This is a genomic window from Verrucomicrobiota bacterium (genome assembly GCA_016200005.1).
Taxonomy (GTDB): domain Bacteria; phylum Verrucomicrobiota; class Verrucomicrobiia; order Limisphaerales; family PALSA-1396; genus PALSA-1396.
The window spans coordinates 1-57,671 of sequence record JACQFP010000038.1 but is presented as its reverse complement, the minus strand read 5'-3'; the positions used below and the strand labels follow the sequence as shown (position 1 = coordinate 57,671).

Annotated in this window: 52 protein-coding genes, 2 tRNA genes and 1 pseudogene (1 of these 55 running past the window's edge); 25 read left to right on the top strand and 30 right to left on the bottom strand. The window is 57.5% G+C overall.

Annotated features, from left to right (window positions below; translation table 11 throughout):
• On the bottom strand, positions 1–518 hold the 5' portion of the coding sequence (gene scpB, locus HY298_14325; GenBank protein MBI3851432.1) for an SMC-Scp complex subunit ScpB. The gene continues 226 nt to the left of window position 1, outside the view; only the first 518 of its 744 coding nucleotides appear in the window; the start codon lies at positions 516–518; its stop codon lies beyond the left edge, outside the window.
• Between the two features lie 2 nt (positions 519–520).
• Positions 521–1,306, bottom strand: a complete 786-nt coding sequence (locus HY298_14320) for a segregation/condensation protein A (GenBank protein ID MBI3851431.1) — start codon at positions 1,304–1,306, stop codon at positions 521–523.
• 278 nt (positions 1,307–1,584) lie between these two features.
• Between HY298_14320 and HY298_14315 the strand changes: the two genes are divergently transcribed.
• The 4 genes from HY298_14315 to HY298_14300 all read left to right on the top strand — a co-directional run bounded on the left by HY298_14315 (position 1,585) and on the right by HY298_14300 (position 5,418).
• Positions 1,585–1,661: transfer RNA gene (locus HY298_14315), tRNA-Asp, on the top strand.
• Positions 1,662–1,698: 37 nt separating this feature from the next.
• On the top strand, positions 1,699–3,054 hold the full coding sequence (locus HY298_14310; protein MBI3851430.1) for a hypothetical protein: 1,356 nt from the start codon (positions 1,699–1,701) through the stop codon (positions 3,052–3,054).
• 26 nt (positions 3,055–3,080) lie between these two features.
• On the top strand, positions 3,081–4,463 hold the full coding sequence (locus tag HY298_14305) for a galactokinase (protein MBI3851429.1): 1,383 nt from the start codon (positions 3,081–3,083) through the stop codon (positions 4,461–4,463).
• A gap of 4 nt (positions 4,464–4,467) precedes the next feature.
• On the top strand, positions 4,468–5,418 hold the full coding sequence (locus HY298_14300; GenBank protein ID MBI3851428.1) for a DMT family transporter: 951 nt from the start codon (positions 4,468–4,470) through the stop codon (positions 5,416–5,418).
• Positions 5,419–5,507: 89 nt separating this feature from the next.
• Here the strand turns inward: HY298_14300 and HY298_14295 are convergent, their stop codons facing one another.
• Positions 5,508–5,879 carry a metallopeptidase family protein gene (locus HY298_14295; GenBank protein MBI3851427.1) on the bottom strand — a complete coding sequence of 124 codons (372 nt, stop codon included), beginning with the start codon at positions 5,877–5,879 and terminating at the stop codon, positions 5,508–5,510.
• A gap of 21 nt (positions 5,880–5,900) precedes the next feature.
• Positions 5,901–6,335 (bottom strand): transcriptional regulator MntR, encoded by a 435-nt coding sequence (gene mntR / locus HY298_14290; protein ID MBI3851426.1) that lies wholly within the window; start codon positions 6,333–6,335, stop codon positions 5,901–5,903.
• Positions 6,336–6,431: 96 nt separating this feature from the next.
• Here mntR and HY298_14285 point away from each other — a divergent pair, with 96 nt between their 5' ends.
• The gene (locus HY298_14285; protein ID MBI3851425.1) at positions 6,432–7,325 is read left to right on the top strand and encodes an SCO family protein; all 894 of its coding nucleotides are present in this window, start codon (positions 6,432–6,434) and stop codon (positions 7,323–7,325) included.
• A 7-nt stretch (positions 7,326–7,332) separates the two neighbouring features.
• On the opposite strand, the gene HY298_14280 is transcribed toward HY298_14285, so the two are convergent.
• Positions 7,333–8,904, bottom strand: a complete 1,572-nt coding sequence (locus HY298_14280) for a glycosyltransferase family 39 protein (protein ID MBI3851424.1) — start codon at positions 8,902–8,904, stop codon at positions 7,333–7,335.
• A gap of 91 nt (positions 8,905–8,995) precedes the next feature.
• The gene (gene priA / locus HY298_14275) at positions 8,996–11,401 is read right to left on the bottom strand and encodes a primosomal protein N' (GenBank protein MBI3851423.1); all 2,406 of its coding nucleotides are present in this window, start codon (positions 11,399–11,401) and stop codon (positions 8,996–8,998) included.
• 111 nt (positions 11,402–11,512) lie between these two features.
• Between priA and HY298_14270 the strand changes: the two genes are divergently transcribed.
• Positions 11,513–12,073 (top strand): lytic transglycosylase domain-containing protein, encoded by a 561-nt coding sequence (locus HY298_14270; GenBank protein MBI3851422.1) that lies wholly within the window; start codon positions 11,513–11,515, stop codon positions 12,071–12,073.
• A 6-nt stretch (positions 12,074–12,079) separates the two neighbouring features.
• On the opposite strand, the gene HY298_14265 is transcribed toward HY298_14270, so the two are convergent.
• From HY298_14265 to HY298_14240, 6 genes are all read right to left on the bottom strand, one after another.
• The gene (locus tag HY298_14265; GenBank protein MBI3851421.1) at positions 12,080–12,790 is read right to left on the bottom strand and encodes a lysophospholipid acyltransferase family protein; all 711 of its coding nucleotides are present in this window, start codon (positions 12,788–12,790) and stop codon (positions 12,080–12,082) included.
• On the bottom strand, positions 12,787–13,392 hold the full coding sequence (gene ruvA / locus HY298_14260) for a Holliday junction branch migration protein RuvA (protein ID MBI3851420.1): 606 nt from the start codon (positions 13,390–13,392) through the stop codon (positions 12,787–12,789). The genes HY298_14265 and ruvA overlap by 4 nt, the downstream gene beginning before the upstream one ends.
• Positions 13,392–14,081, bottom strand: coding sequence for a crossover junction endodeoxyribonuclease RuvC (gene ruvC / locus HY298_14255; GenBank protein ID MBI3851419.1), 690 nt, complete (start codon positions 14,079–14,081; stop codon positions 13,392–13,394). Before ruvC ends, ruvA begins: the two co-directional genes overlap by 1 nt.
• Complete coding sequence (locus tag HY298_14250; GenBank protein MBI3851418.1) at positions 14,081–15,052, bottom strand: hypothetical protein; 972 nt, start codon at positions 15,050–15,052, stop codon at positions 14,081–14,083. The genes ruvC and HY298_14250 overlap by 1 nt, the downstream gene beginning before the upstream one ends.
• A gap of 23 nt (positions 15,053–15,075) precedes the next feature.
• Entirely contained in the window at positions 15,076–17,271 is a 2,196-nt protein-coding gene (locus tag HY298_14245) for a hypothetical protein (protein ID MBI3851417.1), read from the bottom strand.
• A gap of 127 nt (positions 17,272–17,398) precedes the next feature.
• A tRNA-Arg gene (locus tag HY298_14240) sits at positions 17,399–17,474 on the bottom strand.
• 120 nt (positions 17,475–17,594) lie between these two features.
• Here HY298_14240 and HY298_14235 point away from each other — a divergent pair.
• The 6 genes from HY298_14235 to HY298_14210 all read left to right on the top strand — a co-directional run bounded on the left by HY298_14235 (position 17,595) and on the right by HY298_14210 (position 23,341).
• On the top strand, positions 17,595–18,215 hold the full coding sequence (locus HY298_14235) for a phosphoribosylanthranilate isomerase (protein ID MBI3851416.1): 621 nt from the start codon (positions 17,595–17,597) through the stop codon (positions 18,213–18,215).
• Positions 18,216–18,244: 29 nt separating this feature from the next.
• Positions 18,245–19,267 (top strand): class I SAM-dependent methyltransferase, encoded by a 1,023-nt coding sequence (locus HY298_14230; protein ID MBI3851415.1) that lies wholly within the window; start codon positions 18,245–18,247, stop codon positions 19,265–19,267.
• Between the two features lie 60 nt (positions 19,268–19,327).
• Positions 19,328–20,542, top strand: a complete 1,215-nt coding sequence (trpB, locus tag HY298_14225; GenBank protein MBI3851414.1) for a tryptophan synthase subunit beta — start codon at positions 19,328–19,330, stop codon at positions 20,540–20,542.
• Positions 20,543–20,559: 17 nt separating this feature from the next.
• Complete coding sequence (locus HY298_14220) at positions 20,560–21,120, top strand: Uma2 family endonuclease (protein ID MBI3851413.1); 561 nt, start codon at positions 20,560–20,562, stop codon at positions 21,118–21,120.
• 94 nt (positions 21,121–21,214) lie between these two features.
• Positions 21,215–21,757, top strand: coding sequence for a tetratricopeptide repeat protein (locus HY298_14215; protein ID MBI3851412.1), 543 nt, complete (start codon positions 21,215–21,217; stop codon positions 21,755–21,757).
• Positions 21,758–21,946: 189 nt separating this feature from the next.
• Positions 21,947–23,341, top strand: a complete 1,395-nt coding sequence (locus tag HY298_14210; protein ID MBI3851411.1) for a sulfatase — start codon at positions 21,947–21,949, stop codon at positions 23,339–23,341.
• Between the two features lie 45 nt (positions 23,342–23,386).
• Here HY298_14210 and HY298_14205 read toward each other — a convergent pair whose 3' ends face one another.
• The 4 genes from HY298_14205 to HY298_14190 form a co-directional block, all read right to left on the bottom strand.
• Positions 23,387–24,508, bottom strand: a complete 1,122-nt coding sequence (locus tag HY298_14205) for an ABC transporter permease (protein ID MBI3851410.1) — start codon at positions 24,506–24,508, stop codon at positions 23,387–23,389.
• Complete coding sequence (locus HY298_14200; protein MBI3851409.1) at positions 24,505–25,185, bottom strand: hypothetical protein; 681 nt, start codon at positions 25,183–25,185, stop codon at positions 24,505–24,507. The genes HY298_14205 and HY298_14200 overlap by 4 nt, the downstream gene beginning before the upstream one ends.
• The gene (locus tag HY298_14195; GenBank protein MBI3851408.1) at positions 25,148–25,375 is read right to left on the bottom strand and encodes a hypothetical protein; all 228 of its coding nucleotides are present in this window, start codon (positions 25,373–25,375) and stop codon (positions 25,148–25,150) included. The genes HY298_14200 and HY298_14195 overlap by 38 nt, the downstream gene beginning before the upstream one ends.
• 216 nt (positions 25,376–25,591) lie before the next feature.
• Positions 25,592–26,539 carry an ABC transporter ATP-binding protein gene (locus HY298_14190; GenBank protein MBI3851407.1) on the bottom strand — a complete coding sequence of 316 codons (948 nt, stop codon included), beginning with the start codon at positions 26,537–26,539 and terminating at the stop codon, positions 25,592–25,594.
• Here HY298_14190 and HY298_14185 point away from each other — a divergent pair.
• Both HY298_14185 and HY298_14180 read left to right on the top strand, forming a co-directional pair.
• On the top strand, positions 26,523–26,783 hold the full coding sequence (locus HY298_14185; protein ID MBI3851406.1) for a hypothetical protein: 261 nt from the start codon (positions 26,523–26,525) through the stop codon (positions 26,781–26,783). The two genes, HY298_14190 and HY298_14185, sit on opposite strands and share 17 nt — an antisense overlap.
• Before the next feature lie 164 nt (positions 26,784–26,947).
• On the top strand, positions 26,948–27,286 hold the full coding sequence (locus HY298_14180) for a divalent-cation tolerance protein CutA (protein ID MBI3851405.1): 339 nt from the start codon (positions 26,948–26,950) through the stop codon (positions 27,284–27,286).
• On the opposite strand, the gene HY298_14175 is transcribed toward HY298_14180, so the two are convergent.
• The 5 genes from HY298_14175 to crcB all read right to left on the bottom strand — a co-directional run bounded on the left by HY298_14175 (position 27,287) and on the right by crcB (position 32,172).
• A complete protein-coding gene (locus tag HY298_14175) occupies positions 27,287–28,504 on the bottom strand; it encodes an aspartate kinase (GenBank protein MBI3851404.1) in 1,218 nt (405 codons plus the stop codon). It lies immediately after the preceding gene.
• A gap of 70 nt (positions 28,505–28,574) precedes the next feature.
• Positions 28,575–29,933, bottom strand: a complete 1,359-nt coding sequence (thrC, locus tag HY298_14170) for a threonine synthase (GenBank protein ID MBI3851403.1) — start codon at positions 29,931–29,933, stop codon at positions 28,575–28,577.
• 8 nt (positions 29,934–29,941) lie between these two features.
• Positions 29,942–31,267, bottom strand: a complete 1,326-nt coding sequence (locus HY298_14165) for a homoserine dehydrogenase (GenBank protein ID MBI3851402.1) — start codon at positions 31,265–31,267, stop codon at positions 29,942–29,944.
• A 157-nt stretch (positions 31,268–31,424) separates the two neighbouring features.
• Complete coding sequence (locus HY298_14160) at positions 31,425–31,775, bottom strand: DUF190 domain-containing protein (GenBank protein ID MBI3851401.1); 351 nt, start codon at positions 31,773–31,775, stop codon at positions 31,425–31,427.
• 1 nt (position 31,776) lies between these two features.
• The gene (crcB, locus tag HY298_14155) at positions 31,777–32,172 is read right to left on the bottom strand and encodes a fluoride efflux transporter CrcB (protein ID MBI3851400.1); all 396 of its coding nucleotides are present in this window, start codon (positions 32,170–32,172) and stop codon (positions 31,777–31,779) included.
• A 262-nt stretch (positions 32,173–32,434) separates the two neighbouring features.
• Here crcB and HY298_14150 point away from each other — a divergent pair, with 262 nt between their 5' ends.
• Positions 32,435–33,493, top strand: a complete 1,059-nt coding sequence (locus HY298_14150; GenBank protein MBI3851399.1) for a hypothetical protein — start codon at positions 32,435–32,437, stop codon at positions 33,491–33,493.
• 49 nt (positions 33,494–33,542) lie between these two features.
• On the opposite strand, the gene HY298_14145 is transcribed toward HY298_14150, so the two are convergent.
• Positions 33,543–34,358 carry a carbohydrate-binding family 9-like protein gene (locus HY298_14145; protein MBI3851398.1) on the bottom strand — a complete coding sequence of 272 codons (816 nt, stop codon included), beginning with the start codon at positions 34,356–34,358 and terminating at the stop codon, positions 33,543–33,545.
• Between the two features lie 142 nt (positions 34,359–34,500).
• On the opposite strand from HY298_14145, the gene eno reads away from it, so the two are divergent.
• Positions 34,501–35,793, top strand: a complete 1,293-nt coding sequence (eno, locus tag HY298_14140; protein ID MBI3851397.1) for a phosphopyruvate hydratase — start codon at positions 34,501–34,503, stop codon at positions 35,791–35,793.
• 336 nt (positions 35,794–36,129) lie between these two features.
• On the opposite strand, the gene HY298_14135 is transcribed toward eno, so the two are convergent.
• A complete protein-coding gene (locus HY298_14135) occupies positions 36,130–40,179 on the bottom strand; it encodes a hypothetical protein (protein ID MBI3851396.1) in 4,050 nt (1,349 codons plus the stop codon).
• Positions 40,180–40,664: 485 nt separating this feature from the next.
• On the opposite strand from HY298_14135, the pseudogene HY298_14130 reads away from it, so the two are divergent.
• Positions 40,665–40,882: pseudogene (locus HY298_14130) on the top strand (hypothetical protein).
• A gap of 102 nt (positions 40,883–40,984) precedes the next feature.
• Here HY298_14130 and HY298_14125 read toward each other — a convergent pair.
• On the bottom strand, positions 40,985–42,343 hold the full coding sequence (locus HY298_14125) for a PQQ-binding-like beta-propeller repeat protein (GenBank protein MBI3851395.1): 1,359 nt from the start codon (positions 42,341–42,343) through the stop codon (positions 40,985–40,987).
• 285 nt (positions 42,344–42,628) lie between these two features.
• Here HY298_14125 and HY298_14120 point away from each other — a divergent pair, with 285 nt between their 5' ends.
• The 8 genes from HY298_14120 (at position 42,629) to HY298_14085 (ending at position 50,212) form a co-directional block, all read left to right on the top strand.
• Positions 42,629–43,180, top strand: coding sequence for a hypothetical protein (locus HY298_14120; protein MBI3851394.1), 552 nt, complete (start codon positions 42,629–42,631; stop codon positions 43,178–43,180).
• Positions 43,181–43,377: 197 nt separating this feature from the next.
• A complete protein-coding gene (locus HY298_14115) occupies positions 43,378–43,629 on the top strand; it encodes an AbrB/MazE/SpoVT family DNA-binding domain-containing protein (protein MBI3851393.1) in 252 nt (83 codons plus the stop codon).
• Complete coding sequence (locus HY298_14110) at positions 43,626–44,027, top strand: PIN domain-containing protein (GenBank protein MBI3851392.1); 402 nt, start codon at positions 43,626–43,628, stop codon at positions 44,025–44,027. Before HY298_14115 ends, HY298_14110 begins: the two co-directional genes overlap by 4 nt.
• Positions 44,028–44,041: 14 nt before the next feature.
• A complete protein-coding gene (locus HY298_14105) occupies positions 44,042–45,970 on the top strand; it encodes a hypothetical protein (protein ID MBI3851391.1) in 1,929 nt (642 codons plus the stop codon).
• A complete protein-coding gene (locus HY298_14100; protein ID MBI3851390.1) occupies positions 45,963–46,913 on the top strand; it encodes a hypothetical protein in 951 nt (316 codons plus the stop codon). Before HY298_14105 ends, HY298_14100 begins: the two co-directional genes overlap by 8 nt.
• Before the next feature lie 251 nt (positions 46,914–47,164).
• Positions 47,165–47,668 (top strand): hypothetical protein, encoded by a 504-nt coding sequence (locus tag HY298_14095; GenBank protein ID MBI3851389.1) that lies wholly within the window; start codon positions 47,165–47,167, stop codon positions 47,666–47,668.
• A 73-nt stretch (positions 47,669–47,741) separates the two neighbouring features.
• Positions 47,742–49,280: a DNA cytosine methyltransferase gene (locus HY298_14090; GenBank protein MBI3851388.1), complete on the top strand. Its 1,539-nt coding sequence runs from the start codon at positions 47,742–47,744 to the stop codon at positions 49,278–49,280.
• Positions 49,281–49,681: 401 nt separating this feature from the next.
• Positions 49,682–50,212, top strand: a complete 531-nt coding sequence (locus tag HY298_14085) for a very short patch repair endonuclease (GenBank protein MBI3851387.1) — start codon at positions 49,682–49,684, stop codon at positions 50,210–50,212.
• On the opposite strand, the gene HY298_14080 is transcribed toward HY298_14085, so the two are convergent.
• The 6 genes from HY298_14080 to HY298_14055 all read right to left on the bottom strand — a co-directional run.
• Entirely contained in the window at positions 50,206–50,427 is a 222-nt protein-coding gene (locus HY298_14080) for a hypothetical protein (protein ID MBI3851386.1), read from the bottom strand. The genes HY298_14085 and HY298_14080 overlap by 7 nt on opposite strands.
• Positions 50,428–50,534: 107 nt before the next feature.
• Positions 50,535–52,163, bottom strand: a complete 1,629-nt coding sequence (locus HY298_14075) for a CocE/NonD family hydrolase (protein ID MBI3851385.1) — start codon at positions 52,161–52,163, stop codon at positions 50,535–50,537.
• 321 nt (positions 52,164–52,484) lie between these two features.
• Entirely contained in the window at positions 52,485–53,978 is a 1,494-nt protein-coding gene (locus tag HY298_14070) for a lipase maturation factor family protein (protein ID MBI3851384.1), read from the bottom strand.
• Positions 53,979–54,103: 125 nt separating this feature from the next.
• Positions 54,104–54,826 (bottom strand): class I SAM-dependent methyltransferase, encoded by a 723-nt coding sequence (locus tag HY298_14065; GenBank protein ID MBI3851383.1) that lies wholly within the window; start codon positions 54,824–54,826, stop codon positions 54,104–54,106.
• Between the two features lie 108 nt (positions 54,827–54,934).
• Positions 54,935–56,710 carry an IS1634 family transposase gene (locus tag HY298_14060; protein MBI3851382.1) on the bottom strand — a complete coding sequence of 592 codons (1,776 nt, stop codon included), beginning with the start codon at positions 56,708–56,710 and terminating at the stop codon, positions 54,935–54,937.
• Between the two features lie 539 nt (positions 56,711–57,249).
• On the bottom strand, positions 57,250–57,671 hold a 422-nt coding region (locus tag HY298_14055), incomplete at its 5' end, for a sigma-70 family RNA polymerase sigma factor (protein ID MBI3851381.1).

The following is a 57,671-nucleotide window of genomic DNA, read 5'->3' as shown; positions in this document are numbered from 1 at the left end:
AGGCCGAAGTACTCAAGAAACAATGACGTGGTGCCGTAGGTCGGTGGGCGACCGACAACATCCGCGCGGCCAACCTGCTCGACGAGGCCGCGCTCCGCCAACGTTTGCATGACGCCATCCACCGACACGCCGCGGACCTGCTCGATCTCCGCGCGCGTCAAGGGCTGGCGATAGGCAATGATAGCAAGCGTTTCCAACGCCGGTTGTGAGAGGCGCGGAGGGCGATTCTTAAGGCCGACCAACGCCTTGAGCCAAGGGGCGTACTCCGGTTGCGTCACGAATTGCCAGGCGCCGGCCACGCAAACCAGGCGATAGCTGCGATTGGCGGCTTCGTGATCGCGCGAGAGTTCTTCCAAGGCCGCAACGAGTTCGCTTTCCTTCACTTTCTTGTAGGCGGCGGTGGTGGCGTCGCCCTCGGATTGTTCAGCGGCGGCGGCCAGCAGGTCGCGCAGTTCTTTTGCGCTCATCGGCTTTTGCGCCGAGAACAGCAGGGATTCGAGAATGAATTTCAGTTCCATGTTCAGTTGGATTGCGAAGTGGAATCCGCGAAAGCGGACGGCGACGCCGATGCGGCAGCGTGACTGGCGGCCAGGCGGATTTCAATCTCGCCGAAGGCTTTCGATTGGACGGCGACGATCTGTTTCAAACGAATCAGTTCGAGCAGCGCCAAAAATGTGACGACGACTTCGGACCGGCTGACGGCGTCGGCGAACAATTCGGAGAATTTCAGGGATGACCGTTCCTGCAAGGCGCGCATGATCTGTTCAATCTTTTCACTGACGGTCCATTTGTCTTCAAAGATGTCGCGTTGATTCTCCCGTTGACCCAGGCGCTTGAGAACCGTGTTGACGGCGGTGAGGAGGTCAAACAGCGAGACATCCGGCCGGGGGACGGGAGTCTTGATGTCGAGTTCCAATTTGCCGGGCAGGCGCGGGAAAATGTTTTCCTGGCGGGCTTCAAGGGTCTGGAGTTGCGCGGCGGCGTCTTTGAATTTCTTGTATTCGACAAGCTGTCGGATCAATTCCCAACGCGGGTCTTCGCCTTCGTCTTCGCCCTCGACCTGCGCCTGTTGATCGAGCGGTAGCAATTCGCGGCTTTTGATGTACATGAGCGTGGAGGCCATGACGAGGAATTCGCCCGCGATTTCCAGGTCAAGCATCCGCATCACGTCGATGTATTCGATGAATTGAGTGGCGAGCTGGGTAAGGTTGACTTCGTAAATGTCCACCTCATCCTTTTTGATGAGGTAAAGGAGCAAATCGAGCGGACCTTCAAACACCTCGAATTTAACTTTATATTCCGCCATGGCAAAAAGACGGCTGGGAAGCCGCAAGTCGCTGAATCCTAGCGCGAACAGGCGGCAATGCAACGACAGAACACGGCCAAACGCCAAGAAAGGGCGCACACTAAACGAGTTGACAAAAGCCGCCGACTTCTTAATGTTTAATCAATTCGGGTAGCAGTACGTTTCTTCAGCGGGGTTCCCCACCCCCACCTCCTTGGCGTCTGCTGCCCGGATTATTTTTCCCCTGATTTCGACGTTGACGATCGGAGAGGGTTTTTCTAGTTTCGCGCCCCATGAGCGGGGGTGTAGCTCAATTGGTTAGAGCGCTGCCCTGTCACGGCAGAGGTTACGGGTTCGAGCCCCGCCACTCCCGCCATTCTTTCACACGGCAGATAAGGACAAACTGCTTCGCGATGAACAAATCGAAATTGAACTTCAGCCCTCCGCCCTTCCGCTCCGGCGACGAAAACCAACGGCCCCTGGTCAACCGCAACTTTCCCGCGCTCGTCCTGTTGTGGCTGCTGCTCGTTTTCGCAAACGCGTCCGCGCAGACCATCGGCAATCACCCGGCGGTTTACGATGAGCGCGGCCTGCTGCAACCTTGGACCTCATGGCGCGACGCCATCGACCGCGAGCTCAACTGGTACTTGAAGTGTCCCGTCGAGCAAGGTTATCCGCGCTTTGTGTACACGACTTTCATGGACGGCAACTACAAAGCGATCGAGCGGAAACCCTCGTTCATCCCGGCGACCCAGAATGGCATGGGCATAATTTCCTACCTGAAATATTACGCTTACAAAGACAAGAAAGACCCACGAGTACTGCAGATGGCTCGCAACATGGGCGACTATCTCGTCAAGGAAGCCATCACGCCCGACACCGGCAAATATCCGCGCTTCAGTCGCTCCACGGGTTGGCGGGATAAGTTTCCGCAACCGCCTGACTGCGGTTCCCAGGACGACAAACCTTACGAAATCCAGCCGGACAAAGGCGGCATTGCTGGCTACGCGCTGCTCTTGCTCTACGAGGAGACGAAGGACGAGAAGTATCTTCAACAAGCGTTGCAAAACGGGCGCGTGCTCGTCGCCAACATGCGCGAAGGCACGGCGACGAATTCGCCCTGGCCGTTCCGTGTGGATTACCGGACCGGTGAATCCCGGGGCGAGGTTGCCGGGAACATGTCTTTTATCCTGCGACTCTTCGACAAGCTCATTGAGCATGGTCACAAGGAATTTCAACCGCCGCGCGACAAGTTATGGGCGTGGATCAGAGACTTCCAGATTCCCAACCTGGCGAAGGACGGACTGCTCTGGGTGCAGTTCTTTGAAGATCACCATGAACTGGACAACCGCACCGCCTGGTCGCCCCTGAATCTGGCCCGCTACTTGATCGAGAAAAAAGACGCGCTCGATCTGGATTGGGAGCGAGACGTCCGGGCGTTGATCGAGTTCGTCAACCGGCGTTTCATAACCATTCGCAACGGTGTTGCGGTTTGCGGCGAGCAAACCCATGACGTGGATCCTTGGGGCGGCATCTTGTCCACCTACGGCGCCGTGCTGGCCATGTACTCCAAAGCGACTGGATCGAATGAATACAAAGCCGTCGCCCGGCAGGCGCTGAACTACTGCCTATATGCCGTGAACGACGACGGCTGTCCCGGCGAGCGGGCGGACAAGCGTGGTCGCGGCGGCTGGCAGGAAGACGCGCACACCGACAAGCTCCACAACTTCGTCGATGCCATGACCGCCTTCCCGGAATGGGGGAAGTGAGACATTCTCCGCCGACACCGCCCTGCATGAATCACTTTCCGAATACGGTGAAGGGACTCAGGCAGGAAGGCCGTTTTTTTTCACCGGGGCTTCCCATCGTTTGCAGTCGCGCACCCGGACGTCTCGATCTCATGGGCGGCAATGACGATTACACGGGCGGGCTGGTGTTTGAAGCGACGATCCGCGAAGCCACCTGGGCGGCGGTCCAATTGCGCGATGACCGGCGCATTGTTTTCTGGAACCCGCAAGTGAAGTCTCGCAACTGGCGTGAGCAAGCCGAGTTTTCTCTCGACGATCTCACTGGTGATGCCGAGGTTCGCGCTCTGGTCAATCGCGATTCCGCAATGCGCTGGACGGCTTATGTCCTCGGCATTTTTCATCTGCTGAAGAAGCGCTTTCCGGAAAAACTCAGTTGCGGGGCGAACGTCTATATTGAATCCGATGTGCCGCTGAACAAAGGCGTCAGTTCCTCGGCTTCCATCGAGGTCGCGGTGATGAAAGCCGCCGTCGGCGCGTACGGCATCGATCTCGTCGGCGTCGAATTAGCCGAGGCGTGTCAGTGGGTGGAGAATGTCATTGCAGAGTCGGCCTGTGGCATCATGGATCAGATCACGGTCGTCATGGGTGACGAAGGCTGCATTCTGCCACTGCTCTGCCAACCGTGTCTGCCGCGACCGCTGGTGCGCCTGCCGGCAGAGTTGCAGTGCTGGGGCTTTGATTCCGGCGTCAGCCACATGGTTTCCGGCATTGAATACGAGGCGGCTCGCGCCGGCGCGTTCATGGGCTACAAGATGATCTGCGACGCGGAGGGCCTCGAAGTTCGCCAGGACAATTCCGCCCAGATCCCACGCTGGACGGACCCGCGCTGGAACGGTTACCTCGCCAACCTTTCGCCATCGCTGTTTCGGTCGCGCTACGAATCACGCTTGCCGGAGAAGCTCAGCGGCGCTGATTACTTGCGAGCTGGCCAAATCCATGTCGATCCGTTCACGACGATGCGCCCTGAAGTCATCTATCGCATTCGCGCTTGCACACGCTATGCGGTGGAGGAGAATTCCCGGGTGCATTTGTTCGCCGAACTCGCCCGCGGAGGAGTTGGTTTTCCGCAGATGGGCGAAATCATGTATCAATCGCACTACGCCTACACGGAATGCGGCCTGGGTTGCGACGCCACGGATTTGTTGGTGGAACTCGTCCGCGCCGAGGGTGTCGCCAGTGGATTGTTCGGCGCGAAAGTTACCGGTGGCGGCGCGGGTGGTACGGTCGCCGTGCTCAGCCGCAAGGACGCGCGCCCGGCGTTCGACCGCGTCGTGAACCGCTACGCCGAGGTGCGCGGCATCACGCCGTACGTTTTTGAAGCCAGTTCGATGGGTGCGGACCGTTACGGCGTCACCGTTTTGGAATCCTGAAAGTATGGACACGACTGACACTTCCACAAAAGCGCATCCCCGGTCTCGTTTCCTCTGGTTCTTTTTCCTGCTTGCGCTGGTGAACCTGATGTGGGCGGCGCAGGGCACAGCGGTCAAATTTCTCGAAGGCAAGCTTGGGCCGATCGCCATCACTTTCCTGCCGTTTTACGTCACCACAGTTTTGTTGGTCCCACTGCTGATCTGCGAGCGTCGGCGTAATACCGGCGCGGCCACCGTGACGTGGGCCGACTGGGGCAAGTTCACCGCCGCCGGGGTCGGCGGGCAGGTGCTGGCGCAACTCGGCATGACGTGGGGCATCACCAAATCACTGGCGTCGAACGCTGCCATCCTCAACTTGCTCATCCCGGTGATCACCGCCGTGCTTGCTTCGTTCATGCTGCGCGAACGAATCACGGTGCTTCGCATCGGCTGCCTGCTCGTTGGACTGGCCGGCGTCTTCCTGCTGTCGGTGGAGGACCTCAGGCAAAGTTCTTTCCTGCGCACGAGCTACCTGTCGGGCAATCTGCTGATCCTGGTCGGCTGCCTCGGCTCGTCATTTTACAACGTCTATTGCAAGGGATTGCTCCAACGTTTCCAGGAAATTGAAATCTTGATTTTCAGTTACCTCACCGCCTCGGTGGCCAGCCTGCCGCTGCTGGTCTGGGTGGAGCCGTTCCAGTTTTCGCAACTGGCCGCACTCGATTGGCACGGATGGACGGCCTTCGCTTTCCTTGCCATTTTTATGTACGGGCTTTCGATGGTGCTGTTCTTTTACGTGCTGCAACACCTGCCGGTGACGGTCGCCTCGGCGTCGCTTTACCTCGTGCCGGTGTTCGGGATTTTGCTGGCCACCGGATTCCTTCACGAGCACTTGACCGCAGTGGCGCTGGCCGGCACCGCTATTGTGCTCATCTCGACCATAGTGATCATGAAGTGGGACACGTCGGCGGTTTGAGCGCGAACGTGTCGATTCGGCCCGCCACGGAACGGCGCGATTGCGGAGGTGGCCTTTTGAATCCTTTCGGGATTGGCGGAGGGTTGCCGTTACTCTAACCCGCGCTCGCTCAGTTCATCCTCATCCAAACCAAGGTAATGTCCAAGTTCGTGCAGGAACGTGGTGTGAACTTCGTCGCAGAATGTTTTCTCGTTGCGTTCGGCCAGTTCCCAGATGTTTTCGAGGAACAGAATGATCTGCGGCGGTAATGGGACTGATTCCTCATCGGCGAACTCCGGCCCAACGAACAGGCCCAAGGTGTCCGATTCGATGCCGTCGGCTTGCAACGCCCGGTTCGGTTGGCGTTCGAAGGTCACCGGCAGCTTTCGCGCTTTTTCCCGAAGCGGTAGCGGCAGCGCGGCCAACGTGGCATTCACCTCAGCGAGTGCGAGGGATTGCAATTTTTCCCAATCGAAGCGCATGAGAAAGAAGCTGCGCCAAAACTACTGCCTGGAATTCTTCCGGGATTTCCGAAAGACCTTCAAAGTATTGGGTTGATCTTCAAAGAACTGCGCCAAATCCGCCAGGATTTCCACCGTGGCCGGACTCAAATGATGCTCGATGCCTTCGATGTCACGACGTTGCGTTGCCGCGTCGAGACCGAAAATGGAAAAGAAACGGGAGAGCGTGGCGTGCCGGTTTTGAATCTTGCGGGCGACTTCGCGGCCTTTGTTCGTCAGCACGAGGCCTCGATATTTTTCGTAGTTGAGATAGCCGGCCTCGCCGAGTTTTTGCACCATGCTGGTGACGGACGCCTGCTTGACCTTCAACGACGAGGCGATGTCCACGACGCGGGCGTAACCCTTTTCCTCGATCAATTCATGGATGCGCTCCAGGTAATCTTCTGCGCTTTGACTTGGTGACATCGGCGTCGGCATGGTGAGCGAATTAACCACAAAGCGGCGAACGAAGGCAAGCGCGCGCTCCGCCTGAATGCGCGAGCAGCCTTGCCAGTCGGGGATTTGTCGGAGAAAATGAATTCAGACTTTATGTTGGATTTGAAGCATCTAAAAATGATTTCGACAGCGGTTGTCGCGGTCGCGTTCGTCGCCTGCACAGAACAGAAACAGACCTTTCACGTCAAAGGCGTGATTCAAGAGCTTCAGCCGGATGGCAAAACGGCTGTGATCAAGCACGAGGAAATCCCCGGCTACATGAAGGCCATGACGATGCCGTTCGAAGTCAAAGATGCCAAAGAGTTGATTGGTTTGAAGGCTGGGGACGTGATTTCCTTTCGCATGGTGGTCACGAAGAAAGAAGGTTGGATTGAACAGCTGACCAAATTGAGCGCGTCGTCGCCGACGGAGTTGCCGTCGCGACAAACCATCCGGCGCGTGCGCGACGTCGAACCCTTGAACGTCGGTGATTTGCTGCCGGAATATCATTTCACCAATGAATTGGGACAGGCAGTCAGCACGAGCCAGTTCAAAGGGCAGGCGTTGGCGCTCACATTCATTTTTACGAGCTGCCCGTTCCCGGAGTTTTGTCCGCGGATGTCGAACAACTTTGAGGAGACGCAAAAAAAGTTGGTGTCGATGCCCAACGCCCCGACCAACTGGCATCTGCTGACGATTTCGTTTGATCCGGAGGTTGATACGCCGGCGGTGCTCAAAGCCTACGCGCAAAGATTCCAGTCCGACCCGCGCCACTGGAGTTTCCTGACCGGCGACTTGATCGAAATCACGGCTATCACGGAACAATTCGGCCAGCAATTCTGGCGGGAGAAACCCACCGAACCCATCAGCCACAATCTCCGCACAGTAGTGATCGACACGCAAGGCCGAGTGCAAAAGATCATTTCGGAAAATAAATGGACGAGCGATGAGTTGGTGGCGGAAATCGTGAAGGCGGCGATGGTCAAACCGTGAGGGTTGTTTAATTCCAGTGCTTCAGGCTCGGCCACACTTGGGGCAATGGCTGCTTCAATCCCCGGCAAATGAGAATGGTATAGTGCTCCTCCGCCATTGCATACGGGTGGTGCATGGTCGCCGCTTCTTCCACGCTGGCGAAATTCTGCCTCGCCTTTTCGCGGTTGCCTTGAAGAACAATTACCACTTCACCCGTATAGTCGCGCGGTCCCCAGAAAAAGTAATTTTGGTGGGGACAGATGGCTTTGGGCAGGCCGTAGCGCGGTCCGAACAAATCGATGGCGCCGGCATCACCGTAGCTGCTGGCGAAGATGGCGGCCTTGGCGCGCTCCTCGGGCGGCAGACTGTGATAGACCCTCGCCACAGTTTCAACCAGCTCGGGCCATCCGAACATGTCGCCGAAGTGTTGCGGCAGCGGGCCAATGTGCCCAACCTCCGCTTTAGGTAGCTTGAGGCCCAAAGCACTTTGATAGCGCAGGAACGTTTCTACGGGCAAGATGGGCAGAACCAGCGGCGCGCTCACCACGCCGGCGGCCACAAGAACCACAGGGTAGGCGACCTTCAACCAACTGAGGGCGCGCCGGGCTTGCAGCAGTTTCTCACAAACAGCGGCGCCGGCGGCGAACAACATCGGATAGACCGGCAGCAGGTAATAATTCTTGCCCTTCAGTGTGATCATGAGCGCGAGCACGACCACGTAAGTTATGCCCAGCAGGCGAAAGCGTTTCCCTTCGGCGTCGAAGAAGAAAAACCAAAGCCCGGCCAGCCACACCGGCGCCGTGAGTGGCAGCAGGATGAAGATTTGCTGGGCGATGAATTGGAGCGGCGAAAGCACCACGTTCTTGCCGGTCTTTTGCACATTGTTCAGCAATTCGAGTGTCGCCCACTGATGTCGATACTCCCAAATCAGGTTCGGCAGAAAGATGGCGAGAGCCAGCGCACCAGCGAGCCAAATCCATTTGTTGGCGAAGCAGCGGCGCTCTCGTGTGAGCAGAAGACCCGTCACAACGCCGAAGCCGAAAAAGAGCATGGAATGTTTGTTCTGGAGGCCAAGCCCTGCCAGCAGGCCAAAACCGATCCAATAGCGTGGGTCTTTGCGTTTGATGGCCAGGATGACCAAGTACGCGCAGCCCATCCAAAAGACCGCCTCGAAGGCGTTCATCGTCAGCAGCGTGTCGAAAATGAGATAGCCTGGAGCAATCAACACACAAAGACACGCAAGCGTGACGGCGAAACGTTTCCCGCCGAGTTCAATTGTCATCAACCCCGTTAGCAGAATCGTCACCGCGCCCGCGACCGCCGGAAAAAACCGAATGGCAAAGAGCGAGTCGCCGAGGACCGTGCGACTCAACTTGGCCACCAGCGCGATCAACGGAGCGCAATCGGCATATCCCCAATCCAGGTGTTCGCCGCAGGCAAGGTAGTAGAGTTCATCCCGGAAATAGCCGTATTGACCGTTCGTCAGGAAATGAATCAGCAGATCGGTCAGCGCGAAGTAAATGGCGATGGAAACGGCACTCGTCCAACAACCCGGGTTCGATCGGGCTTGAGATTCAGAAGTGGTCGCGCCGGTGGTCATGCCTGCCTTGTATCCTACATTTACATGGAAGGGAGCAACATTTTTCCCGATGGGTCTGAGCCGTTACGGTTCAGAACGGAAGCTCGTCACCTCAAGCCAGATTCACTGGATCAATGTCCACTGTCAGCGAGATGTCCTCCGGCAACGCCAGCGACTCCATCAACTTCGCCAGGTGTTGACTGAGCTTCGTCATCTGGCGGGTGCGCAGCATGATTTGATAACGATAATAGGTTTCGGCACGCGCCAGTGGCGCGGGCGTGGGACCAAGCAGAATTAAATCGCGAATCGGATTGGTTCGGGGAGCATACGCGCCCTCGCGTGTCGCTGACAACGCCTCGTCGTCAGCCCGAGCGGTTGACGAGGCGTCAACCGCCGCAGCCGAAGCGGCCGCGCTCCCCAGAAGTTTTTCCAACTCGCGTCTCAAATGGTCGGCGGAGAATTTCACCTTCTCTTCATTGCGTCCCTTCAACGTCAGCAACGCAATGCGGCTCACAGGTGGATATTTCAATTGTTCGCGGAATTCAATCTCCTGCTCGTAGAAACCAGCGAAGTCATGTCGCCGCGCGTACTGAATGGCCGGATGAAATGGCGTGAACGCCTGCACAAAAACCTCGCCCTCGACATCGCCGCGACCCGCGCGACCGGCAACCTGAGTGAGTAATTGGAACGTTCGTTCGCCCGCCCGGAAGTCAGGCTGATGCAGACTCAAGTCGGCGTAAATGATGCCGACGAGCGTGACGTTGGGAAAATGCAGTCCCTTGGCGATCATTTGCGTGCCGACCAGAATATCGATCTTGCCGGTGCGGAAATCACCGAGCGTGCGGCGGTAGTCCTCCTTCCGCTTCATGATGTCGGAATCCATCCGCTGAACGCGGGCGTGGGGAAATAATTTCGTCAGCGTGTGTTCGACTTTCTCCGTGCCCAACCCGGCATAACGGATGGCCGGGTTGCGACATTTCTGGTTGGGACAAACAGCCGGCACCGGCGCGTCGTGGCCGCAAATGTGGCAGCAAAGCTTCTGGATGCGGCGATGGTAGGTGAGCGACACGCTGCAATTGGGGCATTCCGCCACGTAACCGCACAGCGGGCATTGCAACGAGGTGGCAAAGCCGCGTCGGTTCAGGAATAAAATTGTCTGCTCCTTGCGCTCCAGTCGTTGCGTGATGGCTTCCTTGAGTTGTGGCGAAAAGATGGGCGTGCCCTTTTCCTTACGGGCGGTCTGGCGCATGTCGATGACCCGCACGAGCGGCATTTTTTTATTGTCCGCGCGCTCCAACAACTCAAGCAACGTGTATTTGCCCTTTTTGACGTTGTAAAAACTTTCGAGCGATGGTGTCGCCGAGCCAAGCACCACGGTCGCGCCTTCCATCTGGCCGCGCACGATGGCGACATCGCGGGCGTGATAACGCGGGGCTTCCTCTTGTTTGTAACTGTGCTCGTGTTCCTCATCCACGATGATCAAGCCAAGCGGATCGACGGGCGCAAAAATCGCCGACCGCGCGCCGATGACGATGCGCGCGCGACCCTGACGAATCTTGTGCCACTCATCATGACGTTCCCCTGCGGATAAATGGCTGTGCAACACGGCAACCAACGTTTGCAATCGACCGGAACTGAAGCGCGCCTTGAAACGTTCGACGGTCTGGGGCGTGAGCGAAATTTCCGGCACGAGGACAATGGCGCCTTTGCCTTGCTCGAGCGCGTGCGCGATGGCTTGCAGATAAACTTCCGTCTTCCCGCTGCCGGTGACGCCGTGCAACAGAAAGGTGGAGGAGAAAAGGGGACGAGGAGCAGAGGTGACCTGCAACAGTTGAGCATCGCAACTCGGCTTCTCCTTTTCTCCCTTTCCCCCTTTCCCCTTTTCCTGGTCCATGACCTTTGTGATCATCACAAGCGCCTTCGCTTGCTCCTGATTCAACACGAGCGATTGCGTCGGCAAAATGTGTTCGCGGGCATAGGGATCGCGTTCGGAAATCTCTGTTGTGATGGCGAGGAGTCCTTTGTCCTCCAGCCGACGCACGGTGCCGGCGGTTGTTTCCGCAAGTTCAAGCAGTTCCTGCAGGGGCATTTCGCGGCGTTCCTCGATGATGTTCCAGACTTCCTGCTGTCGCTTGGCCAACTTGGGCAGGTCGCCGGTGAAGGGCAGAACGCGCACGAACAACTGTTGTCGCCAGCCTTCCTTTTCTTTGCGGACAGCTTCTGGCAAAACACTTTTCAGCGCGATTTCCGGCGGGCAGCAATAGTAATCGGCGATCCATCTTGCCAATCGCAGAACCTGGGGCGTAACCAGCGTTTGCCGACCGACCACTTTCAAAATGGAACGCAAGTTCGTGTGCGTTGATTCCTCGACGAGCGTGGTGACGCATCCCATCACCTTGCGCGGCCCGAACGGCACCTGGACGCGACTGCCCACGTCGATCTGCGCCGCCAGTTCGGGCGGGATGAGATAATCGAACTCCTTGCGCAGCGCAATTTCGAGTGTGACGCGGGCGATCATTTCGGCAATTCAAAGTTAGAAATTCAAAATTAAAAAGGAAAACCTCCATGCCACCTGCCGAAAGTGTTAATTTTACATTTTTAATTTTTAATTTCCCGTTAAAACTGCGCCGTGAAATTCCGCTGGCTCGGTTTGGCGTTTGCCTTCATCCTCGTTGTCGGAGGCATCGGCTATTGGCGCTGGTACGACTGGCGCGACCACAGTCAGGACGCGGTGATTCTGGCCGCGGCGCGCCGTTACGGGGTTGAACCGGCGCTGGTCAAAGCGGTTGTGTGGCGCGAAAGCCGATTCAATCCGAAGGCCCACGGCAAGGCGGGAGAATTCGGACTGATGCAGGTGCGCGAGACGGCGGCGAAGGAGTGGGCACAGGCGGAAAGACTCAATGCGTTTTCGACCGCACATCTGCTCGATCCCGGCACCAACACGCTCGCCGGCGCCTGGTATCTGCGGAAACTGTTGAAACGTTACGAACGGACGGACAACCCGCTGCACTACGCGCTGGCCGATTACAACGCGGGTCGGAGCAATGTTCTGCGCTGGAACAAAGCGTCAGCCGCTACCAACAGCGCGATATTCGTCGAAGCGATTGATTTTGGCGGGACGCGCAAATACGTTCGTGCAGTGGTTCGCCGTGCCGAACAGTATCGACCGCTCTTCAAACCGAAGGAGTGAGGCCACTCAATCTCTCGTAATGTCCGCCAACGCCTGCTGAAGTTGTTGACGCAACGCCGCGCGTTCTTCACTCGTGGCGTTGCGTGGAACGCAAACTGGTTTTTCCAGGATCATCTCACAACGCGAAAAGGGCAGTGGAATCTGAAAACGATCCCAGCTTTTCATCTGGATTTTCCGGTGCGCGCAAAAAGAAAACGGCACGATGGGCAGGCCGGTAAGTTGGGCCAGGGACATCACGCCCTCCTGGACGATGTAACGCGGCCCGCGCGGACCGTCGGGAGTAATCGCGAGGTCGTAGCCGCGCTCCGCCCACGAGGTCAATTCAAGCAATGCCTGTGGCCCGCGACGGCTGGAGGAGCCGCGCACCGGTTGCACGCCAAAACATTCCAGGACGCCCGCCAGCATTCCTCCGTCCCGGCTGGCGCTGACCAGCGCCGCAAGACCACGGGCTTCCGTGCGCGGCTGGATGTATTCCTGGTAAGCCGCCATGGAAAGCGAAAGTCGATTGTGCCAGATGCAGTAAATTGCCTGCCCGACGGGTGGCGTGGAACAAAGACCGGAGCGATCCTGCCAATGATAGCGCAATGTTGCTGCGAGGCCACGAAGCAGAACCCAGATCATCCGCGCGGCCACCCGCTGGTGCCATTTCGTCGAATTCGGAATGACAACTCCGGATTTTCGTATTGGCGTCACGGCGGCTTTTTCGACCACAGTCATGCTCCCTTTTTCAAACATGCGCGGACCAGATCTTCGACGGTTGCATCCACTCCCAGCGAACTTTGCGCGGCGCGGACGGCGTCATGCGCGTCAATTTGCTTGAAGCCAAGCGCAATCAAAGCCAGCACCGCGTCGTTGATCTTTTGATCGGCGGGCGACAGGGCGCGTTGCGCGCTGCTGGCTTCCCACGCGCCCGCGGCGCCGACCTTGTCCCGCAATTCAACCACGATGCGCTCGGCGGTTTTTTTGCCGACGCCGGAAATTTGCGAAAGCGATTTGACGTCGCCTTTCGCCACCGCGCCGCGAAACGCAACCGCGTTCATGCCGCTCAGAATGTTGAGCGCGATTTTCGGGCCGATGCCGCTGACGGTATTGATGAGCATGCGGAACAATTCGCGCTCGCCTACAGTCATGAAGCCGTAGAGGACGTGGGCATCTTCGCGCACGACCAGATGCGTGAGCAGTTTCACCTCACCGCCCGGCGCGGGCAGCTTGTCGAAGGACGACAGCGGGATGAGCGCTTCGTAGCCGACGCCGTGGACTTCGACGATCACCTGGGTCGGCAGCGCTTCGACGAGTTTGCCGTGGAGAAATGTGATCATTAAATCTTCTTCGGCGCCGAGAAAGTGTAGCGCCCGTTTTGCTGCGCATGCGCCAGCGCGAGGGCGAGGGCATCGGCGGCGTCGGGCGCGGGCGGCGTGGAGAGGTGCAACAAGCGCTGCACCATTTTAGCAACGGCGAGTTTTTGCGCAGCGCCGTAACCGACGATGGCCTGTTTCACTTTGCGCGGCGCGATTTCGTAAATCTCCAGGCCCGCTTCCGCCGCCACTACCATCACGGCGCCGCGCGCCTCGCCCATGATCAGGGCGGTTTGCAGGTTTTGCGCGTAGAAGAGTCCCTCCACCACGCACACGCCGGGGCGATGTTGACGAAGCACTTCGCGCAATGTTTCGGCGATCTTCACCAGGCAACGGGAATGTTCCCAATTTACGGGGCAGGCGATGGTCCCGTGCGCCAGCGTTTGGGGATGCGGTTTGGAGAGACGAATCACGCCGTAGCCGGTGCCGCGTAACGAAGGGTCGATGCCGAGAATGACGGAGTTGGCGGCGGCGGTCGGGCGAAAACTGGATTCCAAAACCGGCGCCACGCCGCGCCGCCAACCGCCGACGCGGCTTCTCATCTGCTCAAATTGCTGCGGGGTGATGCCCATGCGGCGATATTGCCAAAGCGAAACGCGTTGCAAAGCAGAAACGCGGGAGCGGTGAGGCAAATCACGATGAAACACTCCCATCACGGCACCTGCCGCGCCCGATAGAAGCGCCGTGAGAAATTCGTCGCCGCCGAATCCACAAAATCAAATGTGCCATCAGTGGCGTTGTTGGTTTTGAGCGCGCTCCAGTTGACCAGATTGGTCGTGCCTTCAATGACATAGCTGCAACCGGCATCGCCAGTCAGGCGCAGGATGAATTGTCCATCGCCTGTGCGGCCCAAGGATTGCAGGCGGACGGGCGTGGGAAGGAGGGATTCCGCGGTGATCTGATAGTTGTCGAAGAGCATGAAATTGTTGCCGGGCGCACCGGGCGTAAAAATGAACCATACGGCGTCCACATCACCGAGGTTGAGCGACGCGCCGACCTTCGTGATTGATTTGTTCGTGACGAGTAGATTGGCGTCGAGTGTGGCGCTCCACTTGTTTGAGGTAAAATTCATGGCGATGACCAGTGAATGGGGCCGGTTGTTCGTGAAAAATTTGCCGGTGCTGATGAAGCCATTCGTATCATCCAGCGCGTAATAAATCCGCGTGTTGAAGTTGTCGAAGTCGAGGGTGAACAACCGGTGTCCTTGCGCGTTGTAAACGCTCCAATAGAAATCGTCGTACTGCCCATTGGTGGAGTCGTCGATCTCCATCATGACTGAAAATTTGACGATGGGCCGGTTGGTAAGGTCCGGCACTAGGTTGATCGGACGCCAGACGTTCAGCATGTCATATCCGGGATTGGGCGGGGCGAAACCGATGTAGGCTTGTTGCCCGAGGCCCGGAAAGAAATTTGTCACCAGTCCATTGCCGCCCGAACCGGCGCCAACCCAGCCATTTTGGCCGACCAGATCGAAGTTGCGGTTGTAAGCCTCGGCAGCTTCAAAACCGGTAGAATAAATATTCGTCGGGTTTGAAGCGTGCAGTTGAACCGACGAACAAATAATGACGAGCAACGGCGAAATCAGGAGACAAGGGTTCGCTTGGTTGAACTGTGGTAGCTTCATAACCAGTCGTAACCGAAGGGAACTCAGCGTTTGCGGTCCCCTCGATCGGAATTTTGCGATGCGGGTTGAGAATTTCCGCGCGGAGCTTCCTGGCGTTGCGAGTGCTGGGGTGCAGGCGCGAATGACGGTTGCGACGGTGGCGGCGAATACGCCGGTTGCGCCGGTCGCGGCGAATACTCTGACCGGGCAAACTGCGACCGGGCTTGGAAGTTATTTCGATGTTCCACCTGGTTGGGCTGCGAATACGCAGGCGGAGCCGGGTTGAACTGCGGGCGGGCGGGCTGAGCGTACACGGGTTGGGAAGGCGCTTGCCCCGGCGGATTGAATTGCGGCCTGACCGGCGCAGCTTGTGGCGCGGATGAACCGTCTCGGAAGGAACGTGGTTGCTGGCGTTCGACTCGCATTGGTTCTGGCGCGTGATGCGGCGCGGGCCGCACAGGCGCAAATGCTTGCGCTTGCCGTGGCGCCGGCTCTGCCTGAGATTGATTTCGCGATCCAATCGCCCGCGCCGATTCATCGCCTCTCGGGGATCGGTTATTCACGGTTTGGCCAATGTCAGCGGTAGCGGCTGTGGAGGGCGTGTACGGCGCGCGGCGCGGTTCACCGCGAATTGTCAGGCCGTTGCTGGAACGGGTGACGGACACGCGGGGCCTTTGATTTTCCGACGGCGAAGTTAATTCCGCGAGATTCTGTGGCGTTGCAACGCGCGGGTTCGTCCTGTTGCCACGGGAAGAACCGGCTAAATCGCTGCGGGAGGTGACGGTGGTGTCGCTGCGGCTGATTGCCAGACGAGTTGTGACAGATTTGTTCGGAGCTGTGGCTCTATCTCGATTCTCAAGACGGGCGCGTCCGCCGGAGGCCGCAGGCCGGGCAGGGGACGGCGAGGGCAATTGCGGGCGATAGACCACCGGTTTGCTGCCCTCCCTGTCCAGATGATCGAATTTGATGATCCGGCCGGCGGGCGCCGGGGTATCGCGGATGGCGACCTTGCGGATTTCCGTGCGGGTGACGGCGGCCACGTGCGCAGGATCGATACCTTCGTTGATGACGACGTTGTTGTTGTTTCCTTTGATTCTGATTTTGTTAACGAACTTCGTCTGGTTGAAGACCGTCTGGACATGCGCGGGCGACACCCGATAGCGGGAAGGTGAGTAATCACAAAAGCGATCGAAGGGGATGAAATTATAGTGGTGGGCGCGCAGTCCAAATTCAAAACCGAATCCCACCGAGCGATTGTGGAACGTGAAGCCGACTCCGGGCGCAAAACAGGCCTCGGGCGGCAGCGGTGCCCAACCACAGTAATCGTTTGAATACCGCCACGAAACCCAAGCTGGTCCCCAGGTGCAATCCGGCGACCAAACCCAGCCGTAGTTGGCGTGCGACACCCAGCGGCCATAGTGGAACGGCGCCCAGCCCCAGGAATAGTCCGAGAGCCAGTACCAGCCGCAATCGCTGTAAATCCAACGTCCGCGGTCGCAGTAAGGCTGCCAGGTTGGATTCAAACAGACGACGGTGGGCTGCCAGCACAAACCGTAACCGCTGACGTTGACCCAATTGCCGTACGGCGCGAGTGAGTTATAGAAGTAAGAGACAGCCCCGGGTTGCGGCGCATAATCAGTCCCGGCATAAGTCGGCGTCAGCGGAGCTTCAACGGCTGACTCGATGGGCAGTTCTTCTGGCTGCGGAATCGGTGTTTGTTGCGCGGGATAGACATTAGTGGCTGGTGAATTCAGTGCCAGGCCCGGTGGGAGTGGGCTGGGTTCGTTCCCTGCCAGTTTGCGGGCAGCGCTTTCGGGTGAGGTGTCCTGCTGGATCATGGCGGTGATGACGGAGGAGGGAACGCCGAGGTCGTTCAGATAAATGATTTCGTCCGAGCCAAGATCGAAGACGTGGACGAAGTTGGTAATGTAAGCCATCATCACATCCTCCCCCAAACCGGCTTGCGCGAGTTTTATGACTTGGGCCAGATCGGGAGAAATTCTCAATTCGGGCGGTGCAGGATTGTTGGTCGAAGGCGGGAAAAGTTCGTTTGGCCCGGCTTCGCCCAGCGCGAGCGCATTCGTTGACGCTACCAACACGGAGCCACTTGCCACAGCATTGATCTGTGGCGTGCTCACTGGCGGGGTGGTTTGGCCAATAACTTTCAAACAAACGCCCACAACGGCGACACCACCAGCCAACAACGCCAACTGCCAGACTTTGAGAATTGGAGTTTTCATAGGTTTTTCCTAATGGAGTTTAAGGGCACGTTTCATTCAACTAATCATCCTTATTGACTGGATAAGCGGCGTTCGTATTCACGGTCTCAGACGCCGAGATCAAACTACCCAAAAAGTTGCCCGGTTTTGGTACTCCCGCCCGGAATTGAACCGGGATCAACGGTTTAGGAAACCGCTGCTCTATCCATTTGAGCTACGGGAGCCGGTCATGCGCGCACGAGAATAAAATGAAATTGAAGTCGGCGCAAATGCTCTTTCTCCACGAAATCACCTGAAAATATCTGTCGCTTAGGTTAAGAGTGAGGCTAGATGGCAACGAGAACATGAGCCCAAAAGTCAAAATCTGCGGCATTACGAATCTTCCCGACGCGCTGGCGGCGGCCGAGGCGGGCGCCGACGCGTTGGGTTTGATGTTTGTGGAAACCAGCCCGCGCCATGTGTCTCTGGCGATCGCGGCGGACATCGCGCGGCAGTTGCCGCCGTTCATCATCAAGGTGGGCGTCTTTGTGAATGCGCCCGAAGAACTGGTCTTCTGCGCCATCGGGGATTGTGGATTGAACCTCCTCCAGTTTCATGGCGAGGAAACTCCCGAGTATTGCCGGCAATTCGGCTTGATGAGCATGAAGGCCTTCCGTATTCGCGATGCAGAATCGCTACGGGCGCTGCCGGGTTACAAAACGGATGCGTTCTTGCTCGACAGTCACGTCGCCGGAAAATCCGGCGGGACGGGAAAAAGTTTCAACTGGGATCTGGCGATTGAAGCCAAGAAATTCGGAAGGCCGATATTCCTCGCCGGCGGTTTGACTCCTGAAAATGTTGGCGATGCTGTGCGCCAGGTCGAACCCTACGGCGTGGATGTTTCGAGTGGCGTCGAAGCGTCACCGGGCAAGAAGGACATCACCAAGGTGCGGGCATTCATCACCGCCGCCAAGCGAGCAGCCTGATTCGCCTCAAGGAAACTGGATCGAATTCCATGAACGATTCGCTCAAAGCAGAGACAGAGAAACTTTCCCGCTCGTGGTCGCAGTACGAGGCGCCCTTCCTGCAAAACTACCTGGTCGCTGACGTGGAAGACCCGCGCATCAACGTCCAGAGCATTCTGTCTCGTCATTTCCTGCTCGGCACATTGCTCGGAGAGAAAATTCAGGCGGTTCTCGCTGAAGAACTTCGTTTTGCCGCGGCCATGAACTGGCTGCTCAAGCTGCGCCGACGTGCCGGCGACAGCGACGAATTGCGCGCGGTTCTTTACGCGCTGAAACGCGGCGCGGACAACGCCGAAGGTACAGACATTCCGCATTTGGTGGTGCAGACTTTCGGTTCGTTGCCCGCCTCGACCTGTGGGGGCCAAATCCCCAACTACATCGAAGATTTTCTTTCGAACGCCCGTGCACCTGAGAGGGAGTCATTGCGCAACGACACCTCTCTCGACGCTTTTCTTCGCATTTGGAATGAAGTCCTCTCGCACAAAACACCGCAACGCATTTCGGTGCTTGAGCCGGCTTGTGGCTCGGCGAACGACTATCGCTTCCTCGTCGCCTGCGGCATTGCGCGGTGCATCGACTACACAGGCATTGATCTGTGTGAGAAAAACGTCCAAAACGCGCAAGCCATGTTCCCAGGGGTGCGATTTGAAGTCGGCAACATCTTTGAAATCAATTCAGCCGACCAATCCTTCGACTTTTGCTTCGTTCACGACCTGTTCGAACATCTCTCGCTGTCGGGACTGGAGAGCGCGGTGAAAGAGATTTGTCGCGTCGTGCGCCGCGGCATTTGCGTCGGGTTTTTCCAAATGGATGAAATCCCCGAGCACGTCGTGCGGCCGGTGGACGATTACCACTGGAACATGCTGAGCATGGAGAAAACGAAGGGGCTGTTCACGCAGGAGGGCTTTACGGTTCAGGTGTTTCATATCGGTTCGTATCTGCGCTCGCGCATCGGTTGCAACGAGACTCACAATCTCAACGCCTACACATTCGTGGCCGTGCAAGAGGGTTAGAGGTTCCACGGCTGCACGCAGATCTCGACTCCCGACCCTCCGGCTGTTACGCTGTGAACCATGAGCAAAGCAACCAGTGAAACATTGCCCGATGCCCAAGGCCACTTCGGTCCTTACGGCGGACGTTTTGTGCCGGAGACGTTGATGCATCCGTTGCAGGAACTGGAGGAGGAATATTTCCGTTCGCAGCAAGACCCGGAGTTTCAGCGCGAATTGAACTACTACTTGCGCGAATTCTGTGGCCGCCCCACGCCACTTTACTTCGCCGAGCGATTGACGCGCGAGCTCGGCGGCGCGAAGATTTTTCTCAAGCGGGAAGACTTGCTCCACACTGGCGCGCACAAGATCAACAACTGCATCGGCCAGATTCTGCTCGCGAAACGCATGGGCAAGACGCGCATCATCGCCGAAACCGGCGCGGGCCAGCACGGCGTCGCCACAGCCACCGTCGCGGCCATGTTCGGATTCAAGTGCGTTATCTATATGGGTGCAGTGGATTGCGAACGGCAGGCGCTGAATGTCTTTCGCATGAAAATGCTCGGCGCGGAAGTGGTGCCGGTCGAAGCCGGACAGAAAACGTTGAAGGAAGCCATCAACGAAGCCATGCGCGACTGGGTCACCAACGTGCGGACGACGCACTACATCCTCGGAACGGTCTATGGTGCGCATCCGTATCCGCTCATGGTGCGGAATTTCCAGCGCGTCATCGGCGATGAAGCACGTCGGCAGATTCTGGAAAAGGAGGAGCGCCTGCCCGATTTGCTCGTTGCCTGCGTCGGAGGCGGCTCGAACGCAATGGGCCTCTTTTATCCGTTTCTCGAAGACAAGTCTGTGAAGATGGTCGGTGTCGAGGCGGGGGGCGAAGGCATCATTCCGAACAAACACGCGGCGCGGTTTCAAGGCGGCTCGCTTGGCGTTTTGCAAGGCACGCGCTCGTTTCTGTTGCAGGATGAGTTTGGCCAGATTCAACTCACCCACAGCGTCAGCGCCGGACTCGATTACGCCGCTGTCGGCCCGGAACACGCCTGGTTGTGCGATCAAAAGCGCGTCGAATACACCTACGCCACCGACGACAAAGCGCTCGAAGCTTTCTTCAAACTCGCACGGCTGGAAGGAATTATTCCCGCGCTCGAATCCGCCCACGCCATTGCCGAGGTTATCCAACACGCGCCGAAGATGAGCAAGGACGCGCTCATCATCGTGAACCTCTCCGGTCGCGGTGACAAAGACGTTGCGCAGGTGGCGGCGAAGATGGGATTGCAGACGCCGAAATGATTGGTTAAAGTGAAGTCATGCTTGCGCCGACCAAACATCGTTTCAGCGTAAAGGAGTACTACCGCATGGCGGAAACCGGCGTGCTCAGGCCGGACGCGCGCGTGGAACTGCTCAATGGAGAAATTATTGATATGTCACCGATTGGCCCTTTTCATGGAGGCGTAACCAATTATCTGATCGAAAGCTTCACCGCGGCCTCCAAAGGGCGATGGATGACGGCGGTTCAGAACCCGGTGCGTTTGGACGATCATTCCGAACCGCAGCCGGACTTGGTATTACTCAAGCCGTCCTCCGACTTTTACCGGAAGCGCCATCCGCAACCGGAGCATGTGTACTTGCTGATCGAAGTTTCTGACACTTCGCTGGTGACTGACCGCGAAGAAAAACTTCCCGCCTACGGACGCGCGGGCATTACGGAGGTGTGGCTTGTTAACCTCAACGATGAAACAATTGAAGTTTATCGCGAACCGCACTTCCCGGGCTATGGATCAAAAACCATCCTGCGCGCGGGCGACAAAGCCAAACCACAAGCCTTCCCCGACGTCGCAGTGGATGTGGCCGAATTGCTGAAACGCTGAATCTCTCCGGTCACGGCGACAAGGACCAGCGTCATAACTCCACAAATTATTTTGCGGTTGACCGGGCGGCCTGTTATTACGTGGGCACGAAATCATGGCACGGAACGCAGAAGAACACTGCCGGCTTGCCCGCCAAATGTGCGAGCAAGGGTTGTGGCATGAACTGTTGACCTTCGCGCAGAAGTGGCACGAAGAAAACCCGAACGACCACAAGGCGCTCTATTACATGGGCCTGGGCTTCAGTGGCACAAATCAATTCGCCAAAGCGGAAACGGCCTATCGCGAGGCCCTGGCGATCGATCCATCTGACGTCAATGCGTGGAACAATCTCGCGGGGATTCTTTACGAAAACCTGCAGCGTCCGGCGGAAGGTATTGCGTGCCTTGAGCAGGCGTTGAAGATCAACCCTGGTCATAAACTTGGCTGGTCAAATCTCGCCACCATGGTTGGCAGACTCGGACATCATGACAAGGCGATGGCGTATGCCGACCGGGCTATTGCGCTGGACCCGAAACTGGTCGAGGCTTACTTGCACAAAGGCACCGCCGCGTTGGCGCTCGGAAAAATGGAAGCTCTCAAAGAGGTCTGCGATGTGCTCGCGACCATCGAACCAGAAAAGTTCTGTCGCGCCAGGTAAGCCTGGTTCGCCGACGAGTGCAAAGCTCAAAACTGGTTACAAGGTGTTCCTCCACGATTGCATTCTTTCTACAGCGCCATATCAACGACATCAGCGGCATCCGCATCATCGTTGGCGCGCAAACCTCCAAATCGACCCTGATCCAACGACGAACTTGACCAGAGCGGCATAGCGACTGAACATAAACCCGTGCAGCCACTCCTCTTCGCAGCAATATTGCTCGCTGTTTCCATCGCAGCCGGCGCGGATAAAGCGTCGGCGCGCTTGAACGTGCTCTACATTGTTTCCGATGATTTGAACAACAACCTCGGCTGTTACGGGAGTCCGGTGGTGAAGTCGCCAAACCTCGACCGCCTCGCGGCGCGCGGCGTGCGGTTTGATCGTGGCTACTGCAACTATCCGGTCTGCAACGCCTCGCGCACGTCGTTCCTCAGCGGTTGCCGGCCGGACACCACGCGCATCGTGGACAACGCGACTCCGCCCCGAACATTCCTGAAAGACGCGGTGTTCATGCCGGAATATTTTCGTCAACAGGGTTACCGTACCATCAAAGTCGGGAAGATCTTTCACACCGGCGACCAGTTCGAAGACCCGCGTTCGTGGGACGTGGACATTCGCGAGAAGAAATCGGCGAAGAACCCACCCGCCGAACAGATTCTGCGCAAACAAGGCCCTATCGGAATCGTGCTTCGGGCGAAGGACGAAGACACCTGGGATGGATTTGTCGCGCGCAAGGCAGTCGAGCTGCTGGAAAATTGTTTGAAGGATGGAAAACCGTTTTTCATTGCGGCCGGTTTCCGGCGTCCGCACGCGCCATACATTGCGCCGGAAAAATATTATGCGTTCTACGAGCCGGACAAGTTGAAGCCGCGTTACGGACCACTGGAACATCTGGCAAATATTCCCGATCTCGCGCTTACGTACCGGCTCGGTGCGCAGAAATTTCCGGAGACGCGTCCGGGCGACACCATCGCGGCCTACTACGCCGGCATCAGTTTCATGGACGCGCAGGTCGGCGTGTTACTCGACACGCTCGACCGTCTGAAACTCTGGGACAGGACGGTCGTCGTCTTCCACAGTGATCACGGCTACCATCTCGGCGAGCATGGCGGGCTGTGGCACAAGATGTGTCTGTTCGAGGAGACGACGCGCGTGCCGCTCATCGTCGCCGCGCCGGGGAAAAAATCCGGCGTCTCGACGCAGCTCGTGGAACTCGTGGATCTCTACCCAACGCTCGCGGACCTCTGCGGCTTGAAAATTCCGAGCGACCTCGAAGGCACAAGCTTCGTTCCGTTACTGGACAATCCGCGCCGCGATTGGAAACGTGCGGTGTTCACCGTCGTCAGCCGCAGCAACAACAATGACGTGGCGAAAAAGCTCGATGTGTCGAGGATGGGCCGAACGCTGTTCGACGGGCGCTGGCGTTACACGGAATGGCCAGATGGCACGGCGGAGTTGTATGACCATGACAGCGATCCGTTCGAATACGCAAATCTGGTCAAGGATGAGAAGCAAGCAGCACAACTTGCCGAGATAAAGAAACTGCTGCAGGACGGCTGGCGCGCCGCGCTGCCAGGAAAGTAAAGACCGGTCGTGTGGTGGATTGGCGAGTGCCTCATGCACTCCAACTCACGCGATCTTCCTTTTGAACCGCAAGGCGCACAGGGCGAACAAGGCGAGTCCCATGCCCGACATCACCGTCAGGTGAAACCAGAATTCCGTCAAGCTCGCGCCGCGCAGAATGATCGCGCGCTCCAGCTCGATGAAATACGTTGTCGGCAGCATTGCGCCGATGGCGTTGAAAATCCACGGCATCGTTTCGCGCGGGAAAATGAATCCGGAAAAAAACACGGACGGCATGATCAGCATCATGCACATCTGCAGCGCCTGCATGGAGTTTTCCGCTTTCGTCGAAATCAGCAGACCCAGACTCAACAGCGTGAAAACGTAGATCAAACTCGACGCGAACAGCGCCATCAAACTACCCGCAATCGGCACCGCGAACAGCCAGTGCATGATGGCGAACAGTCCCGTCGCCATGCACATCCCGATCAGCAGATAAGGCACAATCTTGCCGAGCATCAATCCCCAGCGCGAGAGCGGGCTGACCAGCAATTGTTCCAACGTGCCGCGCTCGCGTTCGCGCACCAGAGACATCGCCGTGGCGAACGTCGTGGCGATCTGCAGCACGACTCCGATGACGCCTGGCACAAAAAAATTCGGGCTTTTCATCGCCGGGTTGTAAAGAATTTGCGGGCGCACCTCCATCGGCAACTCGCGGCGGCCCATTTCGCGTAACAGCGACATCACGGATTGGCGCAGCGCCACCGCCAACGCCGTGTTCAACGCCGACAGCGCGATGGTGGAACTGGAGCCGTCGATCAACACCTGCACCCGCGCCGTGCGGCCGGCGTGAAGATCGCGCGTGAAGTCGGGTGGAATTTGCAATCCCACGTAAGCTTTGCCTTTGCGGATGGCGGTGGCCATCTCGCTGACGCTTTGCACTTCGCCCACTACGCGGAAGGTTTGCGTGTTGACGAAGTTGTCCACGATCTGGCGGCTTTCGACCGAGCGGTCCTCGTTCATTACCACCATCGCCATGTGTTTCACGTCGTTGTCGAGCGCGTAGCCAAAGGCGACCATTTCGATCAACGGCGGAAAAAACATGAAGAACAGCGTGAGCGGGTCACGCAACACCACGATGAATTCCTTGTAGAGAATGGCGTTGAAACCGCGGAAGGGAGATTTCACTTGGATGGTTTGATCCCGGACAGTGTTGTCTTCAATCCGGCCGCGCCCACACCGTAGGCGCGGCGGCGCTCGGCCAACGCCGGGGCGATTATGCTGGCGTGCACATCAATTTCTTTGCCGAACAACTCTCGCCAGAGCACTTGCGTGTTGTGCATTGGATTGCCGGCGCTTTCTTCGTCGAACGACGGGCGAAAAATATCCACCACGCGACGCAGCGCTTGAATCAAATCTTCTTCGTCGGGATGGCCGGTCTTGTCGCGGACGAGCTTGAACGCGCGCAGGTCTTTTTCCTCCAGCCGCTTGATTTTGGAAACGAGGATGTCAATCGGATGCGGGAAAGTAAACGTCACGTGTCTTCGCTCGCACCGAAACGCTCGCACGAACCAGTCAGGGCTGGCGGTAAAAGCAGCTACGGTGCATGGCTCGACGTAAATCGACGCCTTGCCTTTCAACAAGCCCGCCCGTTCGCAGTATTCCGTGATATCTTCATCAGAAATCACGTCCACGTCGCCACTCAGAAATCGCGAGTCGATGCCCAGTTGCAACGGGGACGACCCGAAGACAATGATTTCCCATTTTCGATTCACCGGGAGCGCCGCCACCAGTTGATCCAGCACACGCCCGGCTGGCGCGGACCAATCAAGCTGTGGTCGCCAGGGTTGATCGAAGGATGTCATGGTAATTCAGATTCTTCCGCTCGGCGCAAAGGCAGGCAAGCGCCTGATCAATCAACCGATCCGTCACGTCGTCGTCAGTGGCGAGCTTGCGGGCGAGCCGGGCATCACGCGGCAATACTCGCCCCGCCTGCCTCCGCACCAGAATGCGCGCAGCAATTCGAGCTTTAACCCAGCTTGGATCACGTTTCATATCTTAAAATCCATTCGACCATTGCTACAATAAAGGACTCCCGTTGACGGGTCAATCCCGCTGAAACCGCGGATGGGTGTTCTCACAAAAACCTCCAAGCACCAACCTCCAAGCACCAGAGAAATTCCAAACCCGAAACCTCAACCAGCCGATCTTCGCGCATCGATGCTTGAAGCTTGGTGCTTCTCCGGAACTGGGAGCTTGGAATTTGGAGCTTCATTTTCCGTTGTTGCGGTTCGTCAACGCCACAAACACATCCTCCAACGACGGCGCGATGGGCCGGATGTCCGCGCGATGGATGTTCACAGCCGCCAGTTTGTCGCGCAAGAATTGTTCCGGCAACCCCTCATCCACCAGCAGATGCATGGACTGGCCAAACACCGTCGCCGCGCGGATGCCGCGCTCATGGCGGATCGCCTGCAAGCCGACCGTGACGTGGTCACAAGTCACATCGAGCCGCTTCGTGCCGGGCGGATTCACCACCGGCAACTGCTTCAAGTCATCCGGCACACCGCACACCACGAGCTTCGACATGTAAATGTAGCCCACGTGCGAGCATCGCTCCGCTTCGTCCATATAATGCGTCGTCACGAACAGCGTGATGCCCTGGCTCGAAAACTCAAACAGCAAATCCCACAACTCGCGCCGCGCCACCGGATCAATCCCTGCCGTCGGCTCGTCGAGGAACAACACACTCGGCTTGTGGACGAGCGAACACGCCATCGCCAGCCGTTGCCGCCAGCCGCCGGAGAGCAGCCCCGCGCGCCGCTCTAGATACGGTTCGAGATGCGTAAGGGCGATCAATTCCCCGCGCCGCTTCGCCAGCGCCACGCCGCGCAGTCCGTAAAGCCGGCTGTAAAACGTCAGGTTCTCATGCACCGTCAACTCGTCGTAGAGTGAAAACTTCTGCGACATGTAGCCGATGAGCGATTTGATCTGCTCCGCTTCCCGCGCCACGTCGAACCCCGCGATGCGCCCCAAGCCGTCGCTCGGTTCGAGCAACCCGCACAACATACGGATGACCGTGGATTTGCCCGACCCATTTGGCCCGAGGAAACCAAAGATCGAACCCTTGCCGATGGAAAACGAAACGTGATCCACTGCCGTGAAATGGCCGAAACACTTGGTCAGCTTTTCACATTCGATCATGGTTTCAGCGGTCATCACGGAGAAAACTAAACCTGCTTCTGGCGTACAGGGCAAGCAATCCGCAATTGTCAACTCCGCCACAGTCAAGGCAACGCGCCCGGTAAAGCATTCGGGCAAGCCGACCAACCCAATTCTTGAAAGAACCGCGCTTGGTTCCTACAGCCTGTCCCAGCAGAAGCGGTGGTGGATGTTTTCATTCGGCCCAATGATGGCAAGCCTTCTGATGCTCCTGCCGCGGCGTCGTTCAACCCAATCATGACATTTGCGCGTGCGGGGTTCCTTGCGCGGAATCTGCTTTTGGGAAATTCTCTCCCCGCTCGCTGCGACGGCGCGACCGTGCGGTAAGTCGGAGGAAGGGGAGTGGACGGGGTGCGCCGGCGTCGTTGGAATCGAGAATTGCTTTTGGCAACCGACATAATGCCTATGAAATCAACGGACAAGTACTTCGTGGTTCTGGTGACAGCGCCGGACTTGAGAACCGCGCGCAAACTGGCCGGGGTGGCGTTGCAAGCGCGAGTGATCGCTTGCGCCAATTTGATTCCGAAAATTGAATCGCATTACCGGTGGCAGGGCAAATTGGAAACCAGCACAGAAGTGTTGTTGGTTTTGAAAACAACGCGCGCGCGGCTGGTGGCCTTGGAGAAATTGATCTTGTCCAAACATCCTTACGAAACGCCTGAGTTCATCGTGTTGCCGTTGAGCGGAGGAAATAAACGCTACCTCGATTGGCTGACCGGAAGCGTGGCTGAATCGCGGAGGTGATCATTCTAAAAAAGCCGCGTGCACCGCCTTCATCGCCTGCTCGCCCTTGGCCAGTTCGATGACCACGGAGATTTTGATTTCGCTGGTGGAAATCATTCCAATGTTGACGCCCTCACGGGCAAGCGTTTCGAACATCTTGGCGGCGACACCGGAATGACTTTTCATGCCGACCCCAACGATGGACAGCTTGCCGATTTGTTCGTCGGCAATGGCTTCGCGAAACCCAACGTCGGCCTTTAGCCCGTCGATGACCTTGCGCGCTTTGAGGAGATCAGGTTTATCGATCGTGAAGGACAGGTCGGTGGCGGGCGTGCCGGCACCATGACTGACGTTCTGCACGATCATATCGACATTGACGTTGGCGTCGCCGATGGCCTTGAAGATGCGCGCGGCCACGCCGGGTTTGTCCGGCACCGCAACGAGCGTGATCTTGGCCTGGTTTTTGTCGAGCGAGACGCCGCGAATGACGACGTCCTCCATGCTTTTGGTTTCTTCTTTCACAATGGTTCCGGGGTTGTCGTTCAAACTGGAGCGCACTTCAAACACCACGCCGAATTTTTTGGCGAACTCCACCGAGCGGGATTGCATCACCTTTGCGCCAAGGCTCGCCAGTTCGAGCATTTCATCATAGGAAATTTCGTCAAGCTTCTGCGCGCCGGGCACGATGCGCGGATCGGCGGTGTAAACTCCGTCCACGTCCGTGTAAATCTGACAAAGGTCCGCCTTCAACGCCGCCGCCAGCGCGATGGCCGTCAAGTCCGAGCCGCCGCGACCCAATGTGGTGATGTGACCGTCGGGCGTCTGCCCTTGAAAACCAGCCACAATGACCACGTTGCCGGAGTCGAGCAACGCATGAACTTGTTTGGGCGTGATGTTTTGAATCTTGGCCTTGGTGTGGACGCCGTCGGTAAGAATGCCCGCCTGCGCGCCAGTCAGTGAGACGGCGGGAATGTTCAGCGCATGAAGCGCCATCGCGGTCAACGCGATCGTGGTTTGCTCACCCGTGGCCAGCAACATGTCCATCTCACGCTCGCTTGGCAGCGGCATGATTTCCTTGGCGAGCTTGATCAGATTGTCGGTGACGCCACTCATCGCAGACACCACGACGACCACTTTGTCGCCTTTGCCGCGGTACTTCGCCACGCGCGCCGCAACATTTTTGATGCGGTCAGGATTGCCGACCGACGTGCCGCCATATTTTTGAACGATCAATGCCATGTTTATCTCTAGAAAAATAATTCCGCCAAAACCCGGCGGGACAGGAAGAATGCCAGAAATGCGTCAGCAATCAAGTGACCGTATGTCGCTGGATTAGATAGGAACGGAACTTTTCATAATCCGCACCCATCCGGTCAAAATCCTCCGGCAATTTGTTTGTGGTCTCCATCACGGGTGGAATATCTGGTGACCAGCCCATCATTCTTTCAATTTCTTCAGGGAACTTCGCCGGATTCGCCGTTTCGAGGATCACGGCGGGCGCATTGCCCAACGATTCAACTTCAAGCCAGTCGAGGAAGCCACGCCATGCCACCGCGCCATGTGGTTCGAGGAGCAATCGATACTTCGTCCAGACTTCTTTGATCGTCGCGCGCGTGCGCTCGTCAGAAACCGAACTGGAAAACAAATCGCGGCGCATCGCCGTGAGGTCGGGCATCTGATGAATTCTGCCGGTCTCATCCATGCGGCCGCCGTACACGGCCACGAGTCGTGCGAGGTTGCTCGGATGACCGACGTTCATCGCGTTGGAGACGGAGTTGCGCGAAGGCGAAACTTTTTCGTAATGGCCGCTCGCGAGAAAACGCGGGAAGGCATCGTTGTCGTTGACCGGCGCGATGAGTTTTTGGATCGTCAAACCCATTTGCCCGGCGACGACCGCGCCCATCATGTCGCCGAAATTTCCGCTCGGCACGGAGAACACAAGTGGCTCGCCCGGTTTCGCGACGCGCGACGCAGCATAAAAATAATATACGCTCTGGGGCAACAGGCGCCCGATGTTGATGGAGTTGGCGGACGAAAGCGGAATGTGTTTCAACGCCGGGTCACTGAACGCGCGCTTCACCATCGCCTGGCAATCGTCGAACTTGCCGTCAATCGCGATGGTGCGGACGTTGTCGCGGAGCGTCGTCATCAGCTTGCGCTGGCTCACGCTGACCTCAGCGAATGGAAACAACACGAGGACGCGGATACCGGGAACGTTATGGAAAGCGTGCGCGACGGCCGAGCCGGTGTCGCCGCTGGTGGCGGTGAGAATGGTGAGTTGCCTGCCATCCTCTTGCAAGAATCTTCCCATGAGCCGCGCCATCATCTGCGCCGCGAAATCTTTGAACGACGCCGTCGGGCCTTGGTCGAGTCGCATGACAAAGACGTGGTCGTAAACCTTTTCGAGCGGAACATCGAAGTTGTAGGCGTCGCGGCACATTGCGGTGAGATCGGCATTTGGAATAATGTCATCGGTGTATTTCGACAGCACGTGAGCGGCGATTTCGTGGTAAGGGAGTCTGGCGAACGCGGCGATTTCATCCACCGACAAGCGCGGGAACGTTTCAGGGAGATAAAGTCCGCGGTCCGGCGCCTGGCCGCCAAGCAACGCCTCACGCAGATTCACTGCGGAGGATTGTGCGTTGGTGCTGCGGAAAAGAACTGCCATGGCGAACTCTAGTCGAAAGTTTCGACGCGGATCATCGCCGGCTGACATTTCACCACCGGCAGTTTAGCGATTTTGTTCAGCGCCCTGGTCATGGCGGCGTTCGGCGCATCGTGAATCATCAGAATCAACGGCACACTTTCGCCTTCGTGTCCTTCGGGTTGAATGACAGACGAAATGCCGATGCCGGCTTCACCGAAAATGGCGGCGATCTTGGCGAGCGTTCCGGGCCGATCCACAACGCTTAAACGCACGAAATAGCGTGAAACGACTTCGTCCATCGGCAACACGGCACCGTCAAGTTCATGCGGCACGAACGGTGGCACGCGATGTTTGGTGCCGAACTTGAGATCGAGCGCGGCGTCCGCGAAGTCGCTTAACACCGCGCTGGCTGTGGCGTCCTTGCCGGCACCGCGCCCGTAGAACAACGTGTCGCCCACGACGTCGCCACGCACAAACACGGCGTTGAAAACATTGCTCACGCTGGCCAGGACGTGAGCGTGGGGAATCAGCGTCGGATAAACCGAAACTTGAATTCGTTTTCTGCTTTCTGTTTTCTGCTTTTTGCTTTCGAGAATCTTCACAATTCCCAAGAGCTTGATAGTGTAACCGAGATCGCTGGCAAACTTCATGTCCAGCGCCGAGATGTGACGGATGCCCTCGACATGGATTTGTTTTGGGTTGACCCAAAATCCGTGCGCCAGCGACGCCAGGATTCCGATCTTGTGCTGCGAGTCCCAGCCGTCGATGTCGAGGTCGGGTGGCGTTTCGGCGTAGCCTTGCTTTTGCGCGTCGGCTAGCACACCGGCAAAATCCGCGCCTTCGAGCTTCATTCGTGTGAGGATGTAATTACAGGTGCCGTTGACAATGCCGTAAAGATGCGTAATGCGATTGCCGACAAAACCTTCGCGCAACGATTTGATAATGGGAATGCCGCCCGCGACGCTGGCCTCGTAATAAAGATTGGTTTTGTATTCCTGCGCGGCGGAAAACAATTCTTCCCCGTGCGCGGAGAGCAAGGCTTTGTTGGCGGTGACAACCGGCTTGCCGAGTTTCAACGCCGTGAGAATCATGGTGCGGGCAATGCCTGTGCCGCCGGCGAGTTCCGCGACGATGTCCACCTTGGGATCGTTTACCACGCTTTGCCAGTCAGTCGTGAGATAGGATTCCGGGATGGGATAGGGCCGAGGCTCGTCAAAAGCTTTCACCGCGACTTTGCGGAGATGGACTTTGACGCCGATGCGGGAAGCCAACAGGTCGCCGTTGCGTTGCAGCGCGTGAAAAACGCCGCTGCCCACGGTGCCGCCGCCAATGATGCCCAGATTCACCTGCTGCATAAGGGCGCACAGCCTGCCGGGAAAGGTCGGTTGCGACAATTCATTTTTGAATTCGTAGCCGACGACGCGAGGAGGCGGACCACAGTGAATGTCCTCAACCAAATTCCGCCTCGTTATCTCGGCGGCTACGCTGTAAGGACAGCGTTAAAACGAGCCTTCAGGACGTTGGCTCCGTTTTCCCGGCGCGGTAATCGATCACCTTGACCTTCTCCAGCGTCAGCAAGCCGCCGCCCATCATGGCATCCAGCGTCGGCAGGAACGCCTGGATTTTTTCCTCGCTATCGACGATTTCAATCACCATCGGTAGGTCCATCGAGAGCCGGAGAATCTTGGCGGTGTGCAGCCGGCTGGATTTGCCGAAGCCCATCGGCCCGCGCAATACCGTGGCGCCGGCCAGATGCGCTTCGCGAGCTTTCAAGACAATCGCTTCGTACAAAGGCTTGTGTTCCCAGCGATCACTTTCGCCAATGAAGATTCGCAGCAGGACGGCTTCGTGCGGGATTTGCATATCAGGTTCCTTTCATTGAATTGAGTCCGACGGCCAGCAGATGTCCCAGCCAGACTGCCACCAGACAAAGCGCCACGGAGAAGACAATATTCGCGCCGGCGTAAAGCCACTCGCCGTCATCCGCAAGATTGAGTGTTTGCAGACTGAACGACGAAAACGTGGTGTAGCCGCCGCAGATGCCAATCATGAAGAATTGTCGGAAGCTGGCGGGCACAAGCCATCGGCCTTCGGGGCTGGTCAACGTGGCAAAAAATCCAATCACAAACGAACCGCTGACGTTTACCAAAATCGTGCCCCAAGGAAATGTTTCGCCGAATTGCCGCGCAACGACGCCGGAAAACCAGAACCGCGCCACACTGCCCAGCGCGCCACCGAGACCGATCCAGAGATATGCCAGCATAAAAAGCTCCCGCCAATGCGTTCGTCACTGGTAGGAGTTATCAGCGCTGAAAACAGTCAGGCGGTTTTCCCAAGCCGGGACGGCAAACCCCATTGCCGGGGTGATTGTTACGACCGGGCCAACTGGCCCGCAACCAGAATTTCAAATCTGCTTCAGGGACTTCGCAACTGGAAGAAGCGATTGGCCGTGGCGTGGAGCGGAGGGCACATCCCCAAAAGCACGAGTTGCACAAACTGGTTTGAAGCCTCATGATGACGCCATGCGAACTTCGATGAATCCTTGGCCGGTGACGGTTCTCGCCTTGTTCCTGCTGGCGTGGCCACCCGACGCCCTGCCGCAGAGTAATGCAATACCGGAAATCTCTGCGATGGACGCGACGAATTACCTAGGCCAGGAGGTGGTGGTGAAAGACACGGTGGTGCAAGTGGCCCTCAGACCGACGGTCGCCTTGTTGAATCTGAACCAGCGATATCCCGACTCGCCGTTGACCTGCGTGATTCGCGGCAAGAACACGAACAACTTTCCCGACATCGAAACCTACGTCGGCCGGCGCGTGGAAGTCACCGGTCGCATCATCGCTTATCAAGGACGGCCAGAGATCATTTTGAAGTCCACCAACGACATCAAAATCCTCGAGTCGCCCCCGGTCAGCGTCCAGCCACCGGCGTCCACTGCCGAACCGCCGGACCGCGCGCCACCGTCTGTGGCACCGACGACCATGGCCCCTTCGCTTGCGGAATCCCTCCCGCCGACGGTCGTTGCGTCGGGGCGCGCCGTGTGGTGGATGGTGGGTTTGCTCGGACTCATCGTTCTGCTCCTGGGTTGTCTGGTGCTCTTGTTCTGGCGACGGGTACCGGTTGAGGGGGGCATTCCCAATGCGACTCGTGCATTGATTAGACTGCACGGGGAGGCGAACGATGATCCCGCATCCGTCGAGAACTGGAAGCAACGGGCGCTGGACGCCGAGGTGCGGGCCGGCCAGCAAGCCCAGATGCTCCGGGAAAAACTCATGCCGGAGCTGGCCGAGTTCGCCAAGCAAAGTCTGGTGCAGGGCCTCTATGCCCAGCGCAAAGCTTTGATCGAGACGCAACAAAAAGCGCACCAGGCCCTCGCGGAACTGGAAGCGCGGCTGGCTGATTTGCACCTGCCCGCGCAGAAACGTATTCAGGCGTACGAACAACGCATCGCCGAGTTGGAAATGGAAATTGAAACCCAGGGAGAAGAACTGCGCGAGCTGGCCCGGGCCACGCTCAGCCTCGTCCGCCGCAAGCTCGAGGACGAACGCGAATTCGAACGCTCACAAAATCCGTTCAATTGAACCAATCCGGATCGCCGGTAACCCGCGGAAAGGACGTCCGAAGCATCGCTTACTTTCCAAATTCCAGATAGCCGAACCGCGTGGGTTGGTGGAATCCGGGCAGGAGCGCTGGCGACCAACTCACGGTTTCCTCCGGGCGACCCTTGGTGCGGTTGTAGCGGTAAAAATTCGCGCGCCAAACCTCATTGGCTTGCGGCGCCGGATGGCCGAGATCGGCAAAGGGCAGCCTGACTTCCACCTGCCAGTATTGATCCCTGTCGCTGGAGTTGTTGACCGTGCCTTTGACTTTGACGGCGTTCGTCAATCCCTTCGCGGTGTAATCCCACTCGCCGCGAATTCCCTTCGAGACGCCGCGTTCATCCAGATCGTTGTTGATGATGGCGTCGAAGATCGTGTTCAGCGGATTCCACTCGAACTCGAAGTAACGCGTCAGGCTTTTCGGTGTGACGAAGAATTCCACGACCTCTTCCTCCCAAAGATGATCGTCGCGATTGGTGAACGTGGCTTGTATGTCCGTATCGCGACACGTCCAGCCGAGATAGAGCGCATCGTCGTCATACCAAATGCGCACCGCCGTATGCTCATGTTCCTGTTTCCCGTTGTCATTGAGATAAAATGGTTCGAGCACCGCGGCCTTGGCCCAGGCTGGTTCGCCTAATTCGCCATCCACTTTGATCGGCCCGTGCAACTTCGGCACCACGACATGTTTGGGCGCCGGGAGAGATTTGGGATCGGGTGATGTGTCCGCTGCCGCGAGAAGCGTCAAATGTGCAAGTCCGAGAATAAGAATGATTGCGCGGACCTTCGTCAACGGAAGGGAACGCGACCTTGAAGCAAGCCGCGCAATGGAGACAATGGACTTCATGCGTCGATGTTAATCAGTCGAGGAGCAAAGGCAAGCCACGCTTCGCAGGAGTCGCAGTGATCATTGCGATGAATAGGTTGCTTGACTCGCTACGAACCGTTTCTATGATGCGCGCCACATTGGGCGATTCCGAATCAATTCTATGAGCACGATTTACGACATTCAAGCGCGCGAAATTCTCGACTCGCGCGGCAATCCCACAGTGGAAGTTGATGTGTTTCTGGCTGGTGGCGCCGTCGGGCGCGCGGCGGTGCCTTCCGGCGCCAGCACCGGCGAACACGAAGCCATTGAACTGCGCGATGGCGACAAGAAACGCTATGGCGGCAAGGGCGTTTCCAAGGCGGTCAAGAACGTGACCACCAAAATTCTTCCCGCGCTGCGCGGTGTCGATGCGCTCGATCAACTCACGGTCGATGGCATCATGCTTAAACTCGACGGCACGGAAACGAAATCCAAGCTAGGTGCCAATGCTATCCTGGCGGTTTCACTCGCGAATGCAAAGGCCGCCGCCAGCCATCTCGGCCAGCCGTTGTTCCGCTATCTCGGCGGGCCGAACGCAAAAGTGCTGCCCGTGCCGATGGCCAACGTCATCAACGGCGGCGCGCACTCGGATGCGCCGATTGATTTCCAGGAATTCATGATCATGCCGCTCGGCTTGCCGACGTTTAACGAAGGTTTGCGCGCAATCACGGAAACGTTTCACGCCCTTAAAGCCGTGCTCAAAAAGCGCGGATTGTCCACCGCCGTCGGGGACGAAGGCGGGTTCGCACCCAAGCTCAAAAGCGTGGAAGACGCGCTGGAAACCATTCTGCAAGCGGTCAAGGACGCGGGTTACAAGGCGGGCAAAGACATCTATCTCACGCTTGATCCCGCCGCGTCCGAGTTTTATGATGGCAACGCGAAATACACGTTTAAGAAAAGCACCGGCCAAACTGTGACCGGTGATGACCTCGTGGCTTTTTACGCGAAGCTTTGCGCCAAGTATCCGATCGTGAGCATCGAAGACGGTTGCGCGGAGGGCGATTGGGCGACGTGGAAAAAGCTCACGGACAAAATCGGCGACCGCGTCCAACTCGTCGGCGATGATTTGTTCGTGACGAACGTGAAATTCCTCCAGCGCGGCATTGATACCGGCACGGCCAACTCAATTCTCGTGAAGGTAAACCAGATCGGTTCGCTTACCGAAACCCTCGACGCCGTCGAACTGGCGCAGATGAACAAATACACCGCCGTCCTGTCGCATCGCTCCGGCGAAACCGAGGACGCGACCATCGCTGATATCGCCGTGGCCACGAACTGCGGCCAGATCAAGACCGGCTCGCTCAGCCGCTCGGATCGTCTGGCGAAATACAATCAACTCCTGCGCATCGCGCAACTGCTTGGCAGGAATGCCGTTTACGCCGGCACGAGCGCGTTGCCGAAAGCGCGGCGGTAATCGCCAGGATCCGCCCACAGTTCAAATCGGATTTCGCGGGCGCGGCGAGCCACACAATAATTCCAGCCCGGGAGCCAGCAAGCCGGCTTCTGGATGTCGGTTATGTTCGAGGCGATCCGCGGCGTGTGCAACCGGTGGAAGCAGATATCTGCGACTGGATTGACGATGCATGGCTTGGTGGTTCTGTCGTCTTGAACCCCGGCAGTTATGTTGTTCAGTTCCGCAGGATGATGCTGTTGACGTTTTGCTTCAATGTCCAACCCATCGAAGACGAGGGTCGGGAGCCGACCACAGTGGTCGCAACGAGGACTTGGACATCGAAGCGTGGTGGAGCTTTCATGGCAACAACAGCACACGGTAGAATTGTTGTGGATAACTGCCCGCGTTGGCATCCGTGAAACTGAAGGGCGAAGTATTGGTCATGAGGGGCAACCAATCCGTCGTGCTTAGGTTGGTGGACCACTGAACGACGCAGGTCAGCCCGGTGACTCCTCCCACGTCGAAACGAAAAGAGCCATTGGTCAAATAGCCGGCACCGGTAAGAGTGACGGTTGTGAAACTGGCCGTCACGCTCTTGACGTCGTTCATCGTGATCGTCGCGGGGTTGTTCGAGCCGGTGGCATCGCCGTTCCACCCGGTGAACTGATAACCGGCGGCGGCATGGGCCGTGACCGTGACGACTGTGCCGTTCGAATACCCGCCATCCACCGGGGGCGGAGCGAGCGTGATGGTGCCGCCGGCAGCTGGATTCGTGGACAACATCAGCGCCATCTCGGATTCTGGTTTGTCCGGGAAGGTTCCTTGAGTGGCGGTGGTGATGAGCAGCGGAGGAGAAGGTGCGGCAAAGGTTAGGTTTGCAATCCGCGCACGCGCTGCGTTGGCTTCCGGCACGGTGTAGTTCATCACATCCACATCCGTGTCGGGGGGCAACGCAGGGGCATACTCATGTATCCAATTGGTCCGTGGGACGGTATTGACTGTGGTATTCAGGGTGAACTCGCCCCGCACATTGTTGACATTCAGGACCGCCTGTTGCGAGTAAACATTGGCGAGGGACCAAGAGCCCAAGTCTTTTTCATCGATGAAATACATGTCAAAGGCGAAACCGGCTTCCATCTGATAGATGTACTCAGAGACAAGGTAGAGATCGACCGGGAAAGACAGGTTGGCGACGATGTTGTAATTGGTGGGAGCAAAAACGGGAATGTAAACACTTAAGTCGAAGAGATCGGGTGGTTTCACCTGGATGAAGTCAGTGCAGAGCACGTCCATGTAGAAGTCTTGGATGAGTTTGACTCCTCCGGCGTAGCGCAATCCACAGGCCACCTGTGAGGCGTATGGGATTGGCGTGGCGCACAGAAATGCGATTTGGTCCCCGCCGGAGTACCAGAGGTCCGTGACCCGGGTTTCGCCAGTCCAGACCTGCCGCCAGCCATCGCCAGGCGACTCTACTCGCCCACCGGCGGTGCCGAAATCCACGTATCCCCCAAGCCGGTTGTGCACGCCACCATAGGATACGTCCCCGGTGTTGAATGGCCAAACATCGAGCCACAGATCCACATCAGGAGACGCAGGCAACTTACCGACAACTGCAAGTCCGTCCGGCCGCTGCGAAAGGGAGAGGTCCAGCGCCGACAGGCCGTCATAAGGCACGTTCAGCCAGAGGCGGTGGTCGGTGCTGTAACTGCCGCTGTGACCGACTTGCAGTGTGTCTCCTCCAAGGTAGCGGAACCAGGTGGGCGTGAAATAGACGTGCTGTCCCCGGTACACAGTCGCGGGAATTTCAATGGTGATTTCAAAGGGGATCGAGAAATTGTACGTGGCGTTGTTGTCGAGCAGGAAGTCGAGCTCGAACTTGACGCCGTTCTCGCCACTCCGCCAAAAATTCTTCGTCCATTGTTTGTTGGCGAAGCTGTCGCCGTCGTTCACGTGGTGGGGGACGGTGACCTGGCCGGTGATCACGCCCGTGGCCGTGTAGCTTGGCGTGGTGTCGAGAAAATCCGCCGGATTTCGTTGCAGAGTCGGATACTGTGGTTGGAGAATTTGATACGGGAGCGTCAGTTGTATCGGCTGAATCTCCACCTTGAAAAATCGGTGCGATGACTCATACACATCCAACCATTGGCCGGCATTCTGGAGTTGGACCACGAAACCGTAGAAACCGGCGGCCAACGCAGGGGAAGTGAAAGTGAGCTTGGTTGGGCTGATGCTCACAGGATCCAGCGCGCTGAGACGCGCGCCGTTTGTGTTGACCATTCGGATTCGGAATGGTGGCGGTGTGGCCTCGGAGTAAAATTCTCCGCCGACATAGGTCGCAGTAATGAGGATGCCGCCTGCCGAGGAGAGAAGAGTGGGGCTGACGTGTATCCCTTCGGGCGTGTCCGACCCGCTCGGCGTGGTGAAGGTCACATCCTGTCCATAGGCTGCGCCCCCCGCATTTGTTGCCACGAGCCTGAAGTGGTACGGGGTGAAGCTGAACAACGAGCCGATGCTCATGTTAACCGGCACAACCTGAGGGGTTGAACCGGCGTCCACTGAACCGCTGGTATAACCGTAGTTGGTGGTCGGTCCCCATTCGAACCAGGCCCTGGCCGGCGAGGACATCGGGTTGACCGTTCCGTTGAGAGTCGCCCTGTTGGTCGTGACAGAGGACGCTGCGAGGGTGCTCACGACGGGCAGTGAAGGGACCACGAAGTTTTGAACCGCGCCATGGACCATGAATCCACCGTTGCTGGCGACGAGTCGGTAGTCATAGCTCAAGCCGGAAACCAGCCCGGTGACCGTGGCGCGTATGGGAAAAGTGGCGTTGCCACCGGCCAGATTCATCAGACCCGCGGTATTGGTGAGGGAGACCCGGCCCCACTCGAACCAAACGGTGAGCGGCCAGCCATTGGGATTCACTGTGCCGTTGAGCGCGGCGCCGCTGGACGAGATGGCCGTGGGCAGCTCAGTCGAAACGACGGGCATGGGAAACGGGACCGCCTGATCATTACCAGTCACCACGGCAGAGCTGTTCGACGCCACGATGCGACAGTGATAATTGGTTCCGGCGAGCAGATTGGTGATTGGCAACATTACCGGCACCGGAGACGTACCACTCCCCGCATTTGTGATCGCAGTCCTGTTGCCATAGCTCGTCGTCGTGCCCCACTCGAACCAAGCCGTCGTTTGGCTCGCGTTCGGATTGACCGTGCCGTTGAGCGTGACTGAGTTCGCCGTCAGCGGGGTAGCCGGCAGCGTCGTTGCCGACGGGGGCGTAAATGAACTATAGAGGAAGGCGATGCCCGCGTTTTGCCCGTTGCTGTCGTCGGCATAAGCGCCGATGAGAGCCTTGTCCGTGCCCACCGCCGCAACGGCATAGCCAAACATAGTGGTCGTCGCCCCCCCGAAAGTGGCCAACAATGTTCCATTGGTGCTGAACACGTACGCCGCCCCGGCGTACGCTGCCCCACCATACTCTCCGATGAGGACTCTGTCCGTGCCCAAGCCAGCCACGGCATGGCCGAAATAGGCGTAGCCCTTCGGCGTGGGATTGGTAAGCGTGGTCAGCAACGTGCCGTTGGTGCTGAACAAGTACGCCGCCCCGGCGTACGCACCGCCCGTGCTATCCGTGTCGGCCCCGATGAGCACTTTGTCCGTTCCCACCGCCGCCACGGAAATTCCGAACGACGTCGAGACGGGCGCCGTGGGTTTGGTAAAACTGGCCAGCAACGTTCCATTGGTGCTGAACAGGTACGCCGTCCCGGAGTACGTTGCGCCGGGGTCCGCCACGTAGGCCCCGAGAAGCACCTTGTCCGTTCCCACGCCGGCCACGGATTGGCCGAAAATCCTGGGGAGCGCCGGCGCGGGGTTGGTGAAGGTAGTCAACCATGTGCCGCTGCTACTAAACAGGTACGCGGACCCCGTGCCGCCCGACCCGATGAGCACCTTGTCCGTGCCCACCCCCGCCACGGCACTGCCGAAATAGTCGTAGGCCGCGGGCGTGGGACTGTGGAAATTGGTCAACAACGATCCAGAGCTGGTAAACAGGTACGCCGCCCCGGCGTCCGCCGCGTAGGTGTTATCCCCGCTGTCCCCGATGAGCACCTTGCCCGTGCCCACTGCGGCCACGGCGCAGCCAAAATCGTCGTAACTGGCGCCCGTGGGATTATAGATAGTCCCGATGAACCCTCCGTAAATTGAGAAAAGGTAGGCCTCGCCCTGCCATCCGCCGCCGGCGTCCGTTGCCCCGATGAGCACCCTGTCCGTGCCCACTGCCGCCACGGCATAGCCGAAATACTCGTTGGCCGCCGGTGTGGGATTGCGGATGGTAATTGAGGTCGCCGCGAACGTGGAGGTGCTGGAGACAACCCACAGCGCAAATGAGAGAATCAGTTTGGTTTTCATAGGGTTGATTTCCCGTTGAGAGTTGAAGGTTGAGTGGTGGGAGTATGATTTCCTGACTTGTGGGAACGGCAGAGCCTGTTGCCCATGCGCGACGGCTCGACGAACTGGTGGTTTGCACCCTCGATCTGATCGGGCGGCGGGGTTTCCGTCCCCACGCTGCTGGTTTTTGGGGCTTGCGCGAAGGCCCGCGCAGATTGGTCGCCAGCTATAGGCGCGACGACTTTATTGCCGAGACGAGATTGAACTGTGGCATGAAGCCAAAAGGCCACAAGACTGAGCGCCAGGATCGTTGCCGCCGCTGTCATCTGAGTGGGAGGTTGGTTGTTTACCCCAGCGGAATTTTACAGGGCGTGCGGGCGTCCGTCATTACACATGTTTTGGTCTTTCCACTGCAAAGGAAGCGCGTCGGAAGAATGCCCTGAGTGGAATGAGGGCCTCATCCTTCGTGACCGGCAAATTGGTACCGGCCTTCACTTTGGCAGAAAATGTTCTTCGCGCATTGCTCAGGCGAAACCGAGGACTCGACCATCGCCGACATCCCGCTCTTGCGCGCAACAACGGGACAAACTGCGGCCAGATCAAGACCGGCTCGCTCAGCCGCTCGGATCGCCTGGCGAAATACAATCAACTTCTGCGCATCGAGCAGTTGCTCGGCAAGAACGCGCTTTATGCTGGCACGAGAGCGCTGCCGAAGGGGCGGTAATTGCAGCGGCGGTCTGCGACCGCCGGAAGAATTGAGCGAGACTCGCAGAGTGCGGCAACAGAATCTGCAAGCCGGAAGTCAACACACCGTGACACACAAGCATCAGGTCGGACCCTTTCCAATGCAATACAGATGCTTTCCTGTGCGCAGATAAATGTGTCCGTCTGCAATGGCCGGGGTGGTGTAACAGAATTCGCCCAGATCGTTCACCGACACGGGTTCAAACCCGCGCGGCGTGGCGCGGAAGACCGTGGTCACGCCTTTGTCATTCGTGGCGTAAACATTGTCCGCCGCCAGCACGAGCGAAGAACGAAACCGTCCCTCCAGACGTTGCTCCCAAACGGTGTCGCCCGTCTTCGCGTTGAAACAACAGAGCATGCCCTGGTCGAGGATCGAGTAAAAATGTCCGGCATGATAAACCGGTGATGGAACGTAAGTCACCTGCTTGCGGGATTTCCATGCCACATGCGTCGCGGTCACGTCGCCACTGCCATTGACGCGCACGGCCATGCGGGTGCGGTCGGGATAACCCGCCGTCGCGAACACCAGACCGTCACCGTAGCTCAATCCCGCCACCGCCACGTCGGAAGGTCCGCGACACCACCACCACGTCTTGCCGTTGTCCGGGTTCACACTGCGGATTTCGTCGCTGCCACACACGATGACTTGCTGACGGCCATCGTCGGTAACCAGTAAGGGGGTGATATGCGATATGCGCCGACGCGAGGGTTCAACGCGCCAGCGCACTTTGCCGGTGCGTTTGTCGAGCGCAAGCAATGCCGCTTCGCCCTCCTGGCGGCAGTCGAGGATCAGCAGATCGCGATAAAGCAAAGGCGTGTAACTGTAACCGTGTTCACCGTTGAACTCCAGCGGTTGCGCGGACCAAATCTGTTGGCCGGCAAAGTCATAACCTTGCAGGTCCACACGCTTGCCATTTTGAAACGAAGTGAAAACGCGCTCGCCATCCGTGACGGGCGTCGAGGAGGCCGGACTGTTCTCACGGTGCATCGACTCGACCGCCGCCGTAACCACGGTGCGTTGCCAGAGAACTTTTCCCGTCCGCGCGTCCAAACGCAGCAACAGACGCTCCTTGGATTCCGGCAAGGCCGTGGTCAGAAACACGCTGTCCTGCCACACCACCGGCGACGAATGGCCATCGCCGGGAATCGGCGTTTTCCACACCACGTTTTCCGTGGCGCTCCATTTGATCGGCACATTCGTTTCCGCGCTGATGCCGTCGCCATTCGGCCCGCGCCATTGCGGCCAATTTGCAGCGAAAGCGGACATGGCAGCCAGCGACAGGAGGAGTGCGGCGGCGTGCGAAAGACCCCGGTCAGTGAAGCCAAGGGATTGGGATTGCGATGGTTCTTCAGTGCGAAGAGCGTGGAGTTTGTTCAAGTGATACGACATTGGTTTCAATTCTACGCGAGTTGGAAAGAATTGTTTTTTGGCCCGGCTCATTTTTAGAATCATAACGGGATGATTCTCGTGGTCGAGCCTAAGATTCCCAGGGTGGCGCAGTTAAAATGGGGAGCGCGCCCGCCCTCGGGCGCAGCCAACGACGCCCTCGTCGTTGGCCCCGGCAGTGGCTTTTGGAACTCAAAGGGTGGGTGCCGTACGTTCCGGGTTCGGCGCGAGGGCGCGCCGAACAACAGCCGGGGCGGCTGTGCTCCCCGAACGGCTTGTGAGTTTTTTTCCAACGTAATAATGGTTGCATTGGTGCAGACGGTTGGCTAAACCCGATACATGAAAAAAGTACTCGTCATCGCACTGTTTGTCATCGGCGCAGTGAACACCAGAGCCGACCAGGCCGCTCAGGCCGACACCGCCGCGATTCAGCTTTCGCTGACTCCGGACATCGCAATCCAATCCCGGACCACCACCATACATGGATTCTCCCTCGGTATATGGAGTGAAAACCCGCAGCACAGCCTCACGCTGGGATTCGTCAACGGCAGCACCGGGGAAAGTTCCGGTTTCAGTTGGGCGCTCATCGGCAACTATGCCGAGTCCTACCACGGCGTTCAATGGGGCTTCATCAACATCAGCAGCGGCAGCTACGTCGGCTGGCAGGATGGCTTTGTGAATTACTCCAAGGGCAGCTTTGAAGGACTGCAATCCGGTTTCGTGAACTTCTCGGCCGAAATGAACGGTTTGCAATTGGGAGTCTGCAATTACGCTGAAAAACTTCACGGCGTGCAGGTTGGATTGGTGAATGTGGCCAGAAACAATCCGTGGTTCAACGAATTCCCAAACAAGCTCGCCACCGGATTCCCCTTCTTCAACTGGTCGTTCTAAACCGTCCTGGTCGGGAACGACCCGAATCAAAAATTCAAAACCGGAAGTCAGGCAACTGGCTTCCGGTTTTTGCATGCCCAAAGAGCCGAAACCAACGGCACGCATTTTGGCAAGGCATTGTGAATAAGCCTTACAAAATAGTTCTTGCCTTACATTGTAATTGATGGCAGACTATCCACGGAAAGTCAAAAACAGCCATGAACACTGCTTACGTCACATCCAAAGGCCAATTGGTCGTTCCGTCACGCATCCGCCGCAAGTTCGGCATCAAGCCGGGCACGCGCGTCAATTTTGTGGAAGAGGGCGACCGCATCATCTTCCAGCCCGTCACGCGCGAATACATTGATTCCTTCTGCGGCATCTTCAAACAGAAGCCCGGTGAGAAATCCGTCGTGCAGGAACACCTTGAGGAACGCCGGGCCGAACGCGACCGGGAGAACCGCAAGTGAAGACCACCGTTCTCGACGCCTCCGCGCTGCTGGCCATGTTCTTTGGGCAACCGGGCATGGAACAGGTGCGCGACCTTTTCCACAAAGCCGCCGACGCGGACAAGCCCATGCTCATCAGTGCCGTCAACTGGGCGGAAGTGCTTTACAGGATGCAAAAGAAGCACGGCAAGGAAGGCTGGGAAACCGCGCGCCGGTTTGAACACACGATGCCGCTGGATGTTGCGCCGCTCGACCGCGAACTGGCCGAGTCTGCCGCGCATTTGAAAAACGAACATGAGCTGGGCTTGGCCGACGCCTTTGCCGCTGCGCTTGCCAAACATAAGAAAGCCGAACTCGTCACCGCCGATACCGAATTCAAACCGCTCGAAAAGGAAATCAAAATCAACTGGCTGAAATAGAAGGCAAGCAAAATATGGATTGGGAATTCCAAGCACGACCATTGGCCGGCGATAACGACGCCGCATCCAAATCGAGAATCATCATCGAGGGCGATCACACGATCTCGCCATTTGAGATTTTTGTCCGAGAAGTATTGCAGAATTCCTTGGATGCGGCACAGCAAGGACAGATTGTTCACGTCTCGTTCAAACTCCACCGGATTAGCAACCCTGGGCCGAAAGGGAATTTTCTGGCTGCGTTGGGTTGGTCAAAGCTCAAGGAACGCGTCGCGGAAGCGAACCGGATTCGCACGATGAGGGAAGAGCCGACTGAATTTGGTGACCCGACTCGACTGGAGTCATCAACGCTTGATGTTTTGGAAATATCCGAAACAGGCACGATTGGCTTAGTTGGACCTGAAGCAGTCCGCACCCTGAATGATGAACGCCGTTGGCCGGGAGAACCGCCAAAGGCCTACATCGCTTTGGCGCGAGATGACGCGCGCCGCGAGAAGCAAGGGCTTGGGTCGGGTGGAACGTATGGATTGGGTAAGGCCGTTCTCTGGTCGGCTTCGCAGGTTCAGACGGTGGTTTTCTTTTCGCGTCTTTCAATTCCCAACAACAACACTGTTCACAGGGCGGCTGCTCAAGCCAGACTCGGCCCGCATTTTCTTAGCGGTTCTCCATACAGAGGGTTGGGCTACGGCGGTGACACAAGAGAAGATTGGTGCAGGCCGCTGTGCAATGAACAGGCCCAAGTGCTGGCCACAAAAACAGGCATCAGTCGGCGCGAAACCAACAGCGAATGTGGGACAACAATCCTGATTCCGTTCTGGTGCGCTCCGGAGAGCGAGGATGACGATTTGGCAACGCACGCGAAGTTCGCGCGATACGCAGCGAGATATTTTTGGCCGGCGATTGTTGATGAACGCTTGGAAGTTATTTGTGAAAGCGAATCAGGAGAACGTCTCGACGCGGCAAATCAACTCGCACACTACCAGCCGTTCATTTCGCTTTACGAGCGGATGCGAAGCGGCGAGCGCGGAACGCATGATGTGCCGAACGAACGGATTCCGGTTGTTGTTCCCCAAGGACCACCTCCTCGAACCACGCCACAGGCCACAACTTTCGCAAAGGTCGGAATGGCTTTCGTGCCACGGGAAGAAGAGGTCAGAGAAGATTTCGTTCGGAAGGTCGCGTGCATCCGAGGCCAGGGCATGGTTGTTGGCTATGCGAAGATGACGGGCAATACGCTTGTTCGCCCATTCGTCGGAATAGCGCTCGGCGGGCGGGCATCTGACGCATCAGAGCAAGGCGTTCGCGGTGACGTGCTGCTTGGTTTCTCCGAATATGTGACGCACACTCGTTGGGATGAGAAGTCGGCGAGTCTGAGGCATTGGCCGGAAGCACGCCCCGTGGTGCGAGACTTGCTCAAGAAACTCCGGGATTATTTTGAGCGTAACAGCCGCGTTGAGCAACCAGAGACAGCGAGTGATTTAAGCCCGCTGGAGGCAGGTTTGAAATTTCCCGGCGTTGGACGCACCGGCCCGCCACCACCACCGCCGCCCGGACAGCCGCATCTTCGTCTCCAAACGTTCAACCGTGATGAGAACCGCTACAGTTTTGAAGTCAGAGCGAGAGTGGAAGCAGGGAAGCCGCCGTCCAAAGTGGACATCTCGGTTGAGCCAGCCTTGGAAACCGGAAACGCCTCAAGGGAAGACAGGTTTCGCTTGGAGAGAATTGTCACCGTGCCGGGCAACTTGCCAAAGGAAACGCTCCCGAATGGAAAGCTGCGAGTAACAATTCCGACGCTCGCAGCGGATACTCAAATTCGGATTTCGGGCGCGACGGAAGCACTTCAGCCGGAAGTTTTCTCAGTAAGCGAAGGCTTGTTGAAGGCTTCTCTTTCGACCGAAGCCGTCGCACCAGAGTCGGAACAATTAGGGGAGGACGCACATGCTTAAAGCAACCGCTTGGCCGTATCCCGTTTTCGATGACGTTCGATACAGTCTCGACTCGGTTAAGTTCGGGCAGATTTCTTTTGAAGCTTGTGAATCTGCAGCCGGGCTTGTGGTTGATTGTGGATCGTTGCGAGAACGTAACGACGGCTCAATTCAAGTGGGATTGAAAATTGAAACTGCCTGCGAAGAAGTGATTGCTCATGTTTTCGATGCCGCGCGTCGAACATCTGTCACACCAGGAGTCCGAGTTCTCTGCAAAGAAAGCAAGTTCCGGAAGTTTTTTGAAGCCGACGGCAACGGTCAAGTTGCTGTTGAAATTCCTATCAATCGCCTGCGAGGAGTCGCACAACTCGACGTGCTGTTCTTGGCGAGCGGTAACGCAACGGCAAACAATTCTGTTTCTGTTTCGCGAGGAGTTGTTGTGGGTGTTTCGTCGCAACCAATCGTCTTAACCGTGGACGAGGACTGGACGGGAGACACCCTTCCCGTGGATTGGCTGGACTTTTCAGCGAACAATCTCCCGAAAGAGGCATTCGTTCACGTCGAGTTGTCCGGCGGAAGCCAGACGCCAAAAGTCTGGCTCAATGCAAAATATCGCGGCCAGATAGAGACCGTTCTTTTGAGAACCGGCGACAACTCACCGGCTGCGCTTGCCGGAGCGTCCATGCGCGTGTTCTTGTGGCAACAAATTTGGGAGAAGGTTTTGATTTGGGCTTTGCGCGAGGAGAGCGCAGACCAAGAGAAATGGCCGGCAACGCGGATCGCCAAAATGTGGCGGTCAAACTTTTCCGAGAATGAATGGGAATTGCCGAATGTGGACAACCTTGATGTGCATGGCATGATTGAGTTGTCCGTGCGAATTCAGCATTGCCTTCTTGTCGCACAAAATCTTTCTCGCATAAATGGCATTCTTCGATTTCAACCCGAAGCAAGAGGCTCCGCATGACACATCGCATAACAAATCGGAAAACACTCAAATCGAGCGAATGGCTCGCAGCAGCAGCAGCGGCCACATCGTGGCGAGAAGTTCAACCACCGCCCCGAGAAGGATTGAAGCTGCAACAGTTCGATCTTTCGGCACACGTCAACACGGCTTTGGCGGTCCAAGCCTTCAAAGACGCTTTCGAGAGAATTTTGACGAGTCTCGGAGATTCGCCAACTCGGGACGAGCGTGCGGAGACTGACGGCAGGCTGGCGGTGGCGCTGCACAAGGCACTGAACGGTTTAACCGTCCGTGAAGCTTCAGATGCGGATTTCTGGGCATACATCGCTTGCATCGGTTGTCCGCAATATGTCCGCTGGCGGTGGGACACGCCGCTCCCAAATACGCTTTGGATAAGATTTGCAGGCAACATTAGAAGGAATGCCCTTTCAAGACTTTGGTGGTGGGCTGAAATAACGTGCGACCACACACGGTCAGAAGACGATCCACAGAGATACGATGTGACGAAAAAAGTTCGAGGTCGCCAGACGCTCATGCTTTGGTTTGGTGATTGCGCTTTCTCTGGTCACATGGTCGTTGCACAACGCCTTGCCGCGCTCCAAGAAGCTCAATCGCTCAACGATCCTGCTCAGGCGGGCATCTGCAAAACAGTCAATCGGATTGCCCGGGTTGTTTGTTTGGATTCGCTCAACACGGAATCGGAATCCGATGCGTTATGCCGTCGAGCGCTTTCAATCAGTCGGATGCTCAATGCCTGATCTACAGCGCCGCCACATTCGCTCGGCACTTATCACTGACATTCGCGTGCGTCTTGCGTAGCATCGCCCGGCGATGCCAATTCCGGTCATAGATTTGTTCGCAGGACCAGGCGGTTTGGGTGAAGGCTTCTCCTCGCTCACACACGCGTGCGAGCGTGTTTTCAAAATCAAACTCTCCATTGAGAAGGAAGAACACGCGCACCGGACTTTGGAGCTGCGCGCCTTTCTGCGGGAGTTTCCGCCGGGGAAATTGCCGGATGATTACTACGACTATCTCGCCAAACGCATCACACGCGAACAACTTTTTGCGCGTCATCCGACCGAATCCCGGCTTGCCGCCGAAGAAGCGTGGCTTGCGGAGTTGGGCGGGAAAGACACTCCCGACAGCAAGGTTCACAAACGCATCCACGCCGCGATGGGCAACCCGAAGAAGTGGATTTTGATCGGTGGCCCGCCTTGCCAGGCATACTCGCTTGTTGGGCGCTCGCGCATTATCGGTGGCGAGGGCATTGAGGAATACGAGAGCGACCCACGCCATGAATTGTATCGGCAATATCTTCGCATCCTCGCCGTGCATCAGCCACCGGTGTTCGTGATGGAGAACGTGAAGGGCTTGTTGTCAGCCAGGGTGAGGCAGGAACATATTTTTGAAAACATTCTGCGAGACTTGCGGCATCCGGTCATCGCCATGCCACAAACCAAGCGCGTTGCGCCGCGCGATGATCTTGAATACCGGCTTTTCCCGCTGGCGGCTGGACGCGGCGATTTGTACGGCGAATTTCAACCGGAGGATTTTCTGATTCGGACGGAGGATTACGGAATCCCGCAAGCCCGGCATCGCATCATCGTTCTCGGCATCCGGTCTGACCTGAAAGCAAAACCCGGTGCGCTGGAGAACTCCGAAATCGCAACGGTCGAAGATGTCATCGGCGATCTGCCGCGATTGCGAAGCGGCCTGTCAAAAGAGCCGGACTCTGCCGAGGCTTGGCGTGACGTGGTAAAAGAAATCGCGGACGCGAGTTGGCTGAACAACGGAACTATCAGCCAAACAGTGTCCGAACCCATTCGCTCTGCTGTGCGTCGGGTCGGAAGCAGCCTGAATCGCGGCAGTGAGTTCGTGGCCGGAAACCCACAACCGCAGCGTCACGCAGAATGGTTCAGCGATCTGAAATTGCGCGGCGTGTGCAACCACGAAACGCGCGGTCACATCCGGGCGGATTTGCACCGTTACTTTTTCTCTGCCGTGTTTGCTCGCGAGCTTGGACGTTCTCCGCTGCTGGAAGATTTTCCGAAAGCTCTCCTTCCAAAACATCAGAACGTGGCAGACGCGCTCAAGGAAACGAAGTTCAACGACCGATTCCGCGTGCAGACCGCAAACCGCCCGGCAACAACCGTCGTCTCCCACATTGCGAAGGACGGGCACTACTACATTCATTACGACCCGACACAGTGCCGGAGTTTGACTGTGCGAGAGGCAGCGCGGCTGCAAACATTCCCCGACAACTATTTCTTTGAAGGCCCGCGCACGGAGCAATACAAGCAGGTCGGCAACGCCGTGCCGCCGTTGCTGGCGAAGCAAATCGCGAAAATTGTGGCGGAGATTTTATTCTAATTTTTTTCCTGGCAAACCCGGACTTTGGGGGTAGCCTGGATTCCATGAAAAATTTCATCTACATTCCGCCGTCCTGCCGGGAAGCAGAAAAGCATTTGGGCTTAGCTTTCAAAAAGGGACTTCACGCATTGACCAAGAAAGAATTTGTTCGCGGCTGGTGTTCTCTTTCCTTCCTCTATCCGGGACTTCATCCCGATGGCTTCGCATCGCGCGGGAGTGGCTGGCCAAAACACTCCAAACCATTCGCGGCAGAGGCGTGGCGGCGCTTTGAATCCGGCGAACTCACGGATAACGAGCTTTACTGTTATCAGGCTTGCAAGGCCCGAATCAGCTTGGAGCGTGAGGAGGTGCAACGGAGCACACCTTGGCTTTTGAGCGATCATTTCGCGGTCTGAATAAACATGCCCGACGTCTTCACAAAGCAGAAGCGGTCAGAAGTGATGTCGCGGATTCGCGGTCGAGGAAACAAGGACACCGAGCTGGCGTTGGCGCGGGTGTTGCGCGCGAATGGAATTTCCGGCTGGCGGCGACATACCTTGGTGCGTGCAACGGTTGAGAGTCGTTGGTTGAGGGTTGAGAGACGGAAAGCGCGGAGATGGAACTCTCAACAATCAACATTCAACTCTCAACTCGCAGTGCGTCCTGACTTCGTCTTTCGCAAAGCGCGCACGGCGATCTTCGTGGACGGCTGCTTCTGGCACGGCTGTCCCAAGCACGCAACGAAACCAAAAAACAACCGTGCGTTCTGGCGGCGCAAGCTTTCGGCAAACAAACAGCGCGACCAGATCGTGAATCGCACCTTGCGCAAGGCAGGTTGGCGCGTAGTTCGGATTTGGGAGCATGAATTGCAGAAACGCGGAGTGCGGAGTCCGGAACGCGGAACATCATTTGTTGTGGGGCGGATTCAACAGGCGTTGCGCTGCGTTCAATAACCTCGTTTCATCAGCAGATAGACCGCGACCGTCACCTCGATGCAGATGAGTGACATCAACAGCCAACTGCCGACCAAGTAGGACGCCGCAATCATTGCCACGCCGCCGTTCATGGGCATTATCTCCCGCTGTTTCTTGCCGTAAACCCAGTAGCCGATGCCGACCGATCCCCAAAACAAGGAGGCGAACAGAAAGTTTGTGTCAAAGAGGTCCACAGGTCGTTCTTAATCTTCGTCTTAATCTTAATCTCCCGGCTGTCCGTCCCAATAGGAGTGAATAATTAAGAGAAAGAGAAAGATTAAGATTAAGAAAACGGCGCTACTTACTGCTCCGGCATGACGGGCAGCAGAAGGTGCGAAGGATGTTTCGCATCGAGATAGATCGTGTTATTCGCCACCACCGTTTTGTCGCTGGAACGGAAGGGTTCGCCGGTGTTCGGATTCGGATCGTAACCGCGGTCGCTGCTGGAGGTGATGTGCAGCCGGAGCTTGTGCCCCTGGTTGAAGATGATGCTGGTGGACCAGAGATCGATCTCAAACGGGTAAATGGCGCCCGGTTTCAAGAGTTTTTCCTTCGTCGGTCCTTCGCGCAAGCGCGCCCGGATCACGCCTTCGCAGATGTTGTACGAGCGGCCATCCGGATAGACATCGCAGAGCTTGGCAAAAAAATCCGTATCGCGGGCGTCGCTGGAGGCCCAGAGCTTGACCCGCACTTTGCCGGTGACTTCCAGCGGTTCGGCCAAGGTTTCGGAAGTGAAGACAATGAGGTCCGGGCGCGCTTCGATGCTCCGTTGGTCCATCGGCCCGGCGGGAATCGTCAACTGGGGACCGCCCAATGTGGGGACGGGATTCTTCGGATCATAGCTGTAGGTGATCGGCGCGGCTGACTTGGGTTTGGTTTTTGAAAGGCCGCGACCGTCCTGGAAATAATATGGGACTTCATTCGCCTTCGGCGGCGGCCATTCGCCTGCGGTTCGCCAGACGTTTCCGGGTGCCTGCGGATCCGAAATATCTCCCATCACGTAATACGTCACCGCCGGTCCGTCCGTGATGCCATTGGTTTTTCCTTTGAGCCAATATTCAAACCAAGCCCATGAGTCGGTGACTTTGGTGGGAGGTTTGTTGCCTTTGGGGAATTTCAGTTCGCCGGCCTTTTCCTGCATCACGCCATGCGTCCACGGACCCATGACCAGTTTCTGTTTGCCGCGCGCTCCCGATCCGCCTCGATATTGATAACCCATGAAAGCGTCGATGGTGCCTTGCGAAAAAATATCGTACCAGCCTCCGATATGAACCGCCGGGGCATTGATTTTGGAATAGCGCCGGGTGAGGTCGCGATGTTTCCAATAATCGTCGTAAAGCGGATGGCGGGTCCAGAGTTTCAAGGCGTCCTCACTGAACTTGCTTTGCTTGAGCCAGTCTTCGGCGAGCGCCTTGCGAAAAACGCCGCCGGTATAGACGACACTGTAGAGATTGGGCGCACCAACGGTGAAATGCTGGCAGGTAAGATGAGGTGTTCCAGTTCCCGCCAGAAGCAAAGTGGTGATGCTGAGCGCCGATCCGCCAAAGGTGCCGATCTTGCCGTTGCACCAGGGTTGTTTGATAATCCAGTTGATGGTGTCCAGACCATCCTGGTGCTCGCCCCAGGCATCCGCATCAAAAGCCAGGTTCTCTCCTTCGGATGCGAATCGCCCGCGCGTGTCCTGCACCACCAAGGCGAATCCCCGTTTTAATGCGTCCGGTGCGAGCATCGCTCCCATGGTCCGGTTGTAAGTCGTGCGTAGAAAGATCACCGGAAAAGGTCCGTCCCCGGTTGGAAGATGAACGTCGGTGGCGAGTTTCACGCCGTCCTTCATCGGCAGCTTGATGGTTTCCAGTGAGGCGGATGCGCGAGGGGCTTGGAAGGCAAGGATGGCGGCAAGAAGCAGCAGACGGAGGCTTCGGCATTTCATGTCGCGAGTTTGTTGTCATTTCCCGTCAGCCATGTCAACGGGAGAAAAGGAATTTTGCCCTCGCTCAGGCCGCATTCTTAAATAGAACTCCGCAGTTGGGGGATCACGCCCGCCCCGGGCGTCGCTGGACGCGCCCTCGCGTCCGGCATCCGGTACGTGATCGCTTATCGAGGGGTTGGAAAATTCCGTGCGCCAGATGTTTTCCGCGAGGGCGCGAAAAACAGCGCCCGAGGCGGGCGCGCTCCCTTTTCTATTTAGAAGTTCGGGTTTAATAGGAGAGAAATCGCAAGTGAGGAGAATGCCAGTTGCTCGAACACTAACTCATTCTCCGATGCCTTTGGAGCGCATGGGAGAATATAATCCCAGGCGTTCACGTCGCCACCAATTGTCCGTCGCACGGCGCGAGGCGAAATCGGTGAAATGATAATCGTAAAGCACGGCGCGAATGAAGCGAGGCGCTTTTTCCGGGAACGGATTTGTTTTCAACAACCCCACTACATCCGGTGATCCCTCCAGCAGACGCTCCAGGAAATTTCCAAACCACGGGTAATCGCGATAGTAACCCAGCGCGGCGAACCACATCTGCCAATCGAGGCGCGGTTGATGGGGCGCGACAAAGCGCGGAGCGCGCCGGACATCGCCGGGTTTCCATTTGAACTCGTACTCTTCCCACACCACACCGTCGTCGCTGCCTTCGATGATGATTTCCGGACGGCTGGTGGTCATGTGCGCGAACAGGCCGTAACTGTTGACGAGACGAAATGGGACCAGCGCCTGAAAACATTTGTTCAGCGGCTTTGGCCATTTGATTTCAAAGGCGAACATCTGACTTATCCGTTCGATGGACAAGAGTGAAATCAACAGCGCCGGCGGCAGCACACACCACATTGGCCAAGCGCCGAGAGTTGAGAGTTGAGAGTTGAGGGTTGAGGGTGGCTGCCAGCCGGGAAACAACGGCGCGAAGAACGCGTCGTCGAACAACAACAAGGCGAGCGCCGCCGTGATGAGATTGAAGAAGCAGTAGTTGCCGGTTGCTGCAATCAGCACCATCAAAATCAGGAAGGCGATCCCAGCCAGCGGACGAAGCGGCGTGAAGATCAGGAAGGGGCAAAACAATTCGATAGCGAACATAAGGATGACGGAGACGCGATGAAACCAGCCGGGCAATTGGTGCGCATACCAACCGATCCACGTCGGCAGCGGCTGGGTCTCGTAGTGAAAACTCAGCGCGCGTAATTTTCGCCACGTCGGATCGCCGCCGAACCATTTCACGTAGCCCGACGCAAACATCAGTCGAAACAACAGCCACCAAAGCAGCCACAAGATGATTGGTGACGGCGACGATTGGGGCGGCCATTCCGGCAACAGACTGAGGGGAGCCAGAAAAATTGCCAGGAAGCCGGTTTCCAACAGCAGAATGTCCCATTGATAACCAAGAAAAATGCGACACACCGTCAGCACCGAAAGGTAAAACATCCACAACAACACCAAGACCGGCACCGACGCGATTCTGGCCACGAGCAGCAGCGCGAGGAACGCGCCGCCGTAGCAGAGGAATTTCAACATGCGGTCACTCGCATCAAGCCAGCACAAGGTGGGCACTCTACGAAAGCGATCCCGACCGAGATAACGGCGCAGCTTCAAGAACTCCGTCGCGGGCAGAATTCCCCGCTGGCCGACCAGCCCAACGATCTGTCGTCCGAGCGAAAGAAAAGCGGCGAGATAACTCAAGCCAAGCAGACGCAAAAAAATCCACGCGGACAACGTGTGGTTGTCAGAACTCCAACTTGAGCTGACGAGTTCTCCCCACTCCATAGCAATGCCTTCAAGTCAGGACGCCGGTTTGGTTTCAGGTTAGGCCAAGTTGAAGGGAACACCGGAGAATGCCATGAATCGTTCCGATGCAGCCCCGTGTGAAGTGGCCTGGACAAATTTCGCTTCTACTTTTTTCTGAATATAATGATGTGCTGGCGCGGCAGGGTCTCGATGGTTTCCACCCACTCCAGCGCATGCACGGCTGCCTCCTTGCGCACTTGTGCCTCGGACATCTTGTGGACGCGCTTGATGGGAACGGTTGGATCTTCGGCGCGATACTCGACAAAGACGACCCGCCCGCCCGGTTTCAGGGAGCGACACATGGCCTGCATCATTTCGTAAGGGTGATCGAATTCGTGATAAACATCGACCATGATGACGAGATCAACAGCGCGCTCGGGAAGTTTGGGGTCGGTGATGGTGCCGAGCACTGGTCTTACGTTGGTGATTTTGCGTTCGGCCATTTTCCTGCCCAGCAGGTCGAGCATTTCCTGTTGAATCTCGACCGCGTAAACAACGCCCTTCTCGCCGACCTTCTGCGCGAGACGCCAACTGAGATAGCCCGTGCCGGCGCCGATGTCGGCCACGGCCTCGCCAGGTTTTAGTTTCAAAGACTCCAACATGATGCTGGGTTTCTCTTCCTCTTCGCGCTCCGGGCGTTCCAACCAATCCGCGGCTTGATGCCCCATGACGTGGGCGATTTCGCGCCCGAGGTAAAACTTGCCGATGCCGTTGGGGTCGTGGGCCGAGCGGGTTTCGTACGGCGGCGCGGGCTTGTTCGTCTTTTCTTCCGCTGGGCTGCTAAGCGCACCAAGCACGAAAACCAGAAGATAAGAGAACAAACGCATCAAACGAAATCCGGGCCGCATGAAGGAACTCTAACCCGACTTGGCGGATTCGAGGAAGTAGAATGCGCAAGGTCTTGAAAATCAACGTGCGCATTGGCTAGGTCTTCACTACAACGCCGCTGGGGCCGGAAGTTTTGGGCTCGTGATTTTGGGCGGGGGTTGCGCCGGCAACTCCAGTTTCAACCGTTGCAGGAGCAGTTGCACGTCCTTCTCTGGTTGCGTGTATCGGCTCAGGATTACCGTGCGCTCATCGGTCGTCGGCAGATGCACGTCCAACATTTGCAGCGCGGCAAATTTTTCCAGCACCGCGCGTGGCGTCAGGCCGGGGGCCAGATCGCGCAAGCGGCGGCGCAAGGTCACGTGCAGGCAGTAAGCCAGGAAGGAAATGAAAATGTGCGCTTCGATCCGGTGCGCCAGTGGATGGTAAATCGGACGCAAGGCCAGGTCGCCCTTGAGATTTTTGAAGGCCGCCTCCACTTCGGTGAGTTGACTGTAAAATTGCCAGAGTGCTTCGGCGCAGCGACCGCGGGTGATATTGCTGCGCAACAAATAGCGGCCTTCTCGTTGGCGTGTCTGACGCAGTTTGTCTTTGTTCAGTGTGAAGGAAAGTGCGGCCGTCTCGGCCGCCACGGTGGTTTGGACCCGCCGCGCGCCGGCCGGATATTCGTGCAACGCGGCCCCCAGTTTCTTGAGCAACGCATCGCGCTGGAGTTCCATCTTTTGCAGTTGCTGGAGCCGCTTCCATAATCCTTTGAGCTGGCGGCGGCGCATGGCCCGTTCTTTGTTGACCCGGTCCTGGCTCTCGGCCAGCACGTAGAGTTCCTCTCCCTCGGCCAAGAGCTTGACCGACACGCCTGCGCGCGCCACTTGCCAGGGAATTTCGGTCAGGCGTTTTTCATATTGCGTGAGGCGGCCGCGGGGCGTGCCCACCAGATATTGCACCGGCGGTTGGGCCGCGCGCATTGCTTTCAAAGTGTCCTCGGTCGGAAGGCCCCGGTCCATCACCCGGAGGCGCTCGGCTTGGCCGTATTGCGCCTCAATCTTTTTCAGGAAATCGGCCAGCGTGGTTTTGTCGCTGGTGTGGCTGGCCAACACTTCGTAAGCCAGCGGAAACCCTTCGGGCGTGACGATCAGCGCGAGGACCACCTGCACGCAATCGGAGCGCTGGTCCCGGCTGTAGCCGTGGCGACGCTTGTCGCCTGCGGGAAAGGGCGGATCACTTTCAAAATAGGTCGAGGTCAAATCATAGAGCAGCACCTCGAATTTCGCGTTGAACAAATCCTTCCATTGCACCGTGAGATGCGTGAACAACTCCTTTTTGTGATCCAGCAGGCGCTCGTGACACTCGTAGAGCTTGTGAATGTCCGCCACCGTCAGATCCGCTCCCAGCAGATCGGCCAGGGCGCTGTGCTCAAACCAATGCCGATACAAGCGCCATTCGCTGCCCAGATCCAGCAGCCGATAGCTCACCAGAATCTGCAGCACGTAATCCCAGCGCGTGCCCTTGCGGCTGGGCGGCAGATGCGCGGCCCAAAACCGATCCAGCCCCACTTGTTCCCAAAGTTGAGCCGCCAGCCAGCAGGCGCCCCACTGCCGGGGCCGATGCAGCGAAAGCTGGCTCAAACGAATCCGCACGATGTCCGGATCGGCGACCTGGCCGCAGCGATCCTCCGGAAACAACGCCACCGTGCGCGGGCGCGCCTGGCCCTCCTCGAAAATCTCGATCGTCTTGCGCCAGGCCTCCTGCTGACTGTCGTTGATCTCGCCCAGATAAAGCGCGTGGCGTTGCACGACCCGGCCGCCGGCAACGCGGCGATTTTCCACCAGACTGTAGTAACGATGCTCCTTGCCGTTTTTCTTTCGCGAGGTGTAGCGCAAAAACATAACGACTGTTGATTATGCACATCGGCAAGCCCGTGGGAATAGGGTAGGTCTTCACTACAGCCGCTTTTACCCCCGACGCCAGATACTACCTCACAAAATCAAACACTTCCGCTGCAAAAAAAGTTCAGCCCATGGTCGAATCCGCCAAGTCGGGTTAGGTTCGGTGCTCGGAAGCGACGGTTGGTCGGGCAGGCCGAGACGCAGCAGGCAGGGAACGCACACGTCGGTTGGGGCGTCGGCGGGCAGTTCCGCGCCACAGGAAGGGCATAGGCGACGTGCGGTCATGGTCATGCGGTTCTCATCACTGAATTAAAAGCAAATGTGCCGAAGTATGACGAATATTCTCAACCGTAGCCGCCGAGGTGACGAGGCGGATGTGACTTTACTTCTGCGCCATTCCTTTTGCCAAGATTCGGAGCGCGGAATTTATTCCGCATTCTGGCGCACTGCGGACCGTGAAGCGGAATGAATTCCGCGCCCCGCGGACACGCCAGTTGCGAGACGAGTCCGCCTCCTCACGTCGGCGGCTACGCGGCGCGTTATCTGGCAAAGAGCGCAAACAACTGACGGATTTCGTCTTCGATTCCGGCCGGACTGCCCACGGTGCGGCCGATTTCCCGAAAGAGCAACCGCCGGAATTCAGCGCGCAAATCGTGCGTGGCCTTGCGAGCGGCGGCTTCGGTCATTTGCAGCCGCGTCGCGGCCGCTGCATAATCGCCACGGACGGCATCGCCTGTGATGTAGTTGTGCAAGACCTCGAACAAAGTGGCGATGCCAGCGGCGGCGCAATGCGCTTTCAATTGTTGCAGGACTCGATCAATTACGGTGTTGGCCCACACGTGGTCGAGGAGTTGGGCTGGGTCTGCGACTGTGGCCGGTAACAGACGGTAACGTTCCTCGGCTAGAGCTTCGTCGATGGAAATGAACGCAGCGTTGCCGCCACGTTTCTGCGCTTGGGATT

Bases quoted from the DNA above. Each gene is read 5' to 3' on its own strand.
- HY298_14060 (MBI3851382.1), bottom strand. From the start codon at position 56,710: ATGTTTTTGCGCTACACCTCGCGAAAGAAAAACGGCAAGGAGCATCGT.
- HY298_14105 (MBI3851391.1), top strand. From the start codon at position 44,042: ATGGATTGGGAATTCCAAGCACGACCATTGGCCGGCGATAACGACGCC.
- HY298_14285 (MBI3851425.1), top strand. From the start codon at position 6,432: ATGAATTCAGACTTTATGTTGGATTTGAAGCATCTAAAAATGATTTCG.
- thrC (MBI3851403.1), bottom strand. From the start codon at position 29,933: ATGGCAGTTCTTTTCCGCAGCACCAACGCACAATCCTCCGCAGTGAAT.
- HY298_14165 (MBI3851402.1), bottom strand. From the start codon at position 31,267: ATGCAGCAGGTGAATCTGGGCATCATTGGCGGCGGCACCGTGGGCAGC.
- eno (MBI3851397.1), top strand. From the start codon at position 34,501: ATGAGCACGATTTACGACATTCAAGCGCGCGAAATTCTCGACTCGCGC.
- HY298_14190 (MBI3851407.1), bottom strand. From the start codon at position 26,539: ATGACCGCTGAAACCATGATCGAATGTGAAAAGCTGACCAAGTGTTTC.
- HY298_14120 (MBI3851394.1), top strand. From the start codon at position 42,629: ATGAAAAAAGTACTCGTCATCGCACTGTTTGTCATCGGCGCAGTGAAC.
- HY298_14245 (MBI3851417.1), bottom strand. From the start codon at position 17,271: ATGAAAACTCCAATTCTCAAAGTCTGGCAGTTGGCGTTGTTGGCTGGT.
- HY298_14200 (MBI3851409.1), bottom strand. From the start codon at position 25,185: ATGACATCCTTCGATCAACCCTGGCGACCACAGCTTGATTGGTCCGCG.
- HY298_14305 (MBI3851429.1), top strand. From the start codon at position 3,081: ATGAATCACTTTCCGAATACGGTGAAGGGACTCAGGCAGGAAGGCCGT.
- HY298_14220 (MBI3851413.1), top strand. From the start codon at position 20,560: ATGCTTGCGCCGACCAAACATCGTTTCAGCGTAAAGGAGTACTACCGC.
- priA (MBI3851423.1), bottom strand. From the start codon at position 11,401: ATGATCGCCCGCGTCACACTCGAAATTGCGCTGCGCAAGGAGTTCGAT.
- HY298_14100 (MBI3851390.1), top strand. From the start codon at position 45,963: ATGCTTAAAGCAACCGCTTGGCCGTATCCCGTTTTCGATGACGTTCGA.
- HY298_14280 (MBI3851424.1), bottom strand. From the start codon at position 8,904: ATGACCACCGGCGCGACCACTTCTGAATCTCAAGCCCGATCGAACCCG.
- ruvA (MBI3851420.1), bottom strand. From the start codon at position 13,392: ATGATCACATTTCTCCACGGCAAACTCGTCGAAGCGCTGCCGACCCAG.
- HY298_14175 (MBI3851404.1), bottom strand. From the start codon at position 28,504: ATGGCATTGATCGTTCAAAAATATGGCGGCACGTCGGTCGGCAATCCT.
- HY298_14235 (MBI3851416.1), top strand. From the start codon at position 17,595: ATGAGCCCAAAAGTCAAAATCTGCGGCATTACGAATCTTCCCGACGCG.
- HY298_14150 (MBI3851399.1), top strand. From the start codon at position 32,435: ATGCGAACTTCGATGAATCCTTGGCCGGTGACGGTTCTCGCCTTGTTC.
- HY298_14090 (MBI3851388.1), top strand. From the start codon at position 47,742: ATGCCAATTCCGGTCATAGATTTGTTCGCAGGACCAGGCGGTTTGGGT.
- ruvC (MBI3851419.1), bottom strand. From the start codon at position 14,081: ATGGGAGTGTTTCATCGTGATTTGCCTCACCGCTCCCGCGTTTCTGCT.
- HY298_14065 (MBI3851383.1), bottom strand. From the start codon at position 54,826: ATGCGTTTGTTCTCTTATCTTCTGGTTTTCGTGCTTGGTGCGCTTAGC.
- HY298_14145 (MBI3851398.1), bottom strand. From the start codon at position 34,358: ATGAAGTCCATTGTCTCCATTGCGCGGCTTGCTTCAAGGTCGCGTTCC.
- HY298_14075 (MBI3851385.1), bottom strand. From the start codon at position 52,163: ATGAAATGCCGAAGCCTCCGTCTGCTGCTTCTTGCCGCCATCCTTGCC.
- HY298_14085 (MBI3851387.1), top strand. From the start codon at position 49,682: ATGCCCGACGTCTTCACAAAGCAGAAGCGGTCAGAAGTGATGTCGCGG.
- HY298_14070 (MBI3851384.1), bottom strand. From the start codon at position 53,978: ATGGAGTGGGGAGAACTCGTCAGCTCAAGTTGGAGTTCTGACAACCAC.
- HY298_14295 (MBI3851427.1), bottom strand. From the start codon at position 5,879: ATGCGCTTCGATTGGGAAAAATTGCAATCCCTCGCACTCGCTGAGGTG.
- HY298_14250 (MBI3851418.1), bottom strand. From the start codon at position 15,052: ATGAAGCTACCACAGTTCAACCAAGCGAACCCTTGTCTCCTGATTTCG.
- HY298_14230 (MBI3851415.1), top strand. From the start codon at position 18,245: ATGAACGATTCGCTCAAAGCAGAGACAGAGAAACTTTCCCGCTCGTGG.
- HY298_14180 (MBI3851405.1), top strand. From the start codon at position 26,948: ATGAAATCAACGGACAAGTACTTCGTGGTTCTGGTGACAGCGCCGGAC.
- mntR (MBI3851426.1), bottom strand. From the start codon at position 6,335: ATGCCGACGCCGATGTCACCAAGTCAAAGCGCAGAAGATTACCTGGAG.
- HY298_14115 (MBI3851393.1), top strand. From the start codon at position 43,378: ATGAACACTGCTTACGTCACATCCAAAGGCCAATTGGTCGTTCCGTCA.
- HY298_14125 (MBI3851395.1), bottom strand. From the start codon at position 42,343: ATGAGCCGGGCCAAAAAACAATTCTTTCCAACTCGCGTAGAATTGAAA.
- HY298_14135 (MBI3851396.1), bottom strand. From the start codon at position 40,179: ATGAAAACCAAACTGATTCTCTCATTTGCGCTGTGGGTTGTCTCCAGC.
- HY298_14300 (MBI3851428.1), top strand. From the start codon at position 4,468: ATGGACACGACTGACACTTCCACAAAAGCGCATCCCCGGTCTCGTTTC.
- HY298_14310 (MBI3851430.1), top strand. From the start codon at position 1,699: ATGAACAAATCGAAATTGAACTTCAGCCCTCCGCCCTTCCGCTCCGGC.
- HY298_14160 (MBI3851401.1), bottom strand. From the start codon at position 31,775: ATGCAAATCCCGCACGAAGCCGTCCTGCTGCGAATCTTCATTGGCGAA.
- HY298_14320 (MBI3851431.1), bottom strand. From the start codon at position 1,306: ATGGCGGAATATAAAGTTAAATTCGAGGTGTTTGAAGGTCCGCTCGAT.
- HY298_14215 (MBI3851412.1), top strand. From the start codon at position 21,215: ATGGCACGGAACGCAGAAGAACACTGCCGGCTTGCCCGCCAAATGTGC.
- HY298_14185 (MBI3851406.1), top strand. From the start codon at position 26,523: ATGGTTTCAGCGGTCATCACGGAGAAAACTAAACCTGCTTCTGGCGTA.
- trpB (MBI3851414.1), top strand. From the start codon at position 19,328: ATGAGCAAAGCAACCAGTGAAACATTGCCCGATGCCCAAGGCCACTTC.
- HY298_14265 (MBI3851421.1), bottom strand. From the start codon at position 12,790: ATGACTGTGGTCGAAAAAGCCGCCGTGACGCCAATACGAAAATCCGGA.
- HY298_14195 (MBI3851408.1), bottom strand. From the start codon at position 25,375: ATGAAACGTGATCCAAGCTGGGTTAAAGCTCGAATTGCTGCGCGCATT.